Source organism: Bacillus ectoiniformans (assembly GCF_016908875.1).
In the GTDB taxonomy this organism is placed as follows: domain Bacteria; phylum Bacillota; class Bacilli; order Bacillales; family Domibacillaceae; genus Bacillus_BX; species Bacillus_BX ectoiniformans.
Genome location: NZ_JAFBES010000004.1, coordinates 1 through 55,329, shown reverse-complemented (window position 1 = coordinate 55,329; position 55,329 = coordinate 1). Strand labels below are relative to the sequence as shown.

The 55,329-nt window shown below is 41.3% G+C and carries 62 protein-coding genes, 1 tRNA gene, 1 rRNA gene, 1 pseudogene and 1 riboswitch (1 of these 66 only partly in view); of the genes and pseudogenes, 37 read left to right on the top strand and 28 right to left on the bottom strand.

What is annotated here, in order from left to right; translation table 11 throughout:
* On the bottom strand, positions 1 to 656 hold the 5' portion of the coding sequence (locus tag JOC78_RS07240) for a DUF2225 domain-containing protein (RefSeq protein WP_204553845.1). Its footprint begins 34 nt before the window's first position; the window shows 656 of its 690 coding nt (coding positions 1-656); the start codon lies at positions 654 to 656; its stop codon lies off the left edge, out of view.
* A gap of 198 nt (positions 657 to 854) precedes the next feature.
* Here JOC78_RS07240 and erpA point away from each other — a divergent pair, with 198 nt between their 5' ends.
* Entirely contained in the window at positions 855 to 1,223 is a 369-nt protein-coding gene (gene erpA, locus JOC78_RS07235) for an iron-sulfur cluster insertion protein ErpA (protein ID WP_204553844.1), read from the top strand.
* A 47-nt stretch (positions 1,224 to 1,270) separates the two neighbouring features.
* Here erpA and JOC78_RS07230 read toward each other — a convergent pair whose 3' ends face one another.
* Complete coding sequence (locus JOC78_RS07230; protein WP_204553843.1) at positions 1,271 to 2,047, bottom strand: CPBP family intramembrane glutamic endopeptidase; 777 nt, start codon at positions 2,045 to 2,047, stop codon at positions 1,271 to 1,273.
* A 55-nt stretch (positions 2,048 to 2,102) separates the two neighbouring features.
* Here JOC78_RS07230 and JOC78_RS07225 point away from each other — a divergent pair, with 55 nt between their 5' ends.
* On the top strand, positions 2,103 to 2,642 hold the full coding sequence (locus JOC78_RS07225) for a GNAT family N-acetyltransferase (RefSeq protein WP_204553842.1): 540 nt from the start codon (positions 2,103 to 2,105) through the stop codon (positions 2,640 to 2,642).
* Positions 2,643 to 3,010: 368 nt separating this feature from the next.
* Here the strand turns inward: JOC78_RS07225 and JOC78_RS07220 are convergent, their stop codons facing one another.
* Both JOC78_RS07220 and JOC78_RS07215 read right to left on the bottom strand, forming a co-directional pair.
* Positions 3,011 to 3,655, bottom strand: a complete 645-nt coding sequence (locus JOC78_RS07220) for an SDR family oxidoreductase (protein ID WP_204553841.1) — start codon at positions 3,653 to 3,655, stop codon at positions 3,011 to 3,013.
* Positions 3,656 to 3,726: 71 nt separating this feature from the next.
* Positions 3,727 to 4,728 (bottom strand): NAD(P)/FAD-dependent oxidoreductase, encoded by a 1,002-nt coding sequence (locus tag JOC78_RS07215; RefSeq protein ID WP_204553840.1) that lies wholly within the window; start codon positions 4,726 to 4,728, stop codon positions 3,727 to 3,729.
* Positions 4,729 to 5,078: 350 nt separating this feature from the next.
* Here JOC78_RS07215 and JOC78_RS07210 point away from each other — a divergent pair, with 350 nt between their 5' ends.
* From JOC78_RS07210 to JOC78_RS07195, 4 genes are all read left to right on the top strand, one after another.
* Positions 5,079 to 6,299 (top strand): FAD-dependent oxidoreductase, encoded by a 1,221-nt coding sequence (locus JOC78_RS07210; RefSeq protein WP_204553839.1) that lies wholly within the window; start codon positions 5,079 to 5,081, stop codon positions 6,297 to 6,299.
* Positions 6,300 to 6,363: 64 nt separating this feature from the next.
* A complete protein-coding gene (locus JOC78_RS07205) occupies positions 6,364 to 6,846 on the top strand; it encodes an NUDIX hydrolase (protein WP_204553838.1) in 483 nt (160 codons plus the stop codon).
* Between the two features lie 95 nt (positions 6,847 to 6,941).
* On the top strand, positions 6,942 to 7,052 hold the full coding sequence (locus JOC78_RS07200; RefSeq protein ID WP_204553837.1) for a YuiA family protein: 111 nt from the start codon (positions 6,942 to 6,944) through the stop codon (positions 7,050 to 7,052).
* Positions 7,053 to 7,185: 133 nt separating this feature from the next.
* Entirely contained in the window at positions 7,186 to 7,503 is a 318-nt protein-coding gene (locus JOC78_RS07195; protein ID WP_204553836.1) for a YuiB family protein, read from the top strand.
* Between the two features lie 91 nt (positions 7,504 to 7,594).
* Here the strand turns inward: JOC78_RS07195 and JOC78_RS07190 are convergent, their stop codons facing one another.
* Positions 7,595 to 8,404: a cobalamin-binding protein gene (locus JOC78_RS07190; RefSeq protein ID WP_204553835.1), complete on the bottom strand. Its 810-nt coding sequence runs from the start codon at positions 8,402 to 8,404 to the stop codon at positions 7,595 to 7,597.
* A 99-nt stretch (positions 8,405 to 8,503) separates the two neighbouring features.
* Between JOC78_RS07190 and JOC78_RS07185 the strand changes: the two genes are divergently transcribed.
* Both JOC78_RS07185 and JOC78_RS07180 read left to right on the top strand, forming a co-directional pair.
* Positions 8,504 to 10,003, top strand: a complete 1,500-nt coding sequence (locus JOC78_RS07185; RefSeq protein WP_204553834.1) for a leucyl aminopeptidase — start codon at positions 8,504 to 8,506, stop codon at positions 10,001 to 10,003.
* An 828-nt stretch (positions 10,004 to 10,831) separates the two neighbouring features.
* Positions 10,832 to 12,151 (top strand): Na+/H+ antiporter family protein, encoded by a 1,320-nt coding sequence (locus tag JOC78_RS07180; protein ID WP_204553833.1) that lies wholly within the window; start codon positions 10,832 to 10,834, stop codon positions 12,149 to 12,151.
* Between the two features lie 418 nt (positions 12,152 to 12,569).
* Here JOC78_RS07180 and nhaC (JOC78_RS07170) read toward each other — a convergent pair whose 3' ends face one another.
* On the bottom strand, positions 12,570 to 14,033 hold the full coding sequence (gene nhaC / locus JOC78_RS07170; RefSeq protein WP_204553831.1) for a Na+/H+ antiporter NhaC: 1,464 nt from the start codon (positions 14,031 to 14,033) through the stop codon (positions 12,570 to 12,572).
* A 244-nt stretch (positions 14,034 to 14,277) separates the two neighbouring features.
* Here nhaC (JOC78_RS07170) and JOC78_RS07165 point away from each other — a divergent pair, with 244 nt between their 5' ends.
* The gene (locus tag JOC78_RS07165) at positions 14,278 to 14,679 is read left to right on the top strand and encodes a hotdog fold thioesterase (RefSeq protein ID WP_204553830.1); all 402 of its coding nucleotides are present in this window, start codon (positions 14,278 to 14,280) and stop codon (positions 14,677 to 14,679) included.
* A 36-nt stretch (positions 14,680 to 14,715) separates the two neighbouring features.
* Positions 14,716 to 15,093, top strand: coding sequence for a DUF2188 domain-containing protein (locus JOC78_RS07160; RefSeq protein ID WP_204553829.1), 378 nt, complete (start codon positions 14,716 to 14,718; stop codon positions 15,091 to 15,093).
* Positions 15,094 to 15,156: 63 nt separating this feature from the next.
* Here JOC78_RS07160 and mnhG read toward each other — a convergent pair whose 3' ends face one another.
* From mnhG to JOC78_RS07125, 7 genes are read right to left on the bottom strand one after another with little or no spacing between them, the layout of a single operon-like run.
* Positions 15,157 to 15,510 carry a monovalent cation/H(+) antiporter subunit G gene (gene mnhG, locus JOC78_RS07155; protein ID WP_204554158.1) on the bottom strand — a complete coding sequence of 118 codons (354 nt, stop codon included), beginning with the start codon at positions 15,508 to 15,510 and terminating at the stop codon, positions 15,157 to 15,159.
* Positions 15,494 to 15,778 (bottom strand): Na(+)/H(+) antiporter subunit F1, encoded by a 285-nt coding sequence (locus JOC78_RS07150; protein WP_204553828.1) that lies wholly within the window; start codon positions 15,776 to 15,778, stop codon positions 15,494 to 15,496. Before JOC78_RS07150 ends, mnhG begins: the two co-directional genes overlap by 17 nt.
* Positions 15,779 to 16,255 (bottom strand): Na+/H+ antiporter subunit E, encoded by a 477-nt coding sequence (locus JOC78_RS07145; protein WP_204553827.1) that lies wholly within the window; start codon positions 16,253 to 16,255, stop codon positions 15,779 to 15,781. It abuts the gene before it with no gap.
* 6 nt (positions 16,256 to 16,261) lie between these two features.
* The gene (locus JOC78_RS07140; RefSeq protein ID WP_204553826.1) at positions 16,262 to 17,743 is read right to left on the bottom strand and encodes a Na+/H+ antiporter subunit D; all 1,482 of its coding nucleotides are present in this window, start codon (positions 17,741 to 17,743) and stop codon (positions 16,262 to 16,264) included.
* Entirely contained in the window at positions 17,736 to 18,077 is a 342-nt protein-coding gene (locus JOC78_RS07135) for a Na(+)/H(+) antiporter subunit C (protein ID WP_204553825.1), read from the bottom strand. Before JOC78_RS07135 ends, JOC78_RS07140 begins: the two co-directional genes overlap by 8 nt.
* Positions 18,077 to 18,499: a Na(+)/H(+) antiporter subunit B gene (locus JOC78_RS07130; RefSeq protein WP_204553824.1), complete on the bottom strand. Its 423-nt coding sequence runs from the start codon at positions 18,497 to 18,499 to the stop codon at positions 18,077 to 18,079. The genes JOC78_RS07135 and JOC78_RS07130 overlap by 1 nt, the downstream gene beginning before the upstream one ends.
* Positions 18,486 to 20,900, bottom strand: coding sequence for a Na+/H+ antiporter subunit A (locus tag JOC78_RS07125; RefSeq protein WP_204553823.1), 2,415 nt, complete (start codon positions 20,898 to 20,900; stop codon positions 18,486 to 18,488). The genes JOC78_RS07130 and JOC78_RS07125 overlap by 14 nt, the downstream gene beginning before the upstream one ends.
* A 388-nt stretch (positions 20,901 to 21,288) precedes the next feature.
* Between JOC78_RS07125 and JOC78_RS07120 the strand changes: the two genes are divergently transcribed.
* Complete coding sequence (locus JOC78_RS07120; protein ID WP_204553822.1) at positions 21,289 to 21,846, top strand: DUF5366 family protein; 558 nt, start codon at positions 21,289 to 21,291, stop codon at positions 21,844 to 21,846.
* Between the two features lie 104 nt (positions 21,847 to 21,950).
* Here JOC78_RS07120 and JOC78_RS07115 read toward each other — a convergent pair whose 3' ends face one another.
* Positions 21,951 to 23,801 (bottom strand): transglycosylase domain-containing protein, encoded by a 1,851-nt coding sequence (locus JOC78_RS07115; protein ID WP_204553821.1) that lies wholly within the window; start codon positions 23,799 to 23,801, stop codon positions 21,951 to 21,953.
* A 273-nt stretch (positions 23,802 to 24,074) separates the two neighbouring features.
* Here JOC78_RS07115 and kapD point away from each other — a divergent pair, with 273 nt between their 5' ends.
* Positions 24,075 to 24,689 carry a 3'-5' exonuclease KapD gene (kapD, locus tag JOC78_RS07110; RefSeq protein ID WP_275582013.1) on the top strand — a complete coding sequence of 205 codons (615 nt, stop codon included), beginning with the start codon at positions 24,075 to 24,077 and terminating at the stop codon, positions 24,687 to 24,689.
* A gap of 30 nt (positions 24,690 to 24,719) precedes the next feature.
* On the opposite strand, the gene kapB is transcribed toward kapD, so the two are convergent.
* Complete coding sequence (kapB, locus tag JOC78_RS07105; RefSeq protein WP_204553820.1) at positions 24,720 to 25,109, bottom strand: kinase-associated lipoprotein KapB; 390 nt, start codon at positions 25,107 to 25,109, stop codon at positions 24,720 to 24,722.
* Positions 25,110 to 25,194: 85 nt separating this feature from the next.
* Between kapB and JOC78_RS07100 the strand changes: the two genes are divergently transcribed.
* The 5 genes from JOC78_RS07100 (at position 25,195) to queE (ending at position 28,288) form a co-directional block, all read left to right on the top strand.
* Complete coding sequence (locus JOC78_RS07100; protein ID WP_420829914.1) at positions 25,195 to 25,884, top strand: peptidylprolyl isomerase; 690 nt, start codon at positions 25,195 to 25,197, stop codon at positions 25,882 to 25,884.
* A gap of 122 nt (positions 25,885 to 26,006) precedes the next feature.
* Positions 26,007 to 26,195 carry a hypothetical protein gene (locus tag JOC78_RS07095; protein ID WP_204553819.1) on the top strand — a complete coding sequence of 63 codons (189 nt, stop codon included), beginning with the start codon at positions 26,007 to 26,009 and terminating at the stop codon, positions 26,193 to 26,195.
* A gap of 119 nt (positions 26,196 to 26,314) precedes the next feature.
* A riboswitch (PreQ1 riboswitch) is annotated at positions 26,315 to 26,358 on the top strand.
* A gap of 114 nt (positions 26,359 to 26,472) precedes the next feature.
* Positions 26,473 to 27,135, top strand: coding sequence for a 7-cyano-7-deazaguanine synthase QueC (gene queC, locus JOC78_RS07090; RefSeq protein WP_204553818.1), 663 nt, complete (start codon positions 26,473 to 26,475; stop codon positions 27,133 to 27,135).
* A complete protein-coding gene (locus JOC78_RS07085; protein ID WP_204553817.1) occupies positions 27,132 to 27,569 on the top strand; it encodes a 6-carboxytetrahydropterin synthase in 438 nt (145 codons plus the stop codon). Before queC ends, JOC78_RS07085 begins: the two co-directional genes overlap by 4 nt.
* Entirely contained in the window at positions 27,566 to 28,288 is a 723-nt protein-coding gene (gene queE / locus JOC78_RS07080; protein ID WP_204553816.1) for a 7-carboxy-7-deazaguanine synthase QueE, read from the top strand. The genes JOC78_RS07085 and queE overlap by 4 nt, the downstream gene beginning before the upstream one ends.
* 39 nt (positions 28,289 to 28,327) lie before the next feature.
* Here the strand turns inward: queE and JOC78_RS07075 are convergent, their stop codons facing one another.
* Positions 28,328 to 29,512: a MalY/PatB family protein gene (locus JOC78_RS07075; protein WP_204553815.1), complete on the bottom strand. Its 1,185-nt coding sequence runs from the start codon at positions 29,510 to 29,512 to the stop codon at positions 28,328 to 28,330.
* A 95-nt stretch (positions 29,513 to 29,607) separates the two neighbouring features.
* Between JOC78_RS07075 and JOC78_RS07070 the strand changes: the two genes are divergently transcribed.
* Complete coding sequence (locus JOC78_RS07070) at positions 29,608 to 29,871, top strand: DUF1871 family protein (protein ID WP_204553814.1); 264 nt, start codon at positions 29,608 to 29,610, stop codon at positions 29,869 to 29,871.
* 25 nt (positions 29,872 to 29,896) lie between these two features.
* On the opposite strand, the gene JOC78_RS07065 is transcribed toward JOC78_RS07070, so the two are convergent.
* The gene (locus JOC78_RS07065) at positions 29,897 to 30,736 is read right to left on the bottom strand and encodes an alpha/beta fold hydrolase (protein WP_204553813.1); all 840 of its coding nucleotides are present in this window, start codon (positions 30,734 to 30,736) and stop codon (positions 29,897 to 29,899) included.
* Positions 30,737 to 30,872: 136 nt separating this feature from the next.
* On the opposite strand from JOC78_RS07065, the gene JOC78_RS07060 reads away from it, so the two are divergent.
* Positions 30,873 to 31,376 carry an Lrp/AsnC family transcriptional regulator gene (locus JOC78_RS07060; RefSeq protein WP_204553812.1) on the top strand — a complete coding sequence of 168 codons (504 nt, stop codon included), beginning with the start codon at positions 30,873 to 30,875 and terminating at the stop codon, positions 31,374 to 31,376.
* A complete protein-coding gene (locus JOC78_RS07055; protein WP_204553811.1) occupies positions 31,376 to 32,551 on the top strand; it encodes an aminotransferase in 1,176 nt (391 codons plus the stop codon). Before JOC78_RS07060 ends, JOC78_RS07055 begins: the two co-directional genes overlap by 1 nt.
* A 44-nt stretch (positions 32,552 to 32,595) precedes the next feature.
* On the opposite strand, the gene JOC78_RS07050 is transcribed toward JOC78_RS07055, so the two are convergent.
* Entirely contained in the window at positions 32,596 to 33,942 is a 1,347-nt protein-coding gene (locus JOC78_RS07050; protein ID WP_204553810.1) for a sodium-dependent transporter, read from the bottom strand.
* A 224-nt stretch (positions 33,943 to 34,166) separates the two neighbouring features.
* Here JOC78_RS07050 and yugI point away from each other — a divergent pair, with 224 nt between their 5' ends.
* Positions 34,167 to 34,541, top strand: coding sequence for a S1 domain-containing post-transcriptional regulator GSP13 (gene yugI / locus JOC78_RS07045; RefSeq protein WP_204553809.1), 375 nt, complete (start codon positions 34,167 to 34,169; stop codon positions 34,539 to 34,541).
* Positions 34,542 to 34,549: 8 nt separating this feature from the next.
* On the opposite strand, the gene JOC78_RS07040 is transcribed toward yugI, so the two are convergent.
* Entirely contained in the window at positions 34,550 to 34,867 is a 318-nt protein-coding gene (locus JOC78_RS07040; RefSeq protein WP_204553808.1) for a hypothetical protein, read from the bottom strand.
* A gap of 2 nt (positions 34,868 to 34,869) precedes the next feature.
* On the opposite strand from JOC78_RS07040, the gene JOC78_RS07035 reads away from it, so the two are divergent.
* The 5 genes from JOC78_RS07035 (at position 34,870) to nhaC (JOC78_RS07015) (ending at position 38,614) form a co-directional block, all read left to right on the top strand.
* Positions 34,870 to 35,028 (top strand): hypothetical protein, encoded by a 159-nt coding sequence (locus tag JOC78_RS07035; RefSeq protein WP_204553807.1) that lies wholly within the window; start codon positions 34,870 to 34,872, stop codon positions 35,026 to 35,028.
* Between the two features lie 131 nt (positions 35,029 to 35,159).
* Positions 35,160 to 36,122, top strand: coding sequence for an NERD domain-containing protein (locus tag JOC78_RS07030; protein WP_204553806.1), 963 nt, complete (start codon positions 35,160 to 35,162; stop codon positions 36,120 to 36,122).
* A gap of 74 nt (positions 36,123 to 36,196) precedes the next feature.
* Positions 36,197 to 36,868 (top strand): spore coat protein, encoded by a 672-nt coding sequence (locus tag JOC78_RS07025; protein WP_204553805.1) that lies wholly within the window; start codon positions 36,197 to 36,199, stop codon positions 36,866 to 36,868.
* A gap of 40 nt (positions 36,869 to 36,908) precedes the next feature.
* Entirely contained in the window at positions 36,909 to 37,127 is a 219-nt protein-coding gene (locus JOC78_RS07020; protein WP_204553804.1) for a hypothetical protein, read from the top strand.
* A 47-nt stretch (positions 37,128 to 37,174) separates the two neighbouring features.
* Positions 37,175 to 38,614 carry a Na+/H+ antiporter NhaC gene (nhaC, locus tag JOC78_RS07015; RefSeq protein WP_204553803.1) on the top strand — a complete coding sequence of 480 codons (1,440 nt, stop codon included), beginning with the start codon at positions 37,175 to 37,177 and terminating at the stop codon, positions 38,612 to 38,614.
* Between the two features lie 35 nt (positions 38,615 to 38,649).
* Here the strand turns inward: nhaC (JOC78_RS07015) and JOC78_RS07010 are convergent, their stop codons facing one another.
* Both JOC78_RS07010 and JOC78_RS07005 read right to left on the bottom strand, forming a co-directional pair.
* A complete protein-coding gene (locus tag JOC78_RS07010; RefSeq protein WP_204553802.1) occupies positions 38,650 to 39,627 on the bottom strand; it encodes a zinc-binding dehydrogenase in 978 nt (325 codons plus the stop codon).
* A gap of 17 nt (positions 39,628 to 39,644) precedes the next feature.
* Positions 39,645 to 40,136: a lactoylglutathione lyase family protein gene (locus JOC78_RS07005; RefSeq protein WP_204553801.1), complete on the bottom strand. Its 492-nt coding sequence runs from the start codon at positions 40,134 to 40,136 to the stop codon at positions 39,645 to 39,647.
* Positions 40,137 to 40,243: 107 nt separating this feature from the next.
* On the opposite strand from JOC78_RS07005, the gene JOC78_RS07000 reads away from it, so the two are divergent.
* Positions 40,244 to 40,552: a winged helix-turn-helix transcriptional regulator gene (locus JOC78_RS07000; protein ID WP_204553800.1), complete on the top strand. Its 309-nt coding sequence runs from the start codon at positions 40,244 to 40,246 to the stop codon at positions 40,550 to 40,552.
* An 87-nt stretch (positions 40,553 to 40,639) separates the two neighbouring features.
* On the opposite strand, the gene JOC78_RS06995 is transcribed toward JOC78_RS07000, so the two are convergent.
* Positions 40,640 to 42,049 carry a sigma-54 interaction domain-containing protein gene (locus JOC78_RS06995; RefSeq protein WP_204553799.1) on the bottom strand — a complete coding sequence of 470 codons (1,410 nt, stop codon included), beginning with the start codon at positions 42,047 to 42,049 and terminating at the stop codon, positions 40,640 to 40,642.
* A 190-nt stretch (positions 42,050 to 42,239) separates the two neighbouring features.
* Between JOC78_RS06995 and pruA the strand changes: the two genes are divergently transcribed.
* The 3 genes from pruA to JOC78_RS06980 all read left to right on the top strand — a co-directional run bounded on the left by pruA (position 42,240) and on the right by JOC78_RS06980 (position 46,340).
* The gene (gene pruA, locus JOC78_RS06990; RefSeq protein WP_204553798.1) at positions 42,240 to 43,781 is read left to right on the top strand and encodes an L-glutamate gamma-semialdehyde dehydrogenase; all 1,542 of its coding nucleotides are present in this window, start codon (positions 42,240 to 42,242) and stop codon (positions 43,779 to 43,781) included.
* A gap of 75 nt (positions 43,782 to 43,856) precedes the next feature.
* A complete protein-coding gene (locus JOC78_RS06985) occupies positions 43,857 to 45,047 on the top strand; it encodes an ornithine--oxo-acid transaminase (protein WP_204553797.1) in 1,191 nt (396 codons plus the stop codon).
* Between the two features lie 48 nt (positions 45,048 to 45,095).
* Positions 45,096 to 46,340 carry a Glu/Leu/Phe/Val family dehydrogenase gene (locus tag JOC78_RS06980; RefSeq protein ID WP_204553796.1) on the top strand — a complete coding sequence of 415 codons (1,245 nt, stop codon included), beginning with the start codon at positions 45,096 to 45,098 and terminating at the stop codon, positions 46,338 to 46,340.
* Positions 46,341 to 46,435: 95 nt separating this feature from the next.
* Here the strand turns inward: JOC78_RS06980 and JOC78_RS06975 are convergent, their stop codons facing one another.
* The gene (locus JOC78_RS06975) at positions 46,436 to 46,669 is read right to left on the bottom strand and encodes a DUF378 domain-containing protein (RefSeq protein ID WP_204553795.1); all 234 of its coding nucleotides are present in this window, start codon (positions 46,667 to 46,669) and stop codon (positions 46,436 to 46,438) included.
* 133 nt (positions 46,670 to 46,802) lie between these two features.
* Here JOC78_RS06975 and JOC78_RS06970 point away from each other — a divergent pair, with 133 nt between their 5' ends.
* The 4 genes from JOC78_RS06970 (at position 46,803) to JOC78_RS06955 (ending at position 50,866) form a co-directional block, all read left to right on the top strand.
* A complete protein-coding gene (locus JOC78_RS06970) occupies positions 46,803 to 47,966 on the top strand; it encodes an iron-containing alcohol dehydrogenase (protein ID WP_204553794.1) in 1,164 nt (387 codons plus the stop codon).
* A gap of 136 nt (positions 47,967 to 48,102) precedes the next feature.
* A complete protein-coding gene (locus tag JOC78_RS06965; protein WP_204553793.1) occupies positions 48,103 to 49,452 on the top strand; it encodes a glucose-6-phosphate isomerase in 1,350 nt (449 codons plus the stop codon).
* A gap of 177 nt (positions 49,453 to 49,629) precedes the next feature.
* Positions 49,630 to 50,379, top strand: coding sequence for a DUF3888 domain-containing protein (locus JOC78_RS06960; protein WP_204553792.1), 750 nt, complete (start codon positions 49,630 to 49,632; stop codon positions 50,377 to 50,379).
* A 79-nt stretch (positions 50,380 to 50,458) separates the two neighbouring features.
* The gene (locus JOC78_RS06955) at positions 50,459 to 50,866 is read left to right on the top strand and encodes a YugN-like family protein (protein WP_204553791.1); all 408 of its coding nucleotides are present in this window, start codon (positions 50,459 to 50,461) and stop codon (positions 50,864 to 50,866) included.
* Here JOC78_RS06955 and JOC78_RS06950 read toward each other — a convergent pair.
* Complete coding sequence (locus JOC78_RS06950; RefSeq protein ID WP_239587060.1) at positions 50,853 to 51,845, bottom strand: potassium channel family protein; 993 nt, start codon at positions 51,843 to 51,845, stop codon at positions 50,853 to 50,855. The genes JOC78_RS06955 and JOC78_RS06950 overlap by 14 nt on opposite strands.
* Positions 51,846 to 51,962: 117 nt before the next feature.
* Here JOC78_RS06950 and JOC78_RS06945 point away from each other — a divergent pair.
* A tRNA-Ala gene (locus JOC78_RS06945) sits at positions 51,963 to 52,035 on the top strand.
* Positions 52,036 to 52,122: 87 nt separating this feature from the next.
* Here JOC78_RS06945 and JOC78_RS06940 read toward each other — a convergent pair.
* The 4 genes from JOC78_RS06940 to JOC78_RS06925 all read right to left on the bottom strand — a co-directional run bounded on the left by JOC78_RS06940 (position 52,123) and on the right by JOC78_RS06925 (position 53,737).
* Positions 52,123 to 52,317 carry a hypothetical protein gene (locus tag JOC78_RS06940; protein WP_204553789.1) on the bottom strand — a complete coding sequence of 65 codons (195 nt, stop codon included), beginning with the start codon at positions 52,315 to 52,317 and terminating at the stop codon, positions 52,123 to 52,125.
* Positions 52,318 to 52,390: 73 nt separating this feature from the next.
* On the bottom strand, positions 52,391 to 52,633 hold the full coding sequence (locus tag JOC78_RS06935) for a DUF2164 family protein (RefSeq protein WP_204553788.1): 243 nt from the start codon (positions 52,631 to 52,633) through the stop codon (positions 52,391 to 52,393).
* 123 nt (positions 52,634 to 52,756) lie between these two features.
* Entirely contained in the window at positions 52,757 to 52,921 is a 165-nt protein-coding gene (locus tag JOC78_RS06930; protein ID WP_204553787.1) for a hypothetical protein, read from the bottom strand.
* 117 nt (positions 52,922 to 53,038) lie between these two features.
* The gene (locus JOC78_RS06925; protein ID WP_204553786.1) at positions 53,039 to 53,737 is read right to left on the bottom strand and encodes an MgtC/SapB family protein; all 699 of its coding nucleotides are present in this window, start codon (positions 53,735 to 53,737) and stop codon (positions 53,039 to 53,041) included.
* 107 nt (positions 53,738 to 53,844) lie between these two features.
* Here JOC78_RS06925 and JOC78_RS06920 point away from each other — a divergent pair.
* Positions 53,845 to 54,780, top strand: a pseudogene (locus tag JOC78_RS06920) (DMT family transporter).
* Between the two features lie 490 nt (positions 54,781 to 55,270).
* A 16S ribosomal RNA gene (locus tag JOC78_RS06915) occupies positions 55,271 to 55,329 on the top strand; the annotation flags it as partial.

Here is a 55,329-nt window from a genome sequence, read left to right as displayed (position 1 = left end):
TACCAGCGGTCGCGCGCCATTTCAATAATCTTTTTATCATTTGATATCCGCTGCTTTTCGATCACCTTTGAAAAATAAGTCGCTGCTTCTTCAAGGTGTCCGCTTCTGCGCAGCAGTTCTGCAATTAAATAAAGCACTTTCACTTCCGACATTTGTGTAGCTGTTAAATCTTCATTCAAGTAAGCATACTCGTATTGTTTTGCAGCCATCTCTAAAAAGCGAATCTCTTGCGCGCTGTTTTCGAGGTCGCGATAGAGCCAGGCGGTGCGCAAGGCTAGACCGGCAATTGTTAAGTGCTTTTCCCTCTTAATCATTCCATTATAAATCGCTAATTTGTAACTGTTGATTGCTTGATGAATCGTTCGTAAGCTTCCATAGTTCTGAGATACCCATTGCGAAGCTACCTTTTCCTGAAGCTCTTCTTTCACATTAGGGGCAAAGTATTTAGCGAAGTCATCCGTATAGGAAAATCCGCAGTGTACGCAAATCTTCACATTATAAAATAAAGGGTTAATATCTCCCTCATAAATTGGCTTTAAATCTGTGTCATGTTCCTTCACTTTTACAAAACTTGTGCGTATTTTAGTAGTAGGGAAGGTCTGCTGGCATAACAAGCATTTTTCTTGTTTTTCGTAAAAAGGAGAGACTTTTTCCATAGGGTCCACCTCCTGAAAATAGTTTATCGTGCCATATTACTTACTTTATTCTATTATTATAATACAAAATATGATAAAAGTATTGGGTAAAAAGAATGTTTCTTAAAATTGTTTGTTTAAGCAATAAATGCGGAAGAGTTGAGATGGCGCTTATTGCCGTATATACTATTAATAACGATAAAGGATGGAGGGATTCTGTTGGAAAACAAGCAAGTTGTCACCATCACTGAAGCTGCGGCTTATCAGATAAAAGAAATGATGAAACAAAATGAAGAAGAAGGCGCGAACCTGCGTGTCACTGTTCATGGGGGCGGATGCAGCGGATTGTCTTACGGCATGGGGTTTGATCAGGAAGTTAAAGAAGATGACACAGAGTTGGATCAATTCGGCATCCATATCGTTGTGGATAAAGAAAGTGTGGATATTCTAAGCGGTACGGTGATTGACTTCAAACAATCGCTGATGGGCGGCGGTTTTACAATTGAAAATCCAAATGCTATTGCTTCTTGCGGCTGCGGGTCTTCATTTAGAACAGCAAAAGATGCGGGTACGCCGGAGAATTGCTGATAAGGTAAATATAAAAGCTTGAGGGAACGATGTCCTCAAGCTTTTTCTTATATTAGAATCCATCCGCTTAACACCATGCCCATGTTAATGACAAAATGAAGAAACATAGCAGGATAAATCGAATTGGTTTTTAGAACGACGATGGCATAAAACACTCCGCCAAAAGAAAAAAGCAAGCTGGTGGACAGAGGAAAGCCGATGCTCAAGTGCTGAAGTCCAAACCCGAGACTTGTGATGGTAATGGCATATAATTGAGATACCTGTTTTTTTAAAGCCGATAAGAGCAGTCCTCGCCAAATCAGCTCTTCTAATATGGCATTAATCAATGAAAAGGCGAAAGCAAATAACAGAATAGATTGAATCTCATTCCATTGTTGCTGCGCGATAAAGGGAATGAAGATGGCTATATTGATGATGAAGGCACTCATCAAAAAATAGGATGTTTTGATTGTATGAAACGGAAGATGCATCGGCTGATTCCAATTTAATTTATGCTGAAAGAAAGCAACCTGTTTATTATGTAAGAGAAGGACCGAAATAAGACTCGCGGCAATAAGAAGAAGAGAACTTCTTTTGAGCACAACCTGCCATTCTTCGCTCAGAGAAAACCTCTCTACGACTTCCGTCATCAGCTGGAAGCCAAGAAAACCTAAAAGAAACGCTATAAAGATGCCGGATAAGAAACGGTACTGCTTATTTACTGCTAAGATGAAAAGCAAGACAATAAATAGTGAAGGAAAAACATTCCATATTTTTAATGAAACAATGATAATTCCGCTAAAGAAAAGCAGTGCCAATAAGGTTAAAATGATATTTTTTTGCAAACTCAACCACTCCTTAGCCTTATTTTACCAAATGTATTGACCAGGGAGGAAAGAAATGTTTATCCATAAAATTGATCAGGAAACTTCTTTGAAATTAATTGAATATAAAGATGCTGACAGCCTTTTTGCCTTAACGGATGAATCGAGACAGTACTTACGCGAGTGGCTGCCATGGATCGACGCAACAAAAACGGCAGAGGATACCAAAGCTTTTATTCAAAGCTCTTTAAAAGGGTATGCGGATAACAAAAGTCTTACAACAATCATCCTCGATAAAGACGAAGTGGCTGGAGTGGCAGGGTTTAATACACTAGACTGGGCAAATCAATCTGCTGCTATTGGGTATTGGCTAGGGGAAGGATTTCAAGGCAAGGGGATCATGACGAAAGCGGTCAAAGCTTTAGTGGATTATGCGTTCGAAGAAATGGGACTGAATAGAGTGGAAATTCGGGCGGCTGTAGAAAACGTGAAGAGCAGAAGCATACCTGAAAGATTGAATTTTAAGGAAGAAGGCATTCTTAGACAATCGGAGCGGCTGTATGGCCGGTATGTCGACCACGTCGTATACAGTATGCTTGCTGAGGAGTGGAAGTAACTGACATAAGAATTTCACTGCAGTGAAATATCGCTTAATTCTTAGGTCGATAGTGAAACGCTGATAGAATCGTGAAAGCTGCCGATAGAACCGCGGAAAGCGCTGATAGAATGACAAAGCCGCCGATAGAACCGTGGAAACCGCTGATAGAAGGCCTTAGGTGAACAATCTCTCATAAAACAAAAATAAAAATTAGCTAAATAAGGTTGTTTTTACCTAATTGTTCTATAGTTAGTTAAAAATCGGCTCAATTTTAAGCAACATATCACTAAAAAACCCAGGATCAATCCATACATTTGGAATGATCCTGGGATTTTTTTAAGAATTCACTTTTTTAGTAACCTCGCATGGACAAGTGGAGGTTGTTTTCATATGCTTTTCAACGCTTCTTCAATTGGTGTGCTTCCGCCGACAATTTCAAAGATCTTGTGTTCAGTTTCTTTCGTAAGCAAGGAATCAACCAGCACTTGTGCGACATCGTCACGTGAAATCATGTTGTTCTCAAGCGCGGTAAAATGACGGGAGATATCAATCATCCCAGTACCTGGTTCATTTGTTAAACCGCCCGGCCGGACAATGGTGTAGTTTAATCCGCTAATAGCCAGGTGCTGATCTGCCGCTTGCTTAGCTATCACATAGGGTCTGAGTGCTTCCGGAGCCATCGCCGGATTTTCTGTGCCGATAGAACTCAGCATAATAAAACGTTCAATCCCTTTTTCTTTGGCGAAATCTACCGCCTTTTTCGCGCCTTCTTGATCTACAGCAATGGTTTTATCATGGCCAGTGCTAGAACCAGATCCAGCGGCAAAAATAACCGCGTTCACATCATTCATGGCAAAGCTGAAATCCTGTTCTAAATCCGCAAGTATTGGCTTTGAACCGAGTTTCTCCATCTCTTCCGTATCAGACGCTTTCCGAATCATCGCCCGAACGAGATGCTGGCTGCTGTCAGAAAGAAGTTTCACCACTCTTTTGCCTGTATGACCTGATGCACCGATGACAAGTACGTTCATTCCATTCACCCTCTTTAATCATATAGTCTACTTATTAAAGTACCCAGTTTATATGATTAAAAACAGAAGGATTATTTTTGCTCGAATAATGATGTGCTATGAAGCGGCTGCACGCGCGCTTTTGGATCTAAATAAGCTTTTGCGTTATTCACAGCGGTAGGCGCTTCGCCAAATCCAGAGGCAATCAGCTTTACTTTGCCATCATATGTACAAATATCTCCAGCTGCGTAGATGCCTTCAAGGTTTGTTTCCATTTTAGAATTGACGACAATGTTATTCTTTTCGATATCGAGGCCCCAGTTCTTGAGGGGTCCCAATGAAGAGACAAACCCAAAGTTAATGATTAAATCATCAAGTTCCAACGTTTTTTTCGCATCGCCTTTTACCTCTTCGAATGTGATGGAATGGATGCTGGAACCATCACCTGTTAATTCGCTGGGAATATAAGGCGTTAAAACTTGGACGTTTGATTGAAGCAGCTGTTCTACGCTGTGTTCATGAGCTCGGAATTTGTCTCGGCGATGCACAAGCGTCACTTCTTTCGCAATCGGTTCGAGCATAAGAGCCCAGTCTACCGCGGAATCACCGCCCCCACAAATCACTACTTTTCGGTCTGCAAATCGATTCAAGTCCGTCACAAAATAATGAAGGTTTGCTTCTTCATATGCTTCTGCCTGAGGGAGTTCCAATTTTCTAGCCTGAAAAGCACCGTTTCCTGCTGTGATGATCATCGTTTTTGTATAATGAATGCCCTTATTAGTTGTTAGTTTAAATGATCCGTCAGGAAGTTTCTCTAGTTCTTGAACAGATTCCCCTAGACAAATAGAAGGGGAGAACTGGTTCATTTGTTCAACCAGGTTATCTACGAGTTCCTGTGCCCGTACTTTTGGGAAACCTGCTACATCATAAATGAATTTTTCTGGATAAAGAGTTGACAGCTGTCCGCCTAACTGAGGTAGGCTTTCTATAATTTTTACAGATGCTTGGCGCATGCCTCCATAAAACGCCGTAAATAAACCGACAGGACCGCCCCCAATAATGGTGATATCAAACACTTGCTCACTTGTTTCCATCGTACCCCTCCTCTAAACTGAAAGAATCAAATCATAAAACCATCTTATCATACCTACAATAGAAAAGAGACTGATCTAAAAGGGATTTATTTCATGTTTTTTATGTGTGAAATCGGGAAAGTTGATAGAAGAAAATCAAAAGAATTAATTGGCTCAAATGTCTTGAAAAACGATTCTAAAAAGCATATTATTGAAACAGATATGCAATTGTTAAGATTTTATGACAAACTTTAGAATCTTTTTTTACAATTATTCGTGAAAAATATCACATTCTTCATGAATAGTTTTATGTTGCTCAAACGGTGCGAAGCGATTCGCAAATATATGGATAAAAGGTGGAAGTGATTATTGTGAGAAAGCCGAAAATAGTTGTACTAGGTGCAGGTTATGGTGGATTAATGACGGTTACACGTCTTCAAAAAGCATTAGGCCAAGATGAGGCAAATATCGTATTGGTTAATAAAAATGATTATCACTACGAAACAACATGGCTGCATGAGGCATCTGCTGGTACATTGCACCATGATCGTGTTCGCTATGACATCGACAGTGTCATCAATCGCAGCAAAGTAGAATTTATTCGTGCGGAAGTAGAAGATATTAAGACAGACGAAAAGAAAGTCGTGTTAAACACTGGAGAAATTGATTACGATTATTTAGTATTTGCATTAGGCGGAGAGTCTGAAACATTTGGAATTGAAGGTTTGAAAGAACATGCTTTCACTATTTCTAATGTGAATGCTGCTCGTCAAATTCGCGAACATATTGATTATCAGTTTGCCACATACGCGATGGAAACGGAAAAGAAAGATGAACGTTTGACAATCGTTGTTGGAGGCGCTGGTTTCACTGGAATCGAATTCTTAGGAGAAATCACAAACCGTGTGCCAGAACTTTGCCGTGAATATGACATTGACTACTCAAAAGTTCGTATTTACTGTGTAGAAGCAGCTCCAATGGTTCTTCCTGGATTTGATCCTGAGCTTGTGAAATACGCGGTCGCTCACCTTGAGAAAAAGGGTGTAGAATTCAAAATTGGCACAGCGATCAAAGGTGCAACACCAGAAGGCATTAAAGTGGCTAAAGGTGAAGATGAGACGGAAGAAATTAAAGCTGGTACAGTTGTATGGGCAGCCGGCGTTCGCGGAAGCTCTGTCATCGAAAAATCTGGAATTGAAAACATGCGTGCCCGCGTGAAAGTCAATCCTGATCTTCGTGCGCCAGGCCATGACAATATCTTCGTCATTGGAGATTCTTCATTAATCATTAACGAAGAAATCAATCGTCCATACCCTCCAACTGCTCAAATTGCGATGCAGCAAGGTGAAGTATGCGCGCGCAACTTAGTGAAGTTAATTAAAGGCAGTGAAGATGCGTTAGAAACATTCACTCCTGACATTAAAGGTACTGTATGTTCTCTTGGTGATGACGATGCGATCGGTGTTGTTTTCGGCAAGAAAGTTACAGGAACAAAAGCTTCATTCATGAAGAAAATGGTCGATAACCGTGCATTATACATGATCGGCGGACCTTCTTTAGTGCTTAAAAAAGGTAAATTCAACGTACTATAATCATACATCACAGAAATGGACCGTCCTTTTTAAGGCGGTCTATTTTTTTGCGGAGGAGAATAAGATGAAAAGAGGATCGGTGTGGTTAGCAGCAGCGGGACTGGTAGTGGATGAAATGGGAAGGTGGCTCGTTGTCAAAAAGAATTACAGCGGATTAAAGGGACAGTGGTCACTTCCGGCAGGTTTCGTGGACGCGGGAGAAACAGTTGATGAAGCAGCTATTCGCGAGGTGAAAGAGGAGACGGGAATTGATAGTGAAATTTGCGGTGTGATTGGTATTCGCACGGGCGTTATTCGTGAGAAATTAAGTGATAATATGGTGATCTTTCTGCTAAGGCCGATTGTCCCCAATCAGTCAATTAAGATTCAAACAAGTGAGTTAATGGATGCATGCTGGATGATGCCCGAGGACCTGCGAAGAGATGAATCTACTTCTGCGTTGTTACATACATTGACTAAGACTTTTCAAAAGGAATCGTTAAGCTGCATTCATGGGTTAGATCCGGGCAAGCAATTTGAATATACGACATATAAACTATTCTTCTAAAAATGATATGAATATGAGCGAAAAAGGATATTGTTAGCCGTTCTCCAAACATGATATATTATCAGAAAATTAAAATAAATCGGAGGCGGACAACTATGAAAGCAAAAGCAAATGTGAAGAAGTGTGTTTATTGTGAAGGAAAAGGATATTTTCAGCTTTTACTCGGCGGTTCAGAGACTTGCCCGAAGTGTGAAGGCAAAGGATGAACCCATTATAGGCTAGACTGCTTTTCCGACTATGTGGATATCTGATACATCGTACAATTGTCGCTTATTCGTCATTGACGTTTTCTCTTAGTTTCAGTACACTAAAATTTAGTGATTTAAGGGAGGAAACGTCATGCATATAGCCATTTTATTAGTGTCTATTTTATTATTTTTCGTGCTGTTTTTTGGCATCGGCTTTTTGTTAAATATGCTTTTGCGAATGACGTGGGTCATGGCGATTTTATATCCGCTCGTCACGATCATGATTGTTGACGGCATTAGCACATTTGACTATATTTTTAACGCGAATGAATCGTTTAATCTTTTAGGAAACAAGATTACCTCATTACAAGCAGCCGATTTAGTGATTCTATTAAGCGGATTCTTAGGAGCTGTTACAGCGGGAATCACGATGAGAGTACTGCGGGAAAAAGGCTATCAAATGTTTTAACAGCTTCTAAATTAAGGAGCTGTTTTTTTGTGCGTAAGTCTAATGAATGGAAACAAGCAGCCTAATCCATTCATTAGACTGCTAGTTACCTCTACTTTTTAAAAAGCGGATCAAGTTCTATCATTCGATAGCTGTCGGGATGGAGAAGCATAGCTAATTTGTGTAATCCAATGAGGAGACGGGGAGACGGACGGCAAAAATATTCCTCTTCCATCACAGCCACACGTCCAGATTGCACAGCCTGCAGGTCGATCCAGCCCGGTCTTTTTTTGACAATCTCAGGATCTATTTTTTCTGTCTGCACCCCCACCCAAGAGAGAAGAATGTAATCAGGATCGCGCTGTTTTACATCATCCCAGCTGGTTTGAAAATTAGCCGTGTGCTCAGTGGCGAAAACATTCGTTCCCCCAGCGAGTTCGCTTATTTCTGTCAGCCAATTAATGCGCCCTGGTGTAAAGACAGGTTTAGGCCACCATTCCCAATATAATGCGGGATGGTTCTCTATCGTATTAGCCACCTGTTGAAACAGCTTTAATTGCGAAAAATATTGGTTCGCTATTTCTTTCGCTTGCTCTTCAACTCCGCAAGCTTTACCTGCTTCAAGTAATGAATCACCAATATCCTGCAGGGATTGAGGGTTTGTGACTATATAGGGAAGTCCGCGTTTCTTTAATTCCTCTATATTTTTCTCCATTCCAGGAACGCTTAACGAAGCGATCACAAGATCAGGTTTCAATGCTTCTACTTTATCCATATCAATAGAGAGGTCAGGACCTAGTTTAGGAAGAGATTGGATAGAAGCAGGCCAGTCAGAAAAGTCATCCACACCTACTAGCTGACTAGTTAGACCAAGGTATTCCACAAGTTCGGTGTTACTGGGACAAATGGAGATTAAACGCATGATTTCACTCCTTTAAGAAGATTCTTTCTTTTCAGTGTAGCATGTTACATTCGAATCGTGTATTTCTTTTCGATATAATGAAAGTGGAGGTGGCTAGATATGTTTACGGTAAAAAATGAACTATTTTTGCAGCAGACAGAAGAGAGTTTAATAGTTGGTTTATATGATAAACCAATTAAATTTGAAGGTGCATTAAAAGAACTGGACGATGCATTTGACAGTCAGTTAACTGAATTAATAAAAGAAGGGGATCTTTCTGCAAGGTCTAAGGCGATTTCGATCTTGCCGACTTATGGAAAGCTGCCTGTAAAAAGATTAATTTTCATTGGGCTAGGTAAAGAAAAACAGGCGGATTTCCACGGAGTGAAAGAAGCTTTTGGCCATGCCTTTACACAAATTAAAAAGCTCAAGCTGACATCAACGGCTGTGGCGCTTGACAGCTTTCAATCCGATGCAATGGAAATAATGGATTCCGCTCAAGCATTCAGTGAGGCCTTTGGATTGGCAACATACGAATTTAAAGGGTATAAAAAAGCTTCGAATGAGCCTGAAAAACAAATTGAAAAGCTAACCGTCTATACAGAAGCAGACACGGATGAAATCAAAGCGGCTCTTGCAGTCGGTTATGCATTGAGTAAAGGCACCAACTCAGCAAGAACGCTGGTGAATACACCGGGAAACTTAATGACAGCATCAGACCTTGCACACCATGCTGAACAATTAGCTGAAACGTATGGCTTTGAAGTGGAAATTCTAGAAAAAGCAGAAATTGAGAAATTAGGCATGGGCGCATTTTTAGCCGTCAATCAAGGATCGGCCGAACCGCCCAAAATGATCACATTAAAGTACCAGCCGAAAGAAGAGTGGACAGATGTACTTGGACTCGTAGGCAAAGGAGTCACATTCGATACAGGCGGTTACTCCATCAAGCCAAAAGACGGAATTGTGGGCATGAAAACCGATATGGGCGGAGCAGCAGCTGTGCTTGGTGCGATGGAGATTATTGGAGAGCTGAAGCCTGATCAAAATGTCGTAGCCGTGATCCCTGCGACAGATAACATGATCAGCGGACACGCGTTTAAGCCGGATGATGTCATTACGTCGATGAGCGGAAAAACGATTGAAGTGCTGAACACAGATGCGGAAGGGCGGCTAGTTCTTGCTGATGCCATAACCTATGCTAAGCACCATGGAGCCAATTACCTTGTAGATGTGGCGACACTGACAGGCGGTGTCGTAATCGCGCTTGGTACAGATAAAACAGGTGTGTTTGCAAATAATGATGAGCTATATGAGGAAGTTCTCGCTGCCTCAGAAGAAGCGGGTGAATTTATGTGGCGCCTGCCGTTAACAGAGAAGGATAAAGAACGGATTCGCAGCAGTAAAATTGCCGATTTAAATAACTCCCCAGGAAGAGAAGGACACGCGATCATGGGAGCGGGCTTCATTGGCGAATTTGCTGAAGGCACGCCATGGGTACACCTCGACATCGCTGGTACAGCAGATACGAATAAGAGCGGCCCCCTCGGACCAGACGGAGCAACAGGCGTCATGGCGCGGACTCTCGCCTTACTAGCCGTAGCAAAAGGAGAAAAATAATTTTAGGAACACCGTCTGATTGTGCAGACGGTGTTTTTTTGATGCAGCGGGACTCTTGATTGGGCAGGATTATTCCGTGAACGGCAGCGAGGGTTGATCAGCCGCCCCCCAGTCTAAATTACGAAACGGCAGGATTATTGAGTGAAATGGAAAGATTATGAGCGGAAATAGAAAGAATACCGGCTAAATCAGAAAGAATTAGAGTCCAATTGGAAAGAATCTAGACCGAAACGGAAAGAATGCAGCTCAAATAAAGCGGCCAGGCACATGTCTGGGTGGTGGCAGCGAGGGTTGATCAGCTGCCCCCCAGTCTAAATTATGAAACGGCAGGATTATTGAGTGAAATGGAAAGATTATGAGAGGAAATGGCAAGATTATAGGCCAAATTAGAAAGAATTAGAGTCCAATAGGAAAGAATATTGGCCAAAATGGAAAGAATGCAGCTCAAATAAAGCGCCAGACACCTGTCTGGGGGTGACAGCGAGCGATGATCAGCCGTCTCAAGTCAAATGTACGAAATGGCAGTATTATTGAGTGAAATGGCAAGAATATGAGCGGAAATGGAAAGAATATAGGCCAAATTAGAAAGAATCCGAGCCAAATTGGAAAGAATATTGGCCGAAATGGAAAGAATCCGTCCCAATTTAAAAAGAAATCATCCCCCAACCACATACCAGCCCGCTAAAACAACATTACACACGTACACTAGCTCTTATCTCCTACGATTCTACAATTTTCTATTGACAGAAACCTTCAAAATTTGCTATCTTTTAATCATGTTTTAGTTCTTTACCAATTTAGCAAACTAAAGGGAAAGGGGCATCTTAGATGAATGCTGTAGTAATTGCTGTCATCATCATGCTTCTCCTCAGTCTATTACGTGTAAATGTTGTATTTTCATTGATTACGGGTGCACTGGTCGGGGGAGTTATTGGTGGCTTAGGAACCGAGGGAACGATTACGGCTTTTTCAGAAGGCGTAGGCGGCGGAGCGAATGTGGCGCTCAGCTATGCATTATTGGGAGGATTCGCGGTAGCCATATCGAACACCGGACTGCCGAATGCTCTAGTAGAATTTATTTTGAAATATGTAGGTAAAAAAGAGGATGCGCGAGCAGAGAAATTATCAAGAGCTCTTATTCTATTTCTAATCTTATTAATGGCTTGCTTCTCTCAGAATCTTGTACCTATTCATATTGCGTTTATTCCATTGTTAATTCCGCCATTATTAAAAATCATGGATGAGTTAAAAATGGATCGCCGGTTAGTGGCTAGTGTGCTGACATTCGGATTAGTTACACCTTATATGCTGCTGCCGGTTGGATTCGGACAAATCTTCCACGAAATTATTGCGTCAAACATGACAGACAGCGGAATGAAGGTCGATGTGAACCTAGTGCCGAAAGCGATGCTGATTCCAGCAGCTGGAATGCTTGTCGGATTGTTAATTGCTTTGTTCATCTCTTACCGGAAACCGAGAACATATGATAACCCATTAATGCCAGTGACGGTCGCTGAACAAAAAGGCTATTCGAAAAGCGGAATTATCAGCTCTTTGATCGCGATTGTGGCAGCGCTTGTCGTGCAGCTTATGACTGATTCCATGGTCTTTGGCGCTCTTGCGGGTATTATCGTCCTTTATGTAACGAGAGCGATGAAATGGAATGAAGCTGATCGCCTGCTGACTGACGGTATGCGTATGATGGCGTTTATCGGATTTGTAATGATCGCGGCTTCAGGCTTTGCTAATGTCATGAGTGAAACCGGAGATGTGGAAACATTGGTGAAACAAGCAGCTGATGCAATTGGCGGAAATCAAGTGCTTGGCGCATTATTAATGCTGATCGTTGGCTTGCTTGTAACAATGGGAATCGGTTCATCTTTCTCAACGATTCCCATTATCGCAACAATCTTCGTTCCGCTGGCGATGGAGTTAGGGTTCAGCCCAATGGCTACCATCGCATTAGTAGGAACGGCCGGAGCACTTGGCGATGCGGGTTCACCAGCATCAGACAGTACGCTTGGCCCGACATCTGGATTGAACGTGGATGGACAGCACAATCACATTTGGGATACATGTGTACCTACTTTCCTTCACTATAATTTGCCTGTCATCTTATTTGGCTGGCTGGCAGCAATTATTCTTTAACGAAAAAAGGCTTCCTCGACAAGAGAACGATCTTGTTGGAGGGAGCTTTTTCTTGTTTTTTTGTATTTTCATAAAAGAATCAGTCAGAAAATGTGCAAGCCGCCCATGCCTGTTCGCCCGACTTTGCATAAACCATTAGTAGGCAGAAAAAGGAGGTTTACTAATGTATCGAAATCAATATTATCGAAACCAGCGATTCTTACCGTTTTTTGGAGCGCCTTTCCTTGGAGGATTATTAGGCGGCTTTTTAGGAGGGGCTATTTCAAGACCTCCGTACTACCGTCCCCCTTGCTACCCGCCGTATTGCCCGCAGTATCCGCCATACCAGTGGTATCAGCCAGGACCATTCAATCGTCCACCATACGGCTACTAAGCAGATAAAAAGGACTTCCGCATACTTGGAAGTCCTTTTCGTCTATTAATAAGCTTGTGAAATACGCCCTTGATTTTCTTCTTCCGTTTCATTCATTGCTTGCTCTTCTGCATCTAAACGATCGATCTCTTCCTGCGTCAGCTTTTCTATTTTAAATCCGGTAAATCCGTAAATGATTGCAATGACTGGACTGATAAAGCACAACAATGCATATGGTGCGTATTGAAAAGTGGAAACACCGAGAGTGGCTGTCATAAATGCACCGCAAGTATTCCAAGGCACCAACGGAGAAGTCATCGTACCTGCATCCTCAAGTGTCCTCGATAAATTCTTAGGGTGGAGCCGTTTCTTTCGATAAGCTTTTACATACATCCGGCCAGGAAGCAAGATGGACAAGTACTGATCGCAAGCAACGACATTCGCTGTCATACAAGTGACGACTGTCGTAGCGATTAAACTGCCGGTAGATTTAGCTAACTTTAATAAGCTGTTAACAAGGGTTTCTAAAATTCCGCTCGTTTCTAGTATTCCACCAAAACTCATGGCAATCATGACGAGAGAAACGGTGTACATCATCGCTTCTGTTCCGCCATTATTCAGCAAGTTGTTTAAGACTTCACTGCTCGTTTCTTTTTCAAAGCCGTACACCATGATTCCTAATATATCAGAAACAGCTACGCCTTGAACGAGGACAGCCACAATAGCGCCGAGAATTGAGCCGATGACCAGACCTGGTAGAGCAGGGGTCTTCATAGCGATTAAGCTTAAAACAACGACAGGAACAAGCAGCAGCCACGGGCTGATAATGAAGATATCGCTAAGGCTTTGCTGAAGCGCTTGTACTTCTTGAATACCAGCTGCTTGTTCTTTAAAAGAAAGACCGATAAAGTAATAAATAACAACCGATATGAAAAGTGCTGGAATAGTGGTATAAAGCATATGGCGAATATGGTCAAACAGATCTACTCCAGTAATACCAGGAGCCATATTCGTTGTTTCTGACAACGGAGAGATCTTGTCCCCGAAATAACAGCCGGAAATAACAGCTCCAGCAACCATAGCAGTATTCACACCAAGACCAGCACCGATCCCCATAATAGCGATGCCAATTGTTCCTGCTGCTGTCCAGGCATTACCGGAAGCAATGGCGACGATACTGCAAATAATGGCAGCTGCCGGAAGGAAATAAGCAGGGGATAGAATATCAAGACCGTAATAGATCATAGTTGGAACTATACCAGCCGCCAGCCACGTGCCGATGATGGTGCCAATCACCATTAAAATCAGCAGGGCCTGCATAGCGAGGGACACGGCATTAATAATTCCTGATTCTAAATCACGCCAAGTATATCCTAAATAAATTGAGACGAGAGAAGCCACAGTAGCACTTAATAAGAGAGGAATATGAGGATCTGCTTCATACATAAATATTCCTGTAAATAAAAAGCCAATCATCGCTAGGATAGGAATCAAAGCGATGCCTAAAGAGGGTGTTTTCTTCTTAGTCATTTTCTAGCACTCCTTTAATAATGTGTATTTTACTAGATTTATTGCAAGTAATGTGCCAAATAATTAAATTTTCTTAATTTTCTATAACTAGAGACTTTTAGAGGGTTAGTGTGTATGAAATAAGCTATATTTATATACAAGTTTGCATAGGTTATGCAATTATGCATAAGAAGCGATTTAAAGGATTTAAAAGAAAAAGGTCGAATAGTAAAGTGAATAGCAATTCATTAAGAGGAGGGTACGTATGGAACTGAAACAAACATTAATTCACACATTGGGCATGGAGTTTGTCACGATTGAGGATGGGAAAGTAGTGATGACGATGCCTGTGGACGAACGGACACGTCAGCCATTTGGCTTCTTGCATGGCGGTGCTTCGGTAGCTTTAGCTGAAACAGCAGCGAGTGTAGGCACTGCTCATTTGATTGATCAAGAGAAGCAGCTTTGTTTTGGGCTAGAAATCAATGCCAATCACATTAAAGCTAAGAAAGAGGGAGTAGTGACGGCGACAGCAGAGGCGGTGCATAAGGGGCGTACAACGATGGTATGGGAGATTAGGCTGACAGATGAAGAGAATCAATTAATCTGCCTCTCCCGCTGTACAATGGCTGTTGTGGATAAAAAAGGCCGTTTCAGTTCAGAATAACCGGGTAGATACGTATACAAAGAGGAGGGAATAATTATGCCTTGGAGTAAAAATGATTATCCTGATTCCATGAAGAATCTGCCCGACGAGGTTCGTGATAAGGCGATTGAAATTGCCAATGCCCTGCTAGAGGAAAATAAAGATGAAGGACGAGCCATCGCCATTGCGATTGACCGCGCCCGCAGCGCTGTTGGAAAAGGCCATGGCAATGACGAGGGCCGTCCAGTATACCATCTGCAGCCGAAAGAAGATGGCTGGCAGCTGATCAAAGAAAATGGGCAACGAAGTATTTTAACAGACGAAACAAAAACGGATTTGTCGGTCCGAGCGAAAGAATATGTAAAAGAACATGATGGGATCTTGGTGGTCCATAAAGAAGATGGAAGCGAAGATCAGCGCTTATATGAAAATTAATAGTAAGTAAAAGAAGCGGACTCGTTTGAGTCCGCTTCTCTTTATGAACCAAGAGAATCTGTTTTAGTGCTCTCGTTCTTTCTTTTTATATTGTAGATCATCACGTACGCTTTTCTCCCAGAGCTTCACTCCTGAATTATAGGCAGCGCGGCTGATCAAGTGCCCTGCCACCGGTGCTGTAATGAAGATAAACGCAATACCGAGCAGGATTCGCGAGCTAAAATGGCCTTCTATGAAATAAAAGTACAAAAAGGCGGCGAGCAAAATGCTCATTACACCTAGCGTAGCACTTTTAGAAGCGGCATGGTTACGCGTATACACATCAGGTAAACGAATCAACCCGAATGCCGCCACAAGGCTGAGAAAGGAGCCGAAAAGTAAAAAGATCACAATCAACCATTCACTGATTACGGTCATTTTCAATAATCTCTCCTTTCTCTAGGAACTTAGCAAAAGCAACCGTTCCGATGAAAGCTAGAATCCCCATCAAAAGAATGACATCTAAAAAAGCATTCGTATTTAACAGCATGGAGATGATCGCAATAATGGCGACAAGATTAATGCCAATCGCATCAAGTGCCACTACCCGGTCAGGAACAGTCGGTCCTTTAATGAGCCGGTAAACAAGCCCAAGCATAGACAGTGTAAGACAGATTAAAGAAATCTTCATGACGAGCTCTAACATTTACCTGCTCACCTCCATAATCGCTTTTTCAAACGTGTTTTTAATACTTTCAATGGAATCCTGTACATCCGCAATATCAATCGCATGAATGTAGAGTGTCTTATTATCATCTGATACATCAACAACAAGTGTACCAGGCGTCAGTGTAATCAGATTGGCAAGAAGTGTGATCTCCCAATCTGATTCGAGCTCTGTTTCTAAAGCAAAGATGCCGGGTTTAATGGCTAGTTTAGGCTGCAGCACGACTTTCAGCACATCAATATTAGCCATGATCAATTCTTTGAAAAACAGCATTGTTAAGTAAATGACCGCATATACACGATGCATATAGAATCGTGTACTGAAAAAGCGGCGCATGCCATAAATGACAATTAAGCCGATTAAATATCCGACGAAGAAGGTGGTGCTCGTAAATGAAACCTGCAAAAACATCCATAGAAACGCTAAAAAGAAATTAAGTAAAATTTGAAAAGCCATATGACATCACTCCTTTAACACTGCATCAATATAGATTGTCGGATTTACGAGTGCATCAGTGGCTTGTGAAATAATCGGATACATCGTTTCAGCCCCGACTCCGTAAACAACGGAAACGGCAACTAGGATGGCAGCTGGCGCCCATAGGAACCATACAGGCTGCTGATCTTCACCTGGATAGTCTTTCGGTGCTTTCCAAAATCCGTTCATAAAGATTTTAATGACGGAGTAAAGAACAAACAGACTCGACAATAGCACCGTCAGAGCGCCGACATAAGCCCCTTCTTCTAATCCCGCTCGTACTATCATTAATTTGCCAGGGAAGCCGCTTAAAGGCGGGATGCCGGCAAGTCCAAAGCACGTTAGCAGGAAAGACCATCCGAACAGAGGATACTTTTTAATTAACCCGCCCATTTGGCGCAGGTTGCTTGTTCCTGTAATTTTGATCATGATGCCGATCATTAGAAATAGTGCCGCTTTAATAATCATATCGTGAATGATATAGAAAATGGTTCCTCTAATTGATTCTTCCGTTAGAAGAGAAACGCCAAAAGCAAGAACACCGACTGCAATGATGATATTGTAAATGATAATCTTTTTAACATCCCAGTAGGCGATCGCCCCGATACATCCTGCGATAATTGTGATGATCGCGAGTATCCCTAACAGGTCATGAGTAAACGCCTGATCATGGTAAAAGAACAGGGAATAGGTTCTCATAATTGAGTAGACACCGACTTTAGTCAATAACGATCCGAACAGGGCAAGTATCGGAACCGGCGGTGCATAATAGGATCCCGGCAGCCATGAATACATCGGAAAGATCGCGCCTTTTAATCCAAATACAATTAAAAACAGCACAGCGACGACTGTCAGAATCGGCGGCTGTCCGACTTCAGCGATGCGCTCTGAAACATGCGCCATGTTTAAAGTGCCGACAATAGAATACAGATAGGCGACCGCGATAACAAAAATCGCGGAAGATATGATATTCACTAAAATATATTTAATCGATTCACGGAGCTGAATTTTCGTTCCGCCAATAACGATCAGTACATACGAAGACATGAGCATGACTTCGAAGAATACGAATAGATTGAATATATCACCCGTTGTAAACGCACCGTTGACCCCAACGAGCAAGAATTGAATAACGGCATAATAATAGAACCGTTCACGTTCCACTCCTATTGAGCGTGCTGAATAAATGATCACGCACAACGTGATGAGCGAAGTGGTCGTAACAAGCAGGATAGACAGCATATCTGATACAAGCGTAATGCCAAAAGGAGCGTCCCAGCTGCTTAGATTGAGTGACTGAACACCATCTGCACGCACTTTCATGAGCAGTACGATGGAGGCTGTCAGCGTTCCCAGTGTGGAAACTACAGATAACACACGCTGGGCGGCAACATATTTCACCATGAATATAAGCACAATGGCTGTGAAAAGAGGAATAAGTATCGGCAATATTAATAAATTAATCATTTGCTTCATTTCCTCTCATTTGATCCATATTATCTGTGCCAATTTCCTGATAGGCTCTGTAGGCCATAACCAGGAAGAAAGCAGTCACACCAAAGCTGATAACGATGGCGGTCAAAATTAACGCTTGCGGCAGCGGATCGACATAAGATTTCGCGTGCTCCCCAAGCAATGGAACGGTACCGGTTTTTAAACCGCCCATCGTAATTAATAGCAAGTGAGCGCCGTGGCTGAGCAAACCCGTACCGATAATAATACGAAGCAAGCTCTTTGACAGCATTAAGTACACGGCACTAGAAAACAATATTCCAATGACGATAGACATTAAAATCTCCATTATTCGCTCTCTCCAATCGTTTGAATAATGGTCATGGTCACACCGATGACAACTAAATAGACGCCTGTATCAAACAGCACGGCTGTATGAAGTGACGTTTTGCCTAATAGCGGCAAATAAAAATAATCGTACGCGTGAGTTAAGAAGGGAACATTGAACAATAAAGCGCCTGCTGATGTACCTACGGCAAAAAGAAGTCCGATGCCAATTAGCGTAATATAGTTAATCGGAAATCCTTTTGCGACCGTTTTAATATCATAAGCTAGCAGCAGCAGCACGATAGCGCCTGATGTTAACAGCCCTCCGATAAACCCTCCACCGGGATTATAGTGCCCGGCGAAAAATAGGTGGATGGAAAAGAGAATAATGATGAAAAACACAATTTTACTGACTGTTTGCAAGATGACATCATTTGTTCTCATTCGCTCTCCCCCTTTCCAATCGAAGCTTAATCATTCCGAAAATACCTAAAGCGGCAATTCCAAGCACACAAATTTCAAATAAGGTATCAAAGCCACGGAAATCGACAAGAATCACGTTTACCATGTTTTTTCCGGCGGCTTTTTCATACGTATTCTCAATGTAATACTGTGAAATCGGGTCAAACAGCTTGTTGCTGTGTGAAGCGATGGCAATCAATGTAACGATGATCCCTACACTCAGCGAAATAACCGCGTTTCCTAGCTTAAAGCTCATTCGCTCTTCATGGCGGCTGAGTTTTGGCAAGTGATAGAAGCACAGCAGGAACAAGGCAACAGACACAGTTTCAATGACTAATTGAGTCAACGCCAAGTCAGGGGCTCTGAATATGACAAAGAACAGAGACACTGTGTAACCCACGGCTCCTAAAGCAATAATCGCTGTCAAACGTGATTTAGCAACAAGAATCGTGATAATTGACGCGATGATTAAGACCACCAGGGCGATTTCGTACAGACCAATTGAGGCCAGGTTGGATGTCTCCATTTTAAAGGCATCTTTTGAAAACATGGTGAATGCAAGAATGCCTGAGAAGAAGACAAAGATATAGACCAAATAGGTGCGTATAAATCCCGTCATATAAGATTTAGTCAGGTTGGAAGAACCTTTTTCACCCCAATAAAGAGCGGAATCATATAGGACATTTAATGTAACCTTGCCAGGGAACAACCGATAGATCTTGTCCCACTTGTTCAGCGTCACATATAAAAGCGCGCCGAGTGCAAATACACCTAGAGTCATAAATAATTCTAAATTAATGCCGTGCCAGAAAGAGATGTGAACATGCAGCTTCTCCCCTGTTTCGACTAGAGAAGGGATAATGGCCGCTGCAGCTGGCTGAATTAAGCTGTACGCCAATATATTTGGGAACAGTCCAAATACAATCACAAGCGCAGCTAAGATCATTGGCGGAATTAACATGCCAACAGGCGCCTCATGCGGTGTCACTTCTAATTTCTCGGGCTGGAATTTGCCAGTGAACGTTTTGAAAACAATCATCATACTGTAAATAAAAGTAAACACGCTTCCGATCCAGGCAAGTACAGGGAACAAGATCGCCCAAGTCCCTAAATTAAAAATATCGAGTTCCAATAATTGAACCATGCCTGTGAAAAACATTTCCTTACTTAGAAAGCCGTTAAATGGCGGCAAGCCGGCCATAGAAAACGAGCCGATCAAAGCGATGGTAAATGTCACTGGCATAAAGCTAAGCAGACCGCCAAGCTTGCGAATATCACGGGTACCGGTTTCATGGTCAACGATCCCGACAACCATAAACAAGCTTCCTTTAAATGTAGCGTGATTGATTAAATGGAACACAGCCGCAATGGTTGCAAGCGTGTAAATGTTGTCATCCAAGAAATCAACATGCAGAGCGGCAGCGCCAACTCCAAGCAGTGACATAATTAAACCGAGCTGACTCACAGTTGAGAATGCGAGAATACCTTTTAAATCCGTCTGTTTAATCGCGTTGAATGAACCCCAGAATAAGGTGAAAATTCCGACGCCTCCGACTAACCAGAACCAGGAACTTGAAAAAGCGAAAATTGGACTGAGCCTAGCGACTAAATAAATTCCCGCTTTTACCATGGTAGCAGAATGCAAATAAGCACTTACTGGAGTAGGCGCTTCCATTGCATCAGGAAGCCAAATGTAAAATGGGAATTGAGCAGATTTAGTAAAGGCTCCGAGAAGAACGAGGATCAATGCCCCAATGAAAAGCGGGTGATCCACTAGCTGATCAGACTGGGCAATGAGTTCTCTAATGCTGAATGTGTCTCCCATAATAGAAAGAAGCAAAAATCCCCCAAACATGGACAATCCGCCGAACACTGTAATGATCATAGATTTCAGCGCGCCATAGCGGGAACGCTCACGATCATACCAGTAAGCGATCAATAAAAAGGAGGAAATAGAAGTCAGTTCCCAGAACATATATAATGTAACGAGATTGTCTGACAGTACAACTCCAAGCATCGCTCCCATGAACATTAATAAATATACATAGAAATTGTGCAAGCTTTCTTTTACTTTTGATAAATAAAAGATCGAGTAAAGCACGACTAATGAACCGATCCCCGAAATTAATAAGGCGAAAAGCACACCTAAACCATCGACATAAGCAGTAAAGCTGATGCCTAATGATGGAATCCAATCAAATGATTCTTGTACGAATTCATTATTACGTGTGACTGGTAGAAATTTCAGAAAATAAATAAAAAGTAAAATCGGCAGGAGCAATACAAACCAGCCAGTATGTATGCTTTTAAATCCTTTATAGAAAAAAGGAATAAGAATAGCCATTAAAAAAGGAGAAAAGATGGCTAAGTGCAATAAGGACAAAATGATCCCTCCTTGTAGAGTAGTGAAAGATTGATCTGAAATAAAACACCCTTGTCCATGAAGGGTGTTGGTTTCGCTTGCCAAATTCCTTTTTAAGCAGGGCAGGAAAAATTCTCAACGTTAATCAAGCCTCAAAAAGAATTATATCGTAAAAAATCCGTTCATGCATTCATAAACGCGGAAGAGAGGTGAAACTCGTTTCGTGTTAATAAATATGAAGAAACGCGGAAAATTAAAAGGAAAAAAATTTTTTCAGCGGGAAAAAACCAGGCTATTTTAACCATATGTTGCTTCCAGTTTCCAAAAAATATTAAAAATCTCTTGTCTTTGGAAGTGAGCTCTTGCATAATTAAAATTGGATTGAATTTGACAGGAGCGGAAATTTTTAATGAAAAATACTTATTTAACTGGCTACTTGCCATTCGTTGCTATTTTATTATTTGGTTTATCTTTGTCTTTATACACCCAAGGCCTCGTGTTAGGTCTATTCAAAAAAGTAGGTTTATATAATAGTATGCTCGAAGTGTTTACAGAAACAGAAATGAAACTGACGATTGTTGCGGCATTGATGCTATTATTCTTTATGATTTTTGCTACGCTGAAAGTCATTGCCAATACTATTAACGAGTTATCATTATTATTCTTTTCAAAAGACACCGAAGGCGATCTTCTCAAAAAAGTAAGAAGCGGATCGATTGTTTTCTTTGCTGGAGGGTTACTCTCATTAATTAGCTTCTCCTCAGCGGTAGGGATCATTACGATCTTTTTGTTAACGACGATCGGCTATTTCATCTACTTTGTTTTCAAGATTAGTCCGGACTTAACTACTGCCAATATTGTTGGTATCATTGCGTTTCAAGTCGTTTTCTGGGCGGCTCTGGGAACCTTGCTTGCCTTGTTCGTCATGAAAATTTACAACGGCGCGCTGTCGAGCATGCCTATCTAAAAGCCGCCGATTGGGCGGTTTTTGTCTTTAGAAATATTTAGGGATTGCTTGTAAAGAACTAAAAAACGCTCGAGACCATCATAAAGATGATCTCGAGCGTTTTTCTATTGCATGATTCTTCGCCAAATGATTTGCTGAGGAGCATAGCTTTCTAAATACCGAATGCTTTGTGGCTTATCTTTTCCTACCCATACCGCCGATGTGTATTGATCCGTCAGTCCGGCAAACCAAAGGTCACGTGTATTATTAGTTGTTCCGGTTTTCCCTCCGGTGTAGGCTTTCCCGACATTTGCTTTCTTTCCGGTCCCGTTTCTAACCACGTCAGTAAGCAAGATTCGCATTTTATTCGTTGTGTTATTCGTCCAGACCTGTACAGGCTGATCTTTCCATTCATATAATACGTTACCTTTAAGATCCGTCACTTTTTGAATCGCACGAGGCGGCAGGTACGTACCATCGATGAAAGAAGTATAGGCACCAGTCATTTCAAGCGGCGTCATACCGTGCGTGAATCCGCCGATGGATGCAGATGGATTATGATCTTGCTGTGTTACTTTAGAAAATTGGAACGGCTTCATATAATTGAAAGCATCTTCAATTCCTGTTTTCATAAATAAGCGAATAGCAGCTGTGTTATAGGATTTAGACAACGCTGTTTGTAACGAAACATTGCCATATTCTTCGCCGCTGTAGTTCTTTGGACAGTAGCTGCCAATGCAATACTTGTCGGCACTGACGATACTCGAAGGTCCAGCCCCGTATTTTTCAATATAAGGCGCGTAATCAAGTAGCGGCTTAATCGTTGATCCAGGTTGTCTGTAGGCTTGGAATGCCCGGTTAAACTCCGTTTTATTAAAATCTTTGCCGCCCACTAGAGCGACTAAATCTCTTGTGTCATTCTTAATGACTGCAGCGGCTCCTTCAACCGAACTGTAAGAAAGGGTCGAATTAACAGCTTTTCTCGCCTTTTCCTGCAAGTTTGGGTCAAGTGCTGTATGGACAATGATACCAGAATCTTTTAATTCCTCGATCCGCTCATTGCGTTTTTGATAGATTGCTTTTCGGCTTTCCTTATCTTCCGTAGAGGCCAGCTGCTCATTGAATCCTTCTGATGTAGAAATCAGTTCCTCAAGTTCAGCTTCAACGTAAGTGGAATAATCGGTATATTTATCGAGTCTGTCTCTGACCTTCAGGTTAATCGGTTCCTTTTTGATGTCCTCTGCTTCACTGGCTGTCAGGAACTCTTCTCGCACCATAATATCAATCAAACGTTCTTGTCTGTTTTTTGTCCGTTCCATATTTCTAATCGGGTCATATCGTGTTGGGTTATTTGGAATCGTTGCGATCAGTGCCATTTCTGCTTTTGTCAGCTCATTTACATGTTTTTGAAAATAAAACTGAGCTGCAGCCTCTACGCCATAGACTTGATTGTTAAAATAAATGGCATTTAAATAGAGGTTTAGAATTTCATCTTTTGACAGTTTTTTTTCTAGTTCGTACGCATACAGTACCTCGGATACTTTACGGACGAAGGTCCTGTCATGAGATAAATACACGTTCCGTGCCAACTGCTGGGTAATGGTGCTTGCGCCTTGTTCAATTTCATCAGATTTTGCATTAACCCAAATGGCACGCATAACCGCAGCTGCATCAATACCAGCATGCTCGTAAAAGTGCTGATCTTCAGATTGCAAGAATAGTTCCTTTAAGAAAGGAGGAATCGTCTTGCCGTCTGCTATTACACGAAATGGCTGATGAATTTCCAAATACGGATCCCCATTCTTATCGACTATTTTGCTGGCTTGCGGCAATTTCACTTCTTCGATCGAGATTTTTTCTTCGACGACTTCATCAAAGCTCTTCACTTTCTGTGCTTCTTCATTTGCGAAATAAAATAGAAACACAGCAATCGGAAAGAGCAGTACTATTAAAAAGTAACCAAAAACCGTTCTCATTCCCTACCGTCTTCTCCATTCTTATATATATTTAGACCTGTTAAGTACTGATATAATTTCCTTCATTTATCATAAGCTATAGAATGGTATTTATAAAGAGCTGAAATTGATAAATTAGGAAAATCTACAAATACTTATCATTTAGAATAATTGAATATTATCCTATAACAGTCAAAATTTTCGATTAATTCATGGTATAATAAAAAGATGAAAAGTTTGCTAAAATGGCTTACAGGAAGTGTTCGCTGCTTTCTGTAGAAGGGAGGAAATCAATTGAATGAACGGTTGTTTTTTATCGATTTTGAATTTTCCATGCCAGATGCTTCCTTAAATCGCAAAGGATTTTTTCCTGAAATTATTGAGGCAGGTATAGTTGTCGTTGAACAGGATGCAATAGTTAAAAAGTATTCCTCCTATGTAATCCCATCTGCTTTTCCAAAGCTGACAGAAAGATGCAAGCGGTTCTTGAAGATTAGTCAGTCGCAGGTAGATCGCGGTGTGCCGTTGAAAGAAGTCGTTGAATTACTGGATGAAATGAACCAAACGAAGAAAGATCGAATCATTACATGGGGTAATATGGATATGAGAGTGCTGAAAAAAAACTGTGAAGAAGCAGGACTTGCTTTTCCATTACAGGGAGTGTGTATTGACCTGTCAATGGAATATAAGCGGTTTTTTGGGGATAAGAATCAAACCGGTCTTTGGAAGGCTGTGGCAGAGTACGGCAAAGAGGGAACAGGCAGGCATCACCGGGCTCTTGACGACGCACTGACAACTTACCATATTTATAATCTGATTGAGAAGGACAAAGGGTATATGGAAAAGGCCGAACCAACCACCATTGGGGATCGTGTAGATTTCTCTAAACTATTTAATCAAATGGCTTAAAAAGCCAAATCTTATGATAGATTTGGCTTTTTAAAATGTCATATTATACATAAGCTCGTATTCTTTTTGAATCGCTTGCATTGCATCGAGGCTTTTTTCAGCAAAGGCAGAATCATCTGCTTCAAGCTTGCTTTTCAGTTTATGAAAGGCCGTGTCAAGAGATTCGAAGTAATCAGGAATATCTCCTTCATATGGGTTGACCGTATTTTCTGGAATGTTCGCCTGCTCTCGATGAGCCAGAGCTTTTCTCTCATGAAAAAACGGCACATCAGCTGTCTTAGGGTTATGTAAATCTCCTTGTGCAGGGTGACGCAATACTGCTAAAATTCGAACTGTATACTGCCCAGGTCTCACAGCGGTAATTTCTCCGATGTATTTCCCGGTTTTATAAAAAGCTGTCACGATCTCGCCTGTATTCATTTCACCATCTCCTTTTCTTTAACCATATCAAAAACAGTTAAGAAAGGAAATGCAATCATTACTTTACGTATTGGGAGGAAATTATGTGAAACAAGTAGTCATGATGATCTGCCTTGCCTGTTTATTCGCACTAACAGGCTGCGGCAATGATGCTCCGAAAGAAGCGGACAAACAACCAGATGAAAACCTGACTTATCCGCAATTAACAGCCGAAGTGTCCGACAATGAACAATTGGTGGAAATGAAGACGAATAAAGGAATCATTAAAATCAAACTGTTTCCAGAACAAGCGCCTAAAACAGTTGAAAATTTCGTCACCCACAGCAAAGAAGGGTACTATGAAGGATTAACTTTTCACCGTGTGATCAAGGATTTCATGATTCAAGGCGGTGATCCGAACGGAAATGGAACGGGAGGAGAAAGCATTTATGGCCAAGCCTTTGAAGACGAATTCTCGCCGGAACTTCTGCACTTTAGAGGCGCCTTATCAATGGCGAATGCCGGTCCGAATACAAATGGAAGTCAGTTCTTCATTGTGCAAAACCCAAACCCGCCCGCATCCAAAGAGGAACTAGAAGCGGCGGGGTATCCTGAACAAGCAGCAGGCTACTATGCAGAGAACGGGGGCACCCCAAGCCTTGATTCCCGACACACCGTGTTTGGTCAGGTCGTTGAAGGAATGGATATTGTGGATGCGATTGCCGACGTAGAAACGGGAGAGGCTGACAAACCGAAAGAAGATGTCATCATTGAAAAGATCACTGTCATCGAATAGTGAACAAATTTTGAAGCAGCTGCGTGGATGCAGCTGTTTTTTGCGTAGATAGAATTGGTTTAAGGAATGGTTCTTGCTATAATAAAGGCATAGTTTGACTTCATATAGTGAAAGGAGACGCCATGCTGCTGCAATCTTTCGTTTTACAATTATTTTTGTATTTTCCAGAAGACAAGTCTGAATATATTCCCGCTGCGATCTCGATGTCTATCTTTATGGCGATGGCTGTGTTTGTTTTTTTGTACATTAAAAAGATATCCAAAAAAGAAGAAGAAAAGACAAAGCATCTCGAAGAAAAGTATAAAAAGTAAGCGGCAACCGATACATCAGATGCTTTCGTCATCTGATGTTTTTAGATTCTCGAAAGATTTTCATTTTACACAAATTGTGATATAGTTTACAAGAATTAAAGGAAGAATTCTGCCGCCGGGCAGGAGAGGTTCGCGAACTCCCTCTATAAAAAACTATGGGAAAACCTGTTATTTAAGAGGTTTTTTTGTATTGCCATTTCAATGGCTGATTTTTTAACATCAGGAGATCTTGAATCTCTTTCTTCTTTCAAATATTTAGAAGGAAGGAAGATTATAGATGAAAAAAGAAAATGCAATTGTTGTTTTCAGCGGCGGACAAGATAGTACGACGTGTTTATTCTGGGCGAAGAAGCAGTTTAAACAAGTCATCGCCGTCACATTTGATTACGGGCAGCGCCACATTGAGGAGCTTAAATGTGCGGAGGAAATTGCCAAAGAGCTGGACGTTCCTCATCATATTTTAGATATGTCTCTGCTTAACCAGCTGGCACCCAATGCACTAACTCGTAAAGATATAGACATTACGGCGAAAGAAGGAGAAGTTCCATCTACGTTTGTTGAGGGAAGAAATCTCTTATTCTTGTCGTTTGCGGCAGTGCTTGCGAAGCAATATGATGCGAGACATATAGTTACGGGTGTCTGCGAAACAGATTTCAGCGGCTATCCAGATTGCCGGGATGTGTTCATTAAATCGTTAAACGTCACATTAAATCTTTCCATGGACTATTCTTTCGTGATTCATACGCCATTAATGTGGCTTGATAAAGCAGAAACGTGGGAACTCTCGGATCAGCTTGGCGCATTCGAGTATGTAAAAGAAAAAACTCTGACATGCTATAACGGCATAAAGGGCAGCGGGTGCGGGGAATGTCCGGCATGCGTACTGCGTCAGCGGGGACTTGATCAGTATACAGAAAAAAGGGAGGCCGGCCAATCATGATTCAGCAAATATATCCGGCACCATTACATGCATATAGTTATGAACTGAATAAAGACCTGCATTTTGCAGCCGCTCATTATGTTCCGAGCGACGATGCAGGAGCTTGCCGAAATTTACACGGACATACGTATTATGCGAATATTACAGTTGTAGGAAACCAATTAAATCAATCAGGGTTTCTAGTCAACTTTCAAGATATTAAGCGTTTAATTCATAAGCGCTTTGATCATACACTTTTAAATGATGATGCTCTTTTCAGCAATGAGGATTCTTTCCGATTCCCGACAACGGAAGTGGCGGCGAGAACGATATGGGAAGTCATTCAAGAGTATTTAGACGGCTTAGAAAATCAACCGAAATGCGTGCAAGTCTTTTTAAGAGAAACACCGACGAGCTATGTGGTGTACCGTCCACAGCAAGGTGATTTCAAATGAGAAAGATTCCTGTACTTGAAATCTTTGGCCCTACGGTTCAAGGGGAAGGAATGGTTGTGGGACGCAAGACGATGTTTGTCCGGACAGCCGGCTGCGATTATCGCTGTTCGTGGTGCGATTCCGCGTTTACATGGGATGGCTCGGCCAAAGAGGACATCCGTATGCTGACGGCTGATGAGGTCTGGGGTGAGCTTGTTGCTGTCGGGGGTGCCGCATTTAACCATGTCACGATTTCAGGAGGGAATCCTGCTTTACTGCCGCAAATCGATGGATTGATTCAAAAGCTGAATCAGCACGGCGTGAAAACAGCTTTGGAAACTCAAGGCACCATCTTTCAGGAATGGTTTTACGACATTGATGAATTAACGATTTCACCGAAGCCTCCGAGTTCGGGGATGGAGACAGATTTTGAAAAACTAACCGCCATCATTGAGCCGCTTTCGGAAAAAGAAAAAAATATTAGTTTGAAAGTAGTTATTTTTAATGAAGAAGATTTAGCTTTTGCTAAAGATGTGCACAAACGGTATCCTGATGTTCCTTTTTTCCTGCAGATAGGGAATGACGAGTTAGAAGAACAAGACGACAAAGAATTGCTAGTTCACCTTACGAAAAGATATGAATGGCTGATTGACCAAGTCATGCCTGATGCAGACTGGAAAGATGTCCGTGTGCTTCCACAGCTTCATACCTTTGTATGGGGAAATAAAAAAGGCGTGTAAAAAACCAGCAGCTGACCCCTTCAGCTGCTGGTTTTTAAGTTATCCTTGTATGGCTTTTTTCAGCCGGTTCAATCCATCTTCTACAATAGAACGCGGACAGGCCACGTTCATGCGCATGAAGCCTTCACCGCCGGCACGGTATTTACTGCCTTGACCAAGTGCCAGTTTGCCTTCATGAAGGATTTTTTTCATTAGTTCTTCATCGCTTAAACCGAGTTTTCGGCAGTCAATCCACACTAAATAGCTGCCTTGTGGGTTCATCACCGTCAATTCTGGAATTTCCTCGGAAATAAAATCTTCCACAAGCCGACAATTGCTGCGAATGTACTGAATGGTTTCATCCAGCCATGCTTCTCCTTCTCGGTAAGCAGCTTCCATGGCGGCTGTTCCCATCATATTTAGTGTGAAGAATCCATGCTGAGCGAGTACTTTCGACAATTTCACCCGCAGCTTCTCATTGGCAACGATCATGGCAGAGGCTTGCAGACCTGCTAAGTTAAAGGTCTTACTAGGAGCAATGCTAGTGACTGTGATATCTGCAAACTCTTCTTTGATCGCGGCAATAGGCGTGTGAATATGAGGAGCGGCCGTTAAATCACTGTGAATGTCATCAGACATAATGATGACATTATGCTTTAAACAAAGCTCCGCCATTTTCGTCAATTCCTCTTTTGTCCACACGCGTCCACCTGGATTATGAGGGCTGCACAATAGAAATAATTTCACATGATCAGGAGATAATTTCTCATCCAAATCCTCAAAGTCTATATAATAGTGGTTATCACGCAAAATGAGCTGATTATTGATGACTGTTCGTTCGTTTCTCTCGACCATTTCGAAAAAAGGAGTATAAACGGGGGATTGGACAACCACGCCGTCACCTTTTTTAGTAAAAGCCTGAATAGCTGTTCCAAGAGAAGGAACTACCCCATGGTTGAATAGTAGCCACTTCGTATCAATATCATACCCGTGTCGTTTCTTCATCCAGGCTTGAATCGCTTCTTTTGTTGAAGCGGGAATGCCTGTATAGCCATACACACCATGCTCTGCTTGTTCGATTAAGGCTTTTCGAACGGCTTCTGGCGCGGCGAAATCCATATCAGCAACCCACATTGGCAAGGCGTCTTCTACACCAAATACATCTTTAACGTTATCCCATTTCACTGCCCCTGTTCCTACGCGATTGATTACTCGATCTAAATGATTATCCAAAACTTCCACCATCCTGACAAATAGTATATGTTAATGGTAAGCTATTTTTATGAGGAAGAAAAATGATATGAACTTCCGGTTTAAACTTTTCAAAGGTGTGGATAAAAATGGATCAAACGATTAAGTTAAATATAGAATTAGGGGAAGTCATTCGTCAGTGGGATCCTTTCCATGCAGGAGCGGATTTTTATGACACGGAGGCCGCTGACGTCATTCAAGCTGTTCACCAATTGGACGATGAACATGAACTAGGCAAAAAAATCAAAGACATTTATGAATTTTCATTTGAAGAATCTTTGGATCTTGTTCATTGTATAGATCTTGCGAAGAAGCTTTTAGAAATTAAAAACCGTTCTGCTTGTGAGCTATAAACAAATAAGGCGCCATGTGGCGTCTTTATTTGTTTGAGTTTGTCTGAAGAAAATCCTGGATTAAACGGGCGGTTTCCTCCGGCTTTTCTTCAGGAACAAGGTGGCCGGCACGCGGAATGACTTTAAGTACGCTTATCGGCAGATCGTCGGCTAGACGTCTTCCGGTTGAGAGGGGAACGATTCTGTCATGTTCCCCGTAAATAAGCAAACAGGGAGTAAGGATCGTCTGTAATTCCTGAGATGTAAAATCTCCTTCGCGATGACGTAAAAAACGCGCAAGACCAGTGAAGATGTCCCGTTTAAGAAAGGGTTCCTCGTATCCGAGAATCATCTCATCTTCAATCATTGCCTGATCGAAAACCACTTTTCGCAAATTTCCTTCCACACCGGTTTTTTCTAACCATTTTTTTACTAACTGATCGGCAAATGGCAAGTAACTGGCTGCGATCAGTCTTTTTTTTGCTTGAGGAATGTAGCCAGAAGCAGAAATCAGTACGGCATTTTCCGCTATCTCAGGATGGTGCTTGATAAGGTGCAGAGCTAATTGACCGCCCATCGAATGGCCGGCAACTGTAATATTAGTCGCAGAGAGCTGCTTGATTAAAGCCGCAATGGTATATGAAATGTTCCGATAAGAATAATGATATTTTTTGGATTTTTCCGTTTTGCCAAACGGAGGCCAATCAATCAGCAATAATGAATACTGTTCTTGCAATAGCGGTACCAGTTTTCTGAATGAAAAAGAAGAGGATAGAAAGCCATGCAAGAATACGATCGTTTTTTCAGCATGCAAGTTTGGGAGCCATTCGTAGTACAGCTTAATGCCGTTGATCTGTTTTTCAATCGGTAAACGGTCCTCAGTCATCAGGAAGCTTCCTTTCAAATGAGTTAGAATATAGAAAGCATAAAAAGTTTTAAATATTATGTCAATTATCTCGTCTTTTCTCTGCTAAATTTGTTATACTTATATCGTTTACTTCGAATATCAGAGGGGGAGAATTATGCAGCTGAATGAAAAAGAAGTGGAGATCTTAGAAATTTTAGAAAAAGACGCCCGTCTGCAGCCGCAGGATCTTGCAAAGATGGTGAGTCTTAATGTAGAAGAAGTAGAATCGATCATTAAACGATTGGAAGAAAAGCGAGTGATCGTTCATTATACAACCCTTGTTGACTGGGCAAAAATAGATAGCTACCAAGGAGTTACAGCCATCATTGATGTAAAAGTGACACCGCAAAGAGGAGTGGGGTTTGATGAAGTGGCAGAAAGAATTTACCGCTTCAAAGAAGTGAGTTCCGTTTACTTAATGTCTGGTGTATATGATTTGTCTGTGTCAGTTGAGGGCCGTTCGATGAATGAAATTGCCCGTTTTGTTTCTGAGAAACTGTCTACACTAGATTCAGTCGTTTCCACCACGACTCATTTTCAATTGAAGAAATATAAGCATGACAGCATTATTTATGAAGAAGAAAAGCAAAGTGATAAAAGAATCGTGGTGTCTCCATAATGACGATTACTAAAAGTTATGTCGCTAAATCCGTTGAAAATATGCGGCCGTCAGGGATTAGGAAATTTTTTGATTTAGCCGCTACAATGGAGGGGGTTATCTCCTTAGGTGTGGGTGAACCGGATTTTATTACCTCTTGGTCTGTCCGTGAAGCAGCGATCCTTTCATTAGAACGCGGATTCACTTCTTATACAGCTAATGCTGGCCTGATTGAACTTCGGGAAGAGATTACGCGGTACATAGAACAAGGGTTTAAGGTAACGTATGATCCGAAAGAAGAGGTCATTGTCACAGTGGGAGCCAGCCAAGCAATTGATATCGCTATGAGAGCTATTCTGGATCCGGGAGATGAAGTCGTTGTTGTTGAGCCTTGCTTCGTATCTTATGTTCCTCTTGTCGAACTAGCTGGAGGAAAGGCAGTAACCGTGGAAACCACTGGACAACACGGCTTTAAGCTGCAGGCAGAGGAATTAGAAAAAGCGATTACGCCGAATACAAAGGCACTCTTGCTATGTTCACCAAACAATCCAACCGGGACCCAGCTTGGAAAAGAAGACCTGATCGCAATCAGTCACATTGTCCAAAAATATGACCTATTGGTTATTGCCGATGAAATTTATGCGGAGCTTGCTTATGACGAAGTCCACACGTCAATTGCAAGTTTGCCGGGGATGAGAGAGAGAACGATTTTAATTAATGGTTTTTCCAAAGGATTTGCCATGACAGGCTGGCGCTTAGGATTTATCTGCGCACCTGCTGAGTTATCGCAGGCGATGCTGAAAATTCATCAGTATGCGATGATGTGCGCTTCCACACCTGCACAATATGCGGCGCTCGAAGCTCTGCAAAATGGCCAGAGTGATGTGGAGGAAATGAAAAATGATTACCGCCGCCGCCGGAATTATTTTGCCCAGTCACTAAATGAAATTGGACTTTCCTGCCATGTGCCGGGCGGAGCGTTCTATGTATTTCCTTCCATTCAATCGACAGGTTTAACTTCTGAGCAATTTGCCGAACAGCTGCTATTAAAAGAAAAAGTCGCAGTTGTACCTGGTTCCGTGTTTGGAAAAGGCGGAGAAGGATATATCCGCTGCTCCTATGCGTCTTCCATGGCACAGCTTCAAGAAGCGATTAAGCGCATCAAGCGGTTTATTGATAGTTTAGAACAGAGCTAAAAAAAGGAGCAGACAGCCCGTAGAGGTTGTCTGCTCTGTTGTTTTTATTCAAATAATCCAAAAGACTGCAGGAAGATCAAGATGATCGCTGCTGGTGCTAAATATTTTACTAAGAAGTACCAGATGTTAAATAGTTTCGACGCAATAGATGATCCTTGGCTAATTTCTTGGTACACATCACTCTTTTTCATTCTAAATCCGACAAATAAAGAGATGAACAATGCTCCAAGCGGCATGCCGATACTATTGGTAATGAAGTCAGCAAAGTCAAAAATAGACTTGCCAAATACTTGAATGTGGCTGAACACACCAAACGATAAGGCGCTTGGAATTCCGGTAATAAAGATGAGAATTCCGGCAATCCACGTATATCGTTTTCTCTTGTCAGAGTCTCCTTTTGTCAGGGCAGCCACTACAATTTCAAGAATTGAGAAGGCTGACGTCAGAGTAGCAAATAACAAAAGAAGCAAGAATACGAAGAAAAAGACGCTGCCAAAAGCTATTTCATTAAAAACAGCCGGCAATACGACAAACACAAGCCCTGCTCCTGCATTTGGCTCAAACCCTAAAGCGAACACGGCAGGGAAGATCACGAGTCCGGCTAATAATGAAATGAAAATATTCATTCCCGCCACAGATAAGGCTGAGCTCGGCAAGTTCACTTCTTTTCCTAAATAAGAGGCGTACGTAATCATAATGGAAACCCCAATGCTAAGTGTAAAGAAGGCTTGTCCTAAAGCAAGTAAAGATGTTTTGGCTGTGAGAAGCGACCAATCAGGTTTCAGTAAAAACTCAACGCCTTCCATCGCACCATCCAGTGTAAGGGAACGAACCACGAGCACCATAAATAGGATGAATAGAGCTGGCATCATATATGTACTTGCTTTCTCAATTCCATTCTGAATGCCGCCGCGGACAACAAGGATGGTGATAATCATAAATACTCCTTGAGCCAATAAGACTTCTGCCGGGCTTGCAATGATCTGGCCGAATAAATCTTCGTATGAGATTGCGCTGTCAGCAAAAAGCTGCCCTGTCGCATTGCGGTAAATATAGGATAAGATCCAACCACCAACAACACTATAGAAGGATAAGATAATAAAGGCGCATATAACGCCCAAGATCCCAACAAGGGGCCACGCTGTATTTGGTGCCAGCACTTTAAAAGCAGAAACGGCATCTTTCTGCGTGCGTCGGCCAAGATAAAATTCCGCAAGCAGTATCGGTGTGCCGATTAAAATTGTAAACAAAATAAAAAGAAGAAAGAATACTCCTCCTCCATTCGTTCCAGCCATATAAGGAAACTTCCATATCGCTCCAAGTCCAATCGCTGAACCAGCTGCTGCGAGGATAAAACCGATCTTTGATGACCACTGTTCTTGATTATTCATGTGATTCTCCTCTTTCAATTCATGATGATTGTACTAATGTACTATGATTTTTTGCAAAAGGATAGACTTTTATCAAAATTCACTGAATTTAATTGAATTGGAAATACTTACATATCTATTTATGGGATTTACTGGTATGTGAACGATAAGTTTAGAAATTTCACAGAGTTTGTGGTATAATTTTGTGATGCGTAGATAAGGAAATAAATTTTAGGAGTGTTTTGATGGAAAATAAATATGAACCAGGCCAAGTTGTTACAGGAAAAGTTACAGGAATTCAACCGTACGGAGCGTTTATTGCTTTAGACAACGGAACGCAAGGATTAGTTCACATCTCAGAAATTACTCACGGCTATGTAAAAGACATTAACGAACATCTTAAAGTCGGTGACGAAGTAAATGTGAAAGTGATTTCTGTTAATGAAAGCGAAGGAAAAATCAGCTTATCCATCCGTGCAACGGAAGAGCCGAAACCAGCTGCAGCAAACAATCCGGCACGCCGCCAAGCAGCAGCGATCAAGCTTGACGATGACGGTGAAGGTTTCAACACATTAAAAGACAAACTTCAAGAGTGGATTGCCCAATCCGAAAAGAAATAAATGATTAATTAGATCCCCGCAGAGGCCGAAGCTGGCCATGCGGGGATTTTTTTATAGGCGCGGCAGATTTGAATATGTAGTTTGGCATGAATAATCGGGAAACGGAAAGAATAATGTTCGGATTGGAAAGAATATCGGTTGAAACAGAAAGAATCCAGGCGAAAACAGAAAGAATGATCCGCAGGGTGGCCACGGAAAAGTGGGTTGGCAGGAATAAACGGGGAAACGGAAAGAATATTGCTCGGATCGGACAGAATATCGCCAGAAAAGGAAAGATTCTCGGCTGAATTGGAAAGAATCCAAGCGAAAACAGAAAGAATGGTCATCAGTGTGGCCGCGTAAAATCGGATTGGCAGGAATAAATGGGGAAACGGAAAGAATAATATTTGGAACGGAAAGAATATTGCCTGAAACGGAAAGAATATCGGCTGGATTGGAAAGAATCCAGGCGAAAACGGAAAGAATGGCCAGCAGCGTTGGTCGCTGAAAAGCGGAATGGCACTCGCCTAAAAAAGAATCACACCTCACACCTCTAAACCTAGGACATTTTTTAAGAACACAGCAGGAATTCCAGCGAAGTAAGAGAATATAAACACTAATTCTGAAAGGAGTGATCATTTGATTGCTAAATATCGAGGTCGTCCGGTCAAAATTCAGCAATTAGAAGCGTTGTTGAGGAGGCTGCCTGAGCACCACCCTAAAAGAGAATTAATAACAGCAGAATTAGCGAAATCTTTAGCTGGATTGCGAGGGGAAGAATCTTTAGATTATTATTTAAGTTATCTGCCGGAACAGGAGTTCATTATTTTTCAGGATCTGCGATTAAAAAACGGTCTGCATTTTTTTCAAATGGACTTTCTTCTGTTGTCAGCTTCTTTTTTGTTGATCATTGAAGCGAAAAATATTTCAGGCACATTATTTTTTGACCCGCTGTTTCACCAGATGATCCGAACAACTTCTGCAGGAGAAGAGGCATTCCCTGATCCGGTTTTACAAGTGCAGAATCAAAAGCGTCTTTTCACTCAGTGGATACAATTTCACAAGCTGCCTGCCATCCCAATCGAAACACTTGTAGTTATGACTAATTCCCAAGCTGTATTAAAAACACATTCGGATACGAAAGATTATGTGAAATCAGTCATTCGGAGTCCTTACTTACAAGCAGCTATCGCTAATTTTTCTAAACAGCATCATACGGAACTATATACTCCACAGCACCTTCGGAAACTTCGCAAGCTTCTTCTCCAACATCACACCAGCAACGAGATCAATATACTAGAGCGCTTTGGCCTTTTTGAAAATGAGTTGTTAACAGGTGTCCATTGTCCGGACTGTTTGAACTTACAGATGGAAAAAAGAAGGGGGAAGTGGTACTGTCCTCGATGTTTAACCCAATCGAAGAACGCTCATTTATCTGCTCTGTCTGATTATTCTCTGCTGATTCGCACAAGTATTACTAATCAGCAGCTGCGAGCTTTCCTCCATATTCAATCCCCATCCGCGGCTGCCAAACTTCTGCAGTCAACCCATTTCCCTCATACCGGTCAAACCAAAAAAAGAGCGTATCAAATTTTGCCTTAGATGCCTGCGCATAAGCATGGAATTAAGACACACAATACTTATGATTGAAAATTGATCATGAGGAGGAATCATCCATGCAAATACCAGGACAAAACCCGATAAATCAGCAAAATCAACAAAACCAGTTAAACCAACAAAATCTTCAATCTAATTCCATTCCGCAGCAAATGAACCACGGCGGGCATGAAGTCTTAGACGTACACGAAGTGCTTTCGGCAACAATTGATGTCATGAATCAATATACTTTGTTAAAGCAATACGTGCAGGAGCCTGAGCTGCTTCAAATCATTGATCAGCAATATCAATTTATTCAACAAGAATACAACACGACAGTAGAGTGTTTTAAAACTGGGCAAAAACCAGCTGTGCCGACCCAAACATATAATATGCAGCAAACGCATGATTTCATTTATGGGATGCAGCCAGGGGAACCTAAAAAGCCGATTCAATCTGCTGATGAAATTTCAGAAGAGCATGTTTCTAACTGTTTATTAGGAGCCTTGAAGTCATTAGCCTCCTTAAAAGCAATGTCTGCCTTAGAAGTAACAAACCCTGTCGTGCGCCGCGTTTTGGCCGACTCTGTTCCGAATGACATTGAAATGGCTTATGAATTATCCCTATATCAAAACAAGCGCCATTACTATCAAGTGCCGCAATTTGCTATGCAGGACATGCAGCAAATGATCAATGCTTATGCGCCGGCTCAAACTGCACAAGCTGCACCTGCGACAAATATTCCTCACTAATATGAGGGCGAAGGCACTGTCTTTATTAGGCAGTGTCTTTTTGTATGAAAAAACAAAGATTTCAAAAGAATTTGTCAAAACGAAAAATTTATGTATAATTTATAGTAGCCGTTTAAATATTCTGCATATTGAGCAAAAATATTTTGCAGGCGCTCAAAAAATTTGCATTTCATTTGCAAGAATTTTTGATATTATACAATATGTAAGGGTTTTCAATATGCAGAAAAAAAGAATGGCTCAGAAAGAAAATGGGGATTAAGATTCACTACATAAAAAGTAGATGTATTAAAGAAGGGAAGAGGATATATGAAAGAGCAGAAACACGAAATTCACGTGCCTTTTTGGTTAGCTATTGCGCCAATCATAGTAATGGTTGCAGTTATGGCTGTAACAATTATTAAATTTGAAGGCAGCCCGCATGTTCCATTAATTATTGGAACAGTGACAGCGGCATTGATCGGCTGGCGTCTAGGATATAAATGGAATGACATGGAAGAAGGTGCCTATAAAGGTATCCGTCTCGCGCTTCCGGCAATCTTAATCATTATTATGGTAGGCTTAACGATTGGCGCATGGATTGGCGGCGGCATTGTGGCTACTATGATCTACTACGGCCTCAAAATTATTACACCTTCCTTATTTTTAGTTTCTATCAGTGTGATTTGTGCCATTGTCACCTTAGCGATCGGAAGTTCATGGTCAACAATGGGAACGATTGGTGTAGCGGGAATGGGAATTGGCATCAGTATGGGAATCCCAGCTCCAATGGTTGCTGGAGCGATTATTTCAGGTTCTTATTTTGGAGATAAAATGTCACCGCTTTCAGATACGACGAACCTGGCTGCAGGAATCACTGGAACCGATTTATTTGAACATATTAAACATATGTTTTACACAACAATCCCAGGTATGGCCATTGCGCTTATCGTGTATTTCTTCTTAGGCAGACAATTTACTGCTGGGTCTGTAGATACAGGCAAGATCAATGGTGTACTAGATGTCCTTCAAGATAGTTTCGTTATCTCACCATGGCTTTTGTTAGTGCCGTTAGCGGTTATCGTGTTAGTCGCGAAAAAAGTGCCGGCTCTTCCAGCTTTGGCAATTGGTATTTTCCTAGGTTGGCTATGTCATGTATTCATTCAAGGCGGTTCAGTTAGCGATGCAGTCAATACTCTCCAAGGCGGATTTTCAATTGAGACAGGTAATCAGCTTGTAGATGACCTATTCAACCGCGGTGGTATTGATTCAATGATGTACACGGTTTCTTTAACAATTGTGGCAATGACGTTTGGCGGAGTCATGGAACAAACAGGCATGCTGAAATCAATTGTTGATCAAATCTTGAAGCTGGCTAAATCAGCAGGAAGCTTGATTGCGACAACCATTGCATCTGCTTTTGTAACGAACGTAACAGCATCTGAACAATATATTTCTATTTTGCTTCCGGGCAGAATGTATGTAAAAGCATACCGTAACAAAAAGCTTCATTCTAAAAACTTATCACGTGCATTAGAAGACGGGGGAACGGTTACTTCTCCATTTGTTCCATGGAATACGTGCGGTGTGTTTATTCTATCTACTCTCGCAGTACATCCATTCGCTTATGCTCCGTATGCAGTCATGAACTATGCGGTTCCGCTTATTGCGATTCTTATGGCCTTCCTTGGGTTAAAGGTGGAATATCTATCAGAGGAAGAAATTCAAGAAATTGAGAAAAAAGAAGCTGAGCAAACTCAGACAGCCTAATGAAAAAAACGGCCCTCTATCCGAGAGCCGTTTTTTTACATTTTCACAATAATTTTTCCGCGCACATGGCGCCCTTGAAGTTTCTTCAGTCCATTGACTAATTCTTCTCTTGGCAGCACTTCTGTGATGATGGGATCGAGCTGTTTGAGAGCAATCATGTTCATTAGTTCTGATGCCATAAAAGCTAAATTCTGAATGGCAGCCTCATCTTCACTGGCATGAGCGGCACCGAGAGCGACTTCATGAATAGAAGGCGAGAGTGAAAATGGTTTTAATACGGATAAATCGGGTCCGCCTGCAATGTAAGCCAGCTGCCCAGAGAAGGCGAGGCGTTCTAAGTCTTGTGTGGCAACGTCTCGGCCAACTGTATTTAAAATTAAATCGACACCACGGCCATGTGTTTCATCAAGAATTCTAGCCGTCACATCTTCGTGTTTGTAATCGATGGCGACATCAGCGCCTAGTTTCCGAACCCAGTCATGGTTCTCAGCCGATGCTGTTGTGAACACTTTTAATCCTTTTTGTTTAGCGAGCTGAATAGCGAACCCTCCAACACCGCCCGCGCCAGCATGGATGAGAATGGTTTGTTTTTGATCCGTATTCATTTTTTGGATCACAGCTTGGTACGCGGTCATACCAGCACAAAGAATGGATGCGGCTTCTTCATAGCTGACTTCATTTGGAATCAACGCTGCGGCTTTTGCAGAAACAACTGCCTGTTCAGCAAAGCCTCCGTTTTTCGTTAAATCAGTATGAATGGCCACACGATCGCCCACTTGAAAACCACTTGCCTCTTCACCAATTCCGATGACTTCTCCGGCTAAATCTACTCCGGGAATATGCGGGTATGTCCAATTCGCATTTCCGTTGATCGCTAATTTATAATCAACAGGATTCAAAGCGGCAGCTTTTACCTGAACGAGCAGCTGACCTGTCTGTACAACGGGTGTTTCAATGGTTCCCCATTGCAAATGATCAAGGCTGCCAGATTCTTTTAATAATAATGCTTGCATTTAAAGTTCCTCCTTAATTAATAAGCGCCCTCTGAATACGTTAATTCATAAGAGTGGGAATAGATCTCTACCAAGTTGCCGAAAGGATCTTCACAATACACCATGCGGTAAGGTTTTTCGCCAGGGTAGTATTCGCGGATCGGCATGCGCTGTTTTCCTCCATGTGCTTTAATTTTTTCTACTAGTTCTTCAATGTTTGGGTCTTGTACGCAGTAATGAAAGATGCCTGTTTTCCAATACTCAAAATTGTTTTCTGGTGTTTCATTTTGAGGGAATTCAAATAATTCTACGCCAATTTTGTCACCGGTAGATAAATGAGCGATTCTAAATTTTCCCCAGCCTTTGCCGAAAACGTCTGTGCACATAATGCCGATTGCTGAATCGTCTTCAACGACGTCGGACGGCTCCATAATGACATACCAGCCCATTACTTCTTTGTAAAAAGCTACGGCTTTGTCTAAATCAGGTACAGATAAACCAATATGTGAAAAAGTTCTAGGATAAGTCATAAGTGTTCCTCCTCGTGTTTTTTCATTGCATTGATGTATGATAATAGATGAATCGAGTGAATGCTAGTACGTACTTTTAAGTAACGGCGTGAAAAGGAGAGACAGTTGTGAAGCCTAATCAATTTCCTGTCAATCGCGCATTAACTGTTATTGGCGGAAAATGGCGCCCCCAAGTATATTGTACCCTTGAATCAGGTCCTAAACGTTTTTCTGAAATTGAACGGGCCATTCCGGAGATTAATCGCAAAGTATTAACGGATCAGCTTCGGGAATTAGAGCAATTGGGCATGGTTAAGCGAACGGAGTATGACAGTAAGGTTCCGCATGTGGAATATGAATTAACCGAAGAAGCCTATACTCTTCAGCCGACGATGAAATGTTTGTGTGAGTGGGGAGAACATGAAGGAAGAAAATAAATGAAGGGCAGCCGCTTGGCTGCCCTTTGCATATGCGAGCAAGCTCTGCGAATGGGCCGGTGAAGGCTAGTAGCAGCTTCTCTCACATTATTGTTCTTTCTCGATGTCGTATTTACGAATTCTGTACTGCAAGTTTTGCCGGCTCATGCCAAGTGCTTTAGCAGTTTTCGTCACGTTAAAATCATGATGCAAAAGCGCTTTTCGAATGTAATAGGTTTCTGCTTCTTGAATATAATCATCAAGGGGAAGGATGGTTTTATTATGCTGATATAAAAATCCTTCGATTTTTTCCTGATCGATTGTTTGTAAGCTAGAGCGAGATTGATTGCGAAATTGAATAGGTAAATGATTGAATGTCATCGTGTCTTCATGATCCATTAAATTCATTGCACCCTCAATCACATTCTCTAGCTGGCGGACGTTTCCTGGCCAATTGTATTCATTGAAATAGGTTCTAACCTCTTCATCTACGAATCGGACACTCATGCCGAATAAGTGATTATATTTATCAATAAAATAATTAGTCAGGGTATCAATATCTTCTTTTCTTTCGCGTAATGGGGGAAGGAAGATGGAAACGACACTTAAACGATAATAAAGGTCTTTTCGCAGTTTCCCTGCTGCAATAGCATCAATTGGATCTTCACAGCTAGTAGCAATAAGCCGAACATCAACAGGAATAAGTTCAGAGCTGCCAGTACGTTTCACTTTCTTCTCCTGAATAACATGAAGCAATTTCGCCTGCAGCGAAAGACTGAGGGATTCAATTTCATCAAGAAGCAGTGTGCCGCCGTTTGCCTGTTCAAATAATCCTGGGCGATCCATCTGATCATTCTTTTCATTTCCTGCCGATCCGAATAAAAGATCTTCCATTAACGTGTCAGGCAAAGCTGCGCAATTCTGTGAAATAAATGGCTGATTAGATCTTGGGCTTCCGTTATGAATACTTTGGGAAAATAATTCTTTTCCTGTACCCGTCTCACCCACAATCAACACAGAAGAGCCTGTCCGCGTGGCGCGCTTGCTTGTTTCAATTAATTCTGCGATTTGCGGGCTGTTGCTGATGATATGTTCAAACGTATAACGTGTGTCGCCCTTGATTAAGATATTCTCCTGGATCATTTTTTCAAGTTTGGTGATATCCTTCGCAATTTCTACAGCGCCAATAATGGAACCGCTTTCTTTAATGGGGAAGGTATGGTTAATAGTTGTAATTTCTTCTCCCTTGTTATTAAAGTACGTTTGTTTTACATTCTGTATGCTTTGGCCAGTCCTGAGCACTTGCCATAAAGTACTTTCTTCTGCGTGTTCAAAACGAAAGACTTCAAGAATGTTTTTATCGAGAACATCCTCAATATTCATTCCTTCTATTTCCATCATTCTTTGATTGTATATGATCGTTTTCTCGTTTACGTCTATTACGTGTATACCCAAATCAATTTTTTCTACGACTTCTTTATACATAAAGTTCAGTAATTCCAATGGTTTTGCAGGCATAGGCTCACCTCAATTTTCAGATATATGTATATTTTAAAAAAAAACACTTGAAAAAAGCAACAAAATTTTGCATTATAATAAATGTAAGGGTTTTCTATATGCAAAAAATATTTGCATATTAACCAAGAACCCCGGAGCAAAAAATATGGGCAGCATAAAATAATTTCATTTATTGGAGGAGGACATTTACATGATTCCTTATAAACACGAACCTTTTATTGATTTTTCCCAAGAAGAGAACAAACAAGCCTACCTTGAGGCGTTAAAATTAGTTGAAAGTTATTTAGGTCAAGATTATCCCTTAGTGATTGGCGGAGAGAAAGTTACGACTGAAGATAAAATTGTTTCTTACAATCCAGCTGACAAGAAAGAAGTCATTGGCCGCGTGTCAAAAGCAAACCAAGAATTAGCTGAAAAAGCAATGCAAGCAGCGGATCAAGCGTTCCAAAGCTGGAAAAAAGTTAAACCTGAAGTAAGAGCGGATGTATTATTCAAAGCTGCTGCGATTATTCGCCGCCGCAAACATGAATTCTCTGCTTTATTAACGAAAGAAGCAGGAAAGCCTTGGAATGAAGCAGATGCTGATACAGCTGAAGCGATTGATTTCCTAGAGTTCTATGCTCGTCAAATGCTTAAATTAAAAGATGGCGTGCCAGTTGAAAGCCGCCCAGGCGAATACAACCGTTACGGCTACATACCTTTAGGAGTAGGAATTGTCATCTCTCCTTGGAACTTCCCATTCGCGATTATGGCGGGAACGACAGTAGCTGCCATCGTTACTGGAAATACAGTTTTACTAAAACCGGCTTCTACAACTCCGATTGTTGCAGCGAAATTTGTTGAAGTGATGGAAGAAGCAGGTCTTCCTGCAGGCGTATTAAACTTCGTACCAGGAAGCGGTGCTGAAGTAGGGGACTACTTAGTAGACCATGCGAAAACACGTTTTATCTCATTTACAGGTTCACGCGATGTCGGCCTTCGCATTTTCGAACGTGCATCTAAATTAAATGACGGTCAAATCTGGCTGAAGCGTGTGATTGCTGAAATGGGCGGAAAAGATACGATTGTGGTAGACAGCGAAGCGGATCTTGAATTAGCTGCACAATCTATCGTTAAGTCTGCATTTGGTTTCTCAGGTCAAAAATGTTCTGCATGTTCTCGTGCGGTCGTTGTAGAAGATGTATACGATCAAGTGTTAGAGCGAGCAATCGAACTGACAAAAGAAATTAAAGTCGGCAACCCGGTTGAAAATCATTACATGGGACCAGTGATCGATCAAGCTGCATTTGATAAAATCATGAGCTATGCAGAACTTGGCAAAGAAGAAGGACGCGTTGTAGCTGGAGGAACAGGCGACAGCTCAACAGGTTACTTCATTCAGCCTACAATTGTAGCTGATGTAGATCCACAAGCTCGCTTAATGCAAGAAGAAATCTTTGGCCCGGTTGTTGCTTTTGCTAAAGCGAAGGATTTCGATCATGCGCTTGAAATTGCTAACAACACGGAATATGGATTAACAGGGGCAGTCATTACGAAAAACCGTGAGAAGATTGAAAAGGCACGCGAAGAGTTCCACGTTGGAAACTTGTATTTCAACCGCGGCTGCACAGGCGCAATCGTTGGATACCAGCCGTTTGGCGGATTCAATATGTCCGGTACAGATTCAAAAGCAGGCGGTCCAGATTACCTGCAGCTTCATATGCAAGCGAAAACAACATCAGAAACTCTGTAAAAACAACATACATCAATATAAAGTGGAGCCTCAGACCCTGGGGCTCCATCACAATGACATCGGGAGGAAATACACATGTCTCAATCAAAACAAATTATTGATCAAACAGAACAATATGGCGCCAACAACTATCATCCGCTGCCGATTGTAATTTCAGAAGCTCAAGGGGTTTGGGTACAAGATCCTGAAGGGAATAAATACATGGATATGCTTAGTGCCTATTCAGCTGTCAATCAAGGACACAGACATCCAAAAATCATTCAGGCATTGAAAGATCAAGCGGACCGTGTTACGTTAACATCACGTGCATTTCATAACGATCAATTAGGCCCATGGTATGAAAAAATCTGCAAGCTTTCTAATAAAGAAATGGCTCTTCCGATGAACACGGGTGCAGAGGCTGTTGAAACGGCAATTAAAACAGCGCGCCGCTGGGGATACGATGTCAAAGGAATTGCTGACGGACAAGCTGAAATTATTGCTTGCGAAGGTAACTTCCATGGTCGTACAATGGGAGCAGTATCCTTGTCATCAGATCCTGAATACAAACGTGGTTTTGGCCCAATGCTTCCGGGAGTTAAATTAGTTCCTTACGGTGATTTAGAAGCGTTAAAGGCAGCGATCACACCTAACACAGCGGCTTTTATCATTGAACCAATTCAAGGGGAAGCTGGAATTAATATTCCTCCTGCTAACTTCTTGAAAGCGGCCTATGAACTTTGTAAAGAAAACAATGTTATATTTATTGCAGATGAAATCCAAGCAGGTCTTGGCCGTTCTGGTAAACTGTTTGCTTGTGAATGGGAAGGGTTCGAGCCGGATATGTATATCCTAGGTAAAGCTCTTGGCGGAGGCGTTTTCCCAATCTCTTGCGTCGTTGCTAATAAAGATATTTTAAGCGTTTTCAATCCGGGATCTCACGGTTCGACATTCGGAGGAAATCCAATGGCATGTGCGGTTTCCCTAGCTTCTCTTGAAGTGCTTGAAGAAGAAAAGCTTGCAGAACGTTCTCAAGAATTAGGCGAGTATTTTATGGGTAAACTAAAAGAAATTAACAATCCGATCATCAAAGAAGTACGGGGAAGAGGATTGTTCATCGGCGTGGAACTGCATAAACCAGCTCGCGAATATTGTGAAGCATTGAAAGAAGAATTCCTGCTTTGTAAAGAAACTCATGACACGGTCATTCGCTTTGCCCCACCATTAGTTATTACGAAAGAAGAACTGGACTGGGCGATCGAGCGTATTCAAAAAGTGCTTGGCTAATAATCCGGCACTGAACAATGATTAAATAATAAAAGAGGCGAATTTCAAATGGCGGAAAATCTAAATTTATTCACATCTACTCAGAATGTCATTAAAGAGGCGCTAACCAAATTAGGTTACACGGAAGAAATGTATGAACTTCTGAAAGAGCCGCTTCGTATGTTTACAGTGCGTATTCCTGTGCGTATGGACGATGGATCAACAAAAGTATTTACAGGGTACAGAGCTCAGCATAATGATGCAGCTGGTCCTACAAAAGGCGGCGTGCGTTTTCATCCTGAGGTGAATGAAGAAGAAGTGAAAGCATTATCCATGTGGATGACGTTAAAAGCTGGTATCGTGGATCTGCCGTATGGCGGAGGAAAAGGCGGGATTGTATGTGATCCTCGCCAAATGTCAATGGGAGAAGTAGAGCGGTTAAGCCGCGGATACGTCCGTGCGATCAGTCAAATCGTAGGTCCATCTAAAGACATTCCTGCTCCAGACGTTTACACAAACTCACAAATCATGGCGTGGATGGTCGATGAATACAGCCATATTCGTGAATTCGATTCTCCAGCATTTATCACTGGAAAGCCGCTTGTACTCGGCGGTTCACATGGCCGTGAGAAAGCAACGGCTCAAGGTGTGACGATCTGTATTCATGAAGCGGCTAAAAAACGCGGCATCGATATTAAAGGTGCGCGTGTAGTCATTCAAGGGTTTGGAAATGCGGGAAGCTTCTTAGCGAAGTTCATGCATGATGCCGGAGCAAAAGTCATCGGTATTTCCGATGCATATGGCGGGCTGCATGATCCTGAAGGTCTAGACATTGATTACTTGCTAGATCGTCGTGACAGCTTTGGTACCATTACGACTTTATTTGAGAACACGATTACCAACCAAGAGCTTTTGGAATTGGATTGCGACATTTTAGTTCCAGCGGCCATTTCTAACCAGATTACAGAAGAAAATGCCGACAACATTAAAGCATCCATTGTGGTAGAAGCGGCAAACGGTCCGACTACGCTAGAAGCCACTAAGATTCTAGCTGATCGCGGCGTCTTATTAGTGCCTGACGTTTTGGCAAGCTCTGGCGGAGTAACGGTATCTTACTTTGAGTGGGTGCAAAATAACCAAGGTTACTATTGGACGGAAGAAGAAGTGAATGCAAAGCTTCATACTGCCCTTGTTAAAGCATTCGATAACATCTATGAAACAGCACAAACAAGAGGAGTAAATATGCGCTTAGCTGCTTATATGGTGGGAGTTCGTAAAACGGCCGAAGCTTCTAAGTTCAGAGGATGGGTATAATTAGATTCAGAAAACCAGCAAAATAGTAAGCCTCATATAGTAGGCCGGTGACTAGTCACCGGCCTGTTTGTTTTACAACTATCCATTCATTCTAATTATGCATTTGGTACGGGTTCTCTGTTGTGACGCACTTCTTTGTCAGGTTTAAACAATAAACCTAAGTTGATTAGGCCGGCAAGTCCGACAAGCGTATAAATGATTCGTGACAGGCCGGATGTTTGGCCACCGAATATAGCAGCAACTAAATCAAACTTAAATAGTCCAATCAGCCCCCAGTTAATTGCTCCAATAATGGTTAACGCAAGCGCAAAACGCTGAAGTCCACTCATTTTTTACTCCTCCTTTCTCTACTTCTTTCCTAGTATTCTTCATTGATAAAAATTTATTCCAATCTAATTGGAGTCAAAATTTTTGATAAAACTCCTCATTTCTATAATAATAATGTCGAGGAGGATGATCGCAATGAATACATTCGTTTACTACAATCCAGTGAAGTGGATTTTTGGAAAAGATACATTAGAAAGCCTAAAGGGTGAACTTTCTTCATATGGAAAGAAAGTGCTGTTGGTATATGGCGGCGGAAGTGTAAAGAAAAGCGGCCTATACGATCAAGTTTTTGACCAATTAAATCAAGCGGGTGCCGAGGTCTTTGAATTAGCAGGCGTCGAACCTAATCCTCGTTTATCAACGGTTAAACGCGGGGTAGAAATATGCAAGCAAGAAGAGATCAACTTTATTTTGGCGGTCGGCGGCGGAAGTGTTATTGATTGCACAAAAGCAGTAGCTGCCGGCGCGAAGTATGATGGAGATGTTTGGGATCTAATTACGAAGAAAGCGCCTGTTGAATCAGCCTTGCCGTTCGGAACGGTATTAACGCTTGCGGCAACAGGATCTGAAATGAACTCTGGGTCAGTTATTACGAACTGGGAAACGCAGGAGAAACTAGGCTGGGGCAGTCCGCTTGTCTTCCCTAAGTTTTCTATATGTGATCCATCTTATACGACTACTGTTCCTAGAGATCATACGGTATATGGCATGGTAGATATGATGACGCATATTCTAGAACAATATTTCCACAACACCGATCAAACACCGCTGCAGGATCGCATGTGTGAATCCACTCTGTTAACAGTGATGGAAACAGCACCAAAATTGTTAGAAGATCTAGAAAGCTACGAGCATCGTGAAACGATTATGTACGCAGGCACCATCGCATTAAATGGCATGCTGCAAATGGGCTACCGCGGCGATTGGGCAAGTCATAATATTGAGCATGCTGTATCGGCCGTTTATGATATCCCTCATGCGGGCGGTCTTGCGATCTTGTACCCTAACTGGATGAAGCACAACATTGATGTCAACCCGAAACGCTTTAAACAACTGGCTGTTCGTGTATTCGGAATCGAAGCAGAAGGCAAATCAGACAAAGAGGTTGGACTTGAAGGCATCGAAGCATTGCGCAAGTTTTGGTCAAGCCTTGGTGCTCCTGAACGTCTTGCGGATTATCAAATTGATGACAGCCGTTTAAGTGATATTGCGGATAAAACGCTGTTTAATGGAGAGTTCGGCAACTTTAATAAATTGAATAAAGAAGATGTCATGTCCATCTTGACCGCTTCATTATAAAGAGTGAAAAATATACGAGGTGCCTTATAGGCGCCCCGTATATTTTTGTTTTTATCCTTTCAGGTGAAGGCTTTGCTTGCTAAACAAGGTCACTTTCGTTAAAGTAAAGTGGAAAAAGAAGAGCGGAGGTTTTTAAATGACCCATATTCAATTTGACTACTCAAAAGCACTTTCGTTTTTTGGTGAACATGAAGTGGAGTATTTGCAGGATGCAGTAAAGGTGGCACACCATTCACTCCATGAAAAAACAGGGCAGGGCAATGACTTTTTAGGTTGGATCGACCTGCCATCTGATTATGACAAAGAAGAATTTTCACGCATTCAAAAAGCAGCTGAGAAAATTAAAAGTGATTCAGGTGTGCTTTTAGTTGTTGGGATTGGCGGCTCTTACCTTGGCGCGCGTGCAGCAATTGAAATGCTTAATCACAGCTTCTATAACTCTTTATCGAAAGAGCAAAGACAAACGCCTCAAGTCGTGTTTGTTGGAAATAATATTAGTTCCAGCTACATGAAAGATGTCATGGATTTGGTGGAAGGTAAAGACTGGTCTGTAAACGTAATCTCTAAATCAGGAACGACAACTGAACCAGCACTTGCTTTTCGTATTTTCCGCAAGCTTCTTGAAGAGAAATACGGAAAAGAAGAAGCAAAAGCCCGTATTTTTGCTACGACAGACAAGGCGAAAGGTGCGCTTCATACATTAGCATCTGAAGAAGGATATGAATCCTTTATTATTCCCGATGATGTCGGAGGGCGCTATTCCGTATTAACCGCTGTAGGATTATTGCCGATCGCGGTTAGCGGCGTAAACATTGAAGAGATGATGAACGGAGCGAGACAGGCAAGTGAGGATTTCAGCGAGTCAGAGCTTGAAAACAATATTGCCTATCAATATGCGGCTGTTCGCAACGTGCTTTATAACAAAGGGAAAACGATTGAAATGCTGATTAATTATGAACCAGGCCTGCAGTATTTTGCGGAATGGTGGAAGCAGCTGTTTGGCGAAAGTGAAGGGAAGGACCAAAAAGGAATATTCCCTGCGTCAGCTAATTTCTCTACAGATCTGCATTCTATGGGGCAATATGTTCAAGAGGGACGCCGCGACCTTTTTGAAACGATCATTAAGGTGGAGAATCCTCGTCATGAGTTAACGATTGAAGCGGAAGATAACGACTTAGACGGTCTGAACTATTTGGCTGGTAAAAGCGTCGATTTCGTTAATAATAAAGCATTTGAAGGGACGATGCTCGCTCATACGGATGGTGGCGTGCCGAATTTAATTGTGACGATTCCAGCAATGGATGCGTATTCTTTCGGGTACCTTGTGTATTTCTTTGAAAAAGCTTGTGCGATTAGCGGATACCTGCTAGGAGTGAATCCGTTTGATCAGCCAGGTGTAGAGGCTTATAAAGTCAATATGTTTGCCCTATTAGGCAAGCCTGGATTCGAAGAGAAGAAAGCGGAACTTGAGAAGCGATTGAAATAAATCATTTTGCGAACAGCAGTAAATTCAGTTTAGATTATAAATAACAAAGCTTTAGCAAAAACACATGGGGTTTACTATCCATGTGTTTTTTGTGTTTTTGCTATAGATAATTGTCTATGTATCGTTTCTTTTTTAGGGGAGATTTTAAAAGTAAGACATTAATCGGGTGGGGATCTTATGAAGAAAAAATATTTGGTTATCTGGATCTGCTTATTCATCTTTCTTGTTCAACCCTATGTAATTAAAGCAAAGGAGAAAAGTGTGGATGATCCATTGCTTTATGAGACATTGTTAACGTCGCTCTCTCCTTATATTTCAGAAGGAGTCATCAATTATTATGGATACCCAAAATCATATGGTTTATATGATGCAAAATTAGTAAGTATTGAGAGAAGCGGAGAAGGTGAATTTAATTTTAAAGTAATTGTTAAAGTATATACTTTCGAACATGCTCATAACCCGCCTTATGGGAAAGAAACGATGACCTTTGATATAAGTCCGATGGGAATTAAACGAATGGACTACGACCATGAAGGAGATGAAGAGGAAAGAAAAACGACACAGTTTTATGCAGAGGTTATTTCAGAGATCAAACAATCGTTCGATTTAAACTTAGAGTCATACGAAGAATATAATGATTCACAGCTTCAATATAAAGCAGAAAAACAAAAAGAATATCAATCCTTAGCTAAAATTACTGAATCAATCATTGTGAACATTTTAAACCCTGAGATCCACCCGCCGTATAAAAACGTGATTGATCCCGTAACTTTTATTCTTGGTGATAGCGGCTATATCCTTTTTAAAAGAGCGGATGGAACAAATACAATTTTTGAAGTAGTAAGTGATAAACAAGAATGGAAAGTGATAAACGAGAAAAGTAAAAAAGGGAAAATCATGAAAAAAGAATTGATTTGGTATATGTAAAAGAGGCGCAATAAGGAATTCCGCAGGGGTTTTTTCGTATGTTTGGGAATACTACTCCTATAAGAAAGGGGTAGAAACCATGATTAAATTAGAATCTGCTTTAGAAGGAAAACAGTTCAATTTATATGAACTGGAACAAAAATTAAAGCCAATCGGCTATTCGATTGGCGGTAATTGGGACTATGACCATGGCTCATTCGATTATAAGATGGACGATGAGGTAGGGTATCAATTTTTACGTTTGCCTTTTTCGGCGATAGACGGACAATTGGATACCCCGGGTGTTATGGTGCAATTTGACTGCCCGTTCCTGCTCGCTCATAAATACCAAATTGGCCTTGATGATAATGCCTCTACCGGAAGTTTTAGCGGATCCTTTAATCAATTCTCTGAGCCGCAAGATCCTGATGCGAGCTTTCCAGAGGAGTATATTGCCGTCGGAAAGCGCCTATTGAAGCAAGCAGAAAAGATACTTATGGCTGAATAACTAAAAGTGTGTCTGATGATTCGATATGGAAATCAAGGGGAGGATTAATGTGAATTTCCTCTCCTCTTTGAATGCCAATCAATAAGATTCTATCCTTTAAAAGGATTGAAGAAAGCTGCTGAAACGACAACCCGATCCACTTTGGTTCAAGCTCCAAAGCTTTTAAATGTCCGCCATTTAAAGGGTCTAAGAGATGAATAAGTGTATCGGACACCTCTTCAAAATAAATGCTGTTCAGCATGACGGAACTTGCATAACGGTTTGTTTCAATAACTTCGTCAGCTCCAGCTCTTTCTGCATTAATGACTTGATCTTTTGTCAGGATTTCGACCACACAATACAGATCTGGGTTGCAGCCCTTCATGGCGACGAGCGTTAAAATTGAATTCATGTCCGCTTGTCCTTCATTCATATTAGGATCAGCGGTGATTAATGCGAATTTGGCATGCGGCAATCTTGCTTTACGCATTGTGTCATCCTTAAATGGCGATCCTTTAATGAAGTGTACGACTTTTTCAGGATAAGGATTTTCTTCCAATGTATAATCAATCAGGACAATATGCCGAGCGACAGGCGATTTCTTAATCTGGTCAATAATCTCTTTTGACCGCTCATTCCAGCCCACTATGACTAGATGGTTATTATGTGTGTATTCTGATTTTCCTTCACGCAAGGCGTTTTGGGAAGTAACAGCGGCTGCGGCTAAATTTATGTAATAGGCTGCTAAAAAGCCGGCGCCAGCAAAAATCAGACCGATTCCTACTAGTCTTCCTGCGAAAGTTTCAGGTGTATAGTCTCCAAAACCTACAGTAGAAGCAGTGACAACTGCCCACCAAATACCTTCAAAAATAGAAGGGAATGTTTGAGGTTCAATATAATGAATAGCCGTTCCAAAAATGAATATAGAAAAAATAGCCATTCCAAAAATCCGTACTAAGATAGGCGCTTCAACGAATTTATAGTAAATATTTTGCAGCAAGGGAATTGCCCTCCTTTCTATTTGCCTACTCATTATCCCCTTTTTTTGAAAAAGTGAAACAAAAACTATTGCCATTTTTTAAAAATTGCCTATAATATTCATTAGAGTCAAAAAAGAGGGGCATTAGCTCAGCTGGGAGAGCGCTACACTGGCAGTGTAGAGGTCAGCGGTTCGAGCCCGCTATGCTCCATATTGAACAAATTGAAAAACCTCTCGAAAGGACGCGTTGAGAAGCGAAGCCCTTTTGAGAGGTTTTTCTATGTCTACGTATCAAGTTTTATTCCTTTTGACTGACGCCGAGCACAATGATTAATAGTATGAATGATAATTTAACGATTTTATCTTTTGTAATTGCACGCAGTATGGCGACGAGAACAATTCCGATGATTGGATCATCCTCTAAAAGAAAAATCGTTAGTATATCAAGTAAAGGCAGTACCTCATCAATCAAATCTGAAAATGGAGGATTCATCAGGTGCTCCTTTTTTGTTTATTGTATGAGCACCTTCTCGCAAGTGTGAGGGTGTGCTAAATTTAGTGAGGAATTACTTAGTTGGACGCTCCAGTGTAAGAATTTCATCTTCAAGTGAAGAGAACTGCTGCTCAACTACATGCTTAGCATCGGTAACGGCCGCATTATAAAAGTGAGGGGCTAATGATTCCTTAACAAAATCTAACACACGTTCAGCGGCAAATTCTGAGATATCTTCTTCTCTTTCTTGAATAAAGAATTCTTGAATATCAGCAATCATTCTGGTTTGCTGATCTTTCGTCAATTTATAAAACACTTGCAGCACTCCCTTATCAATTATTGGTCTGAAATAAGTGTACATGAATTTATTTTCTTTAGGAAAGCAAAAAAGCCGCGCTGCTCATTTGAAGCGGGCAGCATGGCTTTAGCGAATAATGGTTTATTGAATAAGTTCACTTTCTTTTTGGTCTACATCGGAAATGACGGATGTTTTTTCAGCTTTCATGTCAGCCGAATCCTGGCCGCAGCTTGTAAGAATCATTGAAGCAATGATTGTGGTTCCTAATATGGACCCTCCAGCTAATCGTACCCATTTAGTTGTCATATATACATTTTCCCCTTTCTCTTTTTATAAGTGGATAAGTGTATATATGTATTCCCGATTTACTGAAAAATATGCCTGCAACAAGAAAATACTGAAAAATTTGGTTAAATAGTCATTTTATAAACTTTCAATTTCAATATTCTCAATATGGGGCATTTCTGAGATGGTGTAATAGACTTCCGTTGTCCGTCTTTTAAAATGAACAGAAACCTTCAATTCAAGCAAATGGGTATGCTCTTTCTTTAAATCTTTAATGCGAAGGCGAGCCACTGAAATATGTTCATTTTCAATCTTTTCGATGACGTCATTAATAAAGTCTTTGTTTTTCACTGTCATTTTAATTAGTAAACTTTTCTCCTGCAGGCTGCTAGGTCCGTATACTCTAAAAGCAATTGGTACAATTTCAACACTGAAAATAATTAAAGCAAGACCTGCGATGGCTTCTAAATAAAAGCCTGCGCCTACGACAACACCTATTCCTGCAGCTCCCCAAATCATGGCGGCTGTAGTTAATCCCGAAATGCTGTCATTTGCTCTGTGCAGAATCACCCCTGCACCTAAAAATCCGACACCGGAAATAATTTGGGCAGCTAATCGCAGTGGATCCATCGTGATATTCACTTCATCACTTCCTGGCGATTTATAGGCAGATTCAATCGAAACGATCGTGAGCAAACAGCTTACAATAGAAATAACTAAACTTGTTTTCAGTCCGACGGGCTTTCTCTTTAATTCGCGTTCAAGCCCGATTACTAGCCCTAAAATAGCGGATAGTCCTAGCTTAAGCATGATTTCGTATTCGTATATCCATTCCATATAAACACCCGCTCTCTTTAACCGAAAAATTATATTAATTATATAGAATATAGACGAATTAAAAAACCTATTTTAAAAAAACAACTTCCTATAGAAGGTGAACAAGAATGGAAAGACCAAAAGTGAATCCCTATTTAATTTTAATGATTGGTGTAATGTCTGTCTCTACATCCGCTGTTTTAGTGAAATTCTCTTCAGCTGAATCGGGTGTCATTGCTTTTTACCGATTATTCTTTACTGTTATGCTTATGCTCCCTGTCTTCCTTTTAAAATATAGAGGAGAATTAAAAGATATATCTAAAAGAGATTGGCTATTCTCATTCATTTCGGGCTCTTTTTTAGCGTTCCATTTTATTTTATGGTTTGAATCGCTAAATTACACCTCTGTTACTAGTTCTACTGTTTTAGTTACGCTGCAGCCGCTTTTTGCATTCGCAGGCACCTATTTTCTTTTTAAAGAAAAGTTTTCTCTTGCGGCTGTGGTTGGCGGGGGAGTGGCCATTGCAGGCAGTGTGATCATTAGCTGGGGCGACTTTCAAATAAGCGGACAAGCTCTATATGGAGATATACTCGCGCTCTTAGCCTGTGCACTAATAACAGGTTACTTATTATTTGGGCAAACAATTAGAAAAAGAATGTCCTTGATGACTTATACGTTTATTGTTTATTTTAACAGTGCTGTTGTTTTATTTATCTATGTACTTATAAAAAAAGAAAAGCTCTATCCTTTTCCGGCTGAAGACTGGATTTATTTCTTGTTATTAGCATTGATTCCGAATCTGCTCGGACATACTTTATTCAATTGGTCTTTAAAATAAATAAGTACATCTGCCATCTCCATGGCGATCTTATTCGAACCTGTTGGCGCGGGTTTCTTGGCATGGTGGCTTTTGGGCGAAAAGATTATTCGAACTCAGCTTATAGGTGGAGCGGTGGTCATAATAGGTATTTTGTTATTTATGGGAGTTCATAAAAGGATAAAAAATTTGCTGAATCAAAAAATGAACCTTTGGAGCAGCAAATCTGAAAAAGAAGAAGCCTAGAAATGATGCTAGGCTTCTTTTTTATATATAGAAATTGAATGAATGGAAAACGCATTGAAGATGGAGCATTAATTAACTGAAAGGATACAACTCTAAGCAGGAGGAGGTGAAAATTATATTGATAATGTTTAGCTGAAAATTTATCAACCGCGCTTGTATTGTGCTATTGTTATAAAGCGGGTTTTCGCCGAAGGCTAGCAAATGGGTAGGGAAGTAATAATAGAATGGAAAAAAGAAAAACTTTTTTAGAAAAACACTTGCTAAAGTTTTTTTAGCGTGATATATTATTACTTGTCCGAAAGACAAAAGCCAACAAAGAAAAACAAAATAAGATGTTTTTAAAATAGCTTTTGACAAAAGGTGTCGAATGTGGTAAATTAAGAAAGTCGCATTTGGCCGACATTGATCTTTGAAAACTGAACAAAATAAACGTCAACGTTTAAATGAAACAACCGACAATGCAAATTGTCAAAATGAGCAATCAAACATCTTTTTGGAGAGTTTGATCCTGGCTCAGGACGAACGCTGGCGGCGTGCCTAATACATGCA

Excerpts from the sequence above, each read along its gene's own strand:
- JOC78_RS07225 (WP_204553842.1), top strand. The coding sequence starts at position 2,103 with ATGTTTATCCATAAAATTGATCAGGAAACTTCTTTGAAATTAATTGAA.
- JOC78_RS07220 (WP_204553841.1), bottom strand. The coding sequence starts at position 3,655 with ATGAACGTACTTGTCATCGGTGCATCAGGTCATACAGGCAAAAGAGTG.
- JOC78_RS07215 (WP_204553840.1), bottom strand. The coding sequence starts at position 4,728 with ATGGAAACAAGTGAGCAAGTGTTTGATATCACCATTATTGGGGGCGGT.
- JOC78_RS07205 (WP_204553838.1), top strand. The coding sequence starts at position 6,364 with ATGAAAAGAGGATCGGTGTGGTTAGCAGCAGCGGGACTGGTAGTGGAT.
- JOC78_RS07200 (WP_204553837.1), top strand. The coding sequence starts at position 6,942 with ATGAAAGCAAAAGCAAATGTGAAGAAGTGTGTTTATTGTGAAGGAAAA.
- JOC78_RS07195 (WP_204553836.1), top strand. The coding sequence starts at position 7,186 with ATGCATATAGCCATTTTATTAGTGTCTATTTTATTATTTTTCGTGCTG.
- JOC78_RS07190 (WP_204553835.1), bottom strand. The coding sequence starts at position 8,404 with ATGCGTTTAATCTCCATTTGTCCCAGTAACACCGAACTTGTGGAATAC.
- JOC78_RS07185 (WP_204553834.1), top strand. The coding sequence starts at position 8,504 with ATGTTTACGGTAAAAAATGAACTATTTTTGCAGCAGACAGAAGAGAGT.
- JOC78_RS07180 (WP_204553833.1), top strand. The coding sequence starts at position 10,832 with ATGAATGCTGTAGTAATTGCTGTCATCATCATGCTTCTCCTCAGTCTA.
- nhaC (WP_204553831.1), bottom strand. The coding sequence starts at position 14,033 with ATGACTAAGAAGAAAACACCCTCTTTAGGCATCGCTTTGATTCCTATC.
- JOC78_RS07165 (WP_204553830.1), top strand. The coding sequence starts at position 14,278 with ATGGAACTGAAACAAACATTAATTCACACATTGGGCATGGAGTTTGTC.
- JOC78_RS07160 (WP_204553829.1), top strand. The coding sequence starts at position 14,716 with ATGCCTTGGAGTAAAAATGATTATCCTGATTCCATGAAGAATCTGCCC.
- mnhG (WP_204554158.1), bottom strand. The coding sequence starts at position 15,510 with ATGACCGTAATCAGTGAATGGTTGATTGTGATCTTTTTACTTTTCGGC.
- JOC78_RS07150 (WP_204553828.1), bottom strand. The coding sequence starts at position 15,778 with ATGTTAGAGCTCGTCATGAAGATTTCTTTAATCTGTCTTACACTGTCT.
- JOC78_RS07145 (WP_204553827.1), bottom strand. The coding sequence starts at position 16,255 with ATGGCTTTTCAAATTTTACTTAATTTCTTTTTAGCGTTTCTATGGATG.
- JOC78_RS07140 (WP_204553826.1), bottom strand. The coding sequence starts at position 17,743 with ATGATTAATTTATTAATATTGCCGATACTTATTCCTCTTTTCACAGCC.
- JOC78_RS07135 (WP_204553825.1), bottom strand. The coding sequence starts at position 18,077 with ATGGAGATTTTAATGTCTATCGTCATTGGAATATTGTTTTCTAGTGCC.
- JOC78_RS07130 (WP_204553824.1), bottom strand. The coding sequence starts at position 18,499 with ATGAGAACAAATGATGTCATCTTGCAAACAGTCAGTAAAATTGTGTTT.
- JOC78_RS07120 (WP_204553822.1), top strand. The coding sequence starts at position 21,289 with ATGAAAAATACTTATTTAACTGGCTACTTGCCATTCGTTGCTATTTTA.
- JOC78_RS07115 (WP_204553821.1), bottom strand. The coding sequence starts at position 23,801 with ATGAGAACGGTTTTTGGTTACTTTTTAATAGTACTGCTCTTTCCGATT.
- kapB (WP_204553820.1), bottom strand. The coding sequence starts at position 25,109 with ATGAATACAGGCGAGATCGTGACAGCTTTTTATAAAACCGGGAAATAC.
- JOC78_RS07095 (WP_204553819.1), top strand. The coding sequence starts at position 26,007 with ATGCTGCTGCAATCTTTCGTTTTACAATTATTTTTGTATTTTCCAGAA.
- queC (WP_204553818.1), top strand. The coding sequence starts at position 26,473 with ATGAAAAAAGAAAATGCAATTGTTGTTTTCAGCGGCGGACAAGATAGT.
- JOC78_RS07085 (WP_204553817.1), top strand. The coding sequence starts at position 27,132 with ATGATTCAGCAAATATATCCGGCACCATTACATGCATATAGTTATGAA.
- queE (WP_204553816.1), top strand. The coding sequence starts at position 27,566 with ATGAGAAAGATTCCTGTACTTGAAATCTTTGGCCCTACGGTTCAAGGG.
- JOC78_RS07075 (WP_204553815.1), bottom strand. The coding sequence starts at position 29,512 with ATGGTGGAAGTTTTGGATAATCATTTAGATCGAGTAATCAATCGCGTA.
- JOC78_RS07070 (WP_204553814.1), top strand. The coding sequence starts at position 29,608 with ATGGATCAAACGATTAAGTTAAATATAGAATTAGGGGAAGTCATTCGT.
- JOC78_RS07065 (WP_204553813.1), bottom strand. The coding sequence starts at position 30,736 with ATGACTGAGGACCGTTTACCGATTGAAAAACAGATCAACGGCATTAAG.
- JOC78_RS07060 (WP_204553812.1), top strand. The coding sequence starts at position 30,873 with ATGCAGCTGAATGAAAAAGAAGTGGAGATCTTAGAAATTTTAGAAAAA.
- JOC78_RS07055 (WP_204553811.1), top strand. The coding sequence starts at position 31,376 with ATGACGATTACTAAAAGTTATGTCGCTAAATCCGTTGAAAATATGCGG.
- JOC78_RS07050 (WP_204553810.1), bottom strand. The coding sequence starts at position 33,942 with ATGAATAATCAAGAACAGTGGTCATCAAAGATCGGTTTTATCCTCGCA.
- yugI (WP_204553809.1), top strand. The coding sequence starts at position 34,167 with ATGGAAAATAAATATGAACCAGGCCAAGTTGTTACAGGAAAAGTTACA.
- JOC78_RS07040 (WP_204553808.1), bottom strand. The coding sequence starts at position 34,867 with ATGACCATTCTTTCTGTTTTCGCTTGGATTCTTTCCAATTCAGCCGAG.
- JOC78_RS07025 (WP_204553805.1), top strand. The coding sequence starts at position 36,197 with ATGCAAATACCAGGACAAAACCCGATAAATCAGCAAAATCAACAAAAC.
- nhaC (WP_204553803.1), top strand. The coding sequence starts at position 37,175 with ATGAAAGAGCAGAAACACGAAATTCACGTGCCTTTTTGGTTAGCTATT.
- JOC78_RS07010 (WP_204553802.1), bottom strand. The coding sequence starts at position 39,627 with ATGCAAGCATTATTATTAAAAGAATCTGGCAGCCTTGATCATTTGCAA.
- JOC78_RS07005 (WP_204553801.1), bottom strand. The coding sequence starts at position 40,136 with ATGACTTATCCTAGAACTTTTTCACATATTGGTTTATCTGTACCTGAT.
- JOC78_RS06995 (WP_204553799.1), bottom strand. The coding sequence starts at position 42,049 with ATGCCTGCAAAACCATTGGAATTACTGAACTTTATGTATAAAGAAGTC.
- pruA (WP_204553798.1), top strand. The coding sequence starts at position 42,240 with ATGATTCCTTATAAACACGAACCTTTTATTGATTTTTCCCAAGAAGAG.
- JOC78_RS06985 (WP_204553797.1), top strand. The coding sequence starts at position 43,857 with ATGTCTCAATCAAAACAAATTATTGATCAAACAGAACAATATGGCGCC.
- JOC78_RS06980 (WP_204553796.1), top strand. The coding sequence starts at position 45,096 with ATGGCGGAAAATCTAAATTTATTCACATCTACTCAGAATGTCATTAAA.
- JOC78_RS06975 (WP_204553795.1), bottom strand. The coding sequence starts at position 46,669 with ATGAGTGGACTTCAGCGTTTTGCGCTTGCGTTAACCATTATTGGAGCA.
- JOC78_RS06970 (WP_204553794.1), top strand. The coding sequence starts at position 46,803 with ATGAATACATTCGTTTACTACAATCCAGTGAAGTGGATTTTTGGAAAA.
- JOC78_RS06965 (WP_204553793.1), top strand. The coding sequence starts at position 48,103 with ATGACCCATATTCAATTTGACTACTCAAAAGCACTTTCGTTTTTTGGT.
- JOC78_RS06960 (WP_204553792.1), top strand. The coding sequence starts at position 49,630 with ATGAAGAAAAAATATTTGGTTATCTGGATCTGCTTATTCATCTTTCTT.
- JOC78_RS06955 (WP_204553791.1), top strand. The coding sequence starts at position 50,459 with ATGATTAAATTAGAATCTGCTTTAGAAGGAAAACAGTTCAATTTATAT.
- JOC78_RS06940 (WP_204553789.1), bottom strand. The coding sequence starts at position 52,317 with ATGAATCCTCCATTTTCAGATTTGATTGATGAGGTACTGCCTTTACTT.
- JOC78_RS06930 (WP_204553787.1), bottom strand. The coding sequence starts at position 52,921 with ATGACAACTAAATGGGTACGATTAGCTGGAGGGTCCATATTAGGAACC.
- JOC78_RS06925 (WP_204553786.1), bottom strand. The coding sequence starts at position 53,737 with ATGGAATGGATATACGAATACGAAATCATGCTTAAGCTAGGACTATCC.